A 50019-nucleotide genomic window follows, 5' to 3' on the forward strand; every position below is an offset into this window, starting at 1 on the left:
CATCTGAATCAGCTTCAACATCAGCAAGCCAATCAGCATCATTGAGTACATCAGCATCTGAATCAGCTTCAACATCAGCAAGCCAATCAGCATCATTGAGTACATCAGCATCTGAATCAGCTTCAACATCAGTAAGTCAATCAGTATCTGCGTCTGAATCAACTTCAACATCAGTAAGTCAATCAGTATCAGCATCTGAATCAGCTTCAACATCAGTAAGTCAATCAGTATCAGCATCTGAATCAACTTCAACATCAGTAAGTCAATCAGTATCAGCATCTGAATCAACTTCAACATCAGTAAGTCAATCAGTATCAGCATCTGAATCAACTTCAACATCAGTAAGTCAATCAGTGTCTGCATCTGAATCAACTTCAACATCAGTAAGTCAATCAGTGTCTGCATCTGAATCAACTTCAACATCAGTAAGTCAATCAGTATCTGCGTCTGAATCAACTTCAACATCAGTAAGTACTTCAGTTTCAGTTAGCCAATCACAATCACAATCAGGATCAACATCTGGTAGCGGTTCATACTCTAACTCAATGAGCCAATCAGGATCAACATCTGCTAGTGGTTCATACTCTAACTCAATGAGTCAATCAGGATCTACTTCTGCTAGTGGTTCATACTCTAACTCAATGAGTCAATCAGCTTCTGGTTCAGAGTCATTGTCTACATCAGAATCAGCAAATGGATCACAAAAACACAGCGAATCTGTAGCACTTCCAAATACTGGTGAAACAACATCTGTAACATCAGCTCTTCTTGGAGCGGTTGCAGGACTTGCTGGAGCGGCTGTTCTTGGTCGTCGCAAAAAAGAAGATGAAAAATAATCTTCTATCCTAATTTGATTCGATCATTTCAGGTATGTGGTCAATGAAAAAGGATCCAAAAAGAGAACCTCCGGGTTCTCTTTTTGTGTATTGTTTTCGTATCAGAAAATGGTCTTAATTAGTTACATTAGGGAAAAAATAATGTATAATAACTTGATATCTAAAATTTAAGGAGCGGACATGTTTTTTAAACGTTCGAAGGGTGATTTTCGCGAAACGGAGCGAATCACACGTTATAAATTAATCAAATCAGGAAAGAATTGGGTACGGGCATCTGTTTCTCGGTTAGGCCTATTTCGTGTCATGCGAGGTGGTGTAGATGAAAAGATCGTGGTTCAATACGAAGCCTCATCACACTCGATGCCTGCAGATCTGGTCAAAGGGCTGGTTGTGCTAGGAGCTCTGGCTGGGGCGACCACGGTTGCCAATCCAGTATTTGCTGAGGAAAATGAGATGAATGCGACTGTTGGGTCTGAAATCAGCCCATCGACTGGTGTAGCGGGTTCGGATAGTCTTGTTTTGGGGACGACGTCTACCACAGACTCTGTGTCAGCGAGTCAGTCTGCTAGCGAATCTGAATCACTCTCGAAGTCAGGCAGTCAGTTGCTTTCAGAAAGCAGTTCACTTTCTCAGTCGGTTTCTTTGAGTGAATCTCATGTTGTTAGTCATTCAGCGAGTCAGTCCACATCAGAAACTGCTAGTAGCACTTTCTCAGAGAATAACGCTATTCATGTAGCTACTTCTGAAACGAGTGAGAAAGTAGCAGAGGCACAAAACACTCGCTCAGAAGATCAGGTGAAGCGTCTGCAGGTCTTGGCTTTGGATTTATACACCTATCGTGCGCAGGCTTTGGAAATTCCTGGGACAGAATCTGCTATTGAAAGTGGAGATCTGGCTTTAGAAGCAATTCGTACTGGTTTGTCCAATCCAGCAATTCAAATCGATGCTGTAGAAAGTCAAGCCAAGAGTGCTCGGAATCGCTTGGTCAATGCGGTGCTTCGTGCGACATCTGGTCAACGGGATCCGCGTAACGGGAATCGTATAGATGCTGATACCAGTCTCCGTGCGCCTCAGTATAATTTAGGTCTGGCTAACAATGCCTTGATTTCTGTGTATAACTCTGATTACATTAATCAGGCTTATAATGTTGTGGAAACCAATCCTACACGAAATAGTATTAAAAGCATTGGCTACGCTTCTGGTAGTGACCGTGTGAATGGCATTAATGTTCCGCAAACATCGGCCTTGAAAAATAGTGCAGTGGCCTTTAATATCATGGGAACTGTTGGGCAGACAGAGGTCGTAACGCCTGGGAAAATTTATAATGTTTCTTTTGTAGTGACCAATACGGCTAGGCAGTCAGTGACACGAACGCTACGCATTCAGGTTTTGCCGCAAAATGATGGCATCCGTAATCCGATTACGGCTGTGACGACAGCGACTTTTGTCAATGATACTACTAACTTGGCTCAGGCTGAAAAAGAGAAGGTTTGGGAGGCCTTTAAGACTGCTAACCCAAATATTGCCACTTCAAAGGATTTTAAATCTTATTCCGTTTCATCATCTGGTGTGGTAACCATTACTTATAAAGATAACACCACTAATGATGTGACGGCTCCAGTGAAGCGACTAGCAGCACCAACTGTTGAAACGAGATTATTGGATAAGGCTTACACACAGACGCCTGTAACGGTGACGGGAGCTGAGCCAGGTTCTACAGTCGTTCTATACAATAATGACGACGAAGTGGGAACAGCTGTGGCAGATGCTTCGGGTCAAGCGATTGTGACGCCGACTGTTAAGTTACAAACGGGTGGTGTAACAGCCAAAGCTCGCATCATGTATGGTGATTATGCGGTGTATTCAGATGCCAGTAATATGGTTGCTGTAACAGATGCCACACGTCCTGAAGTGACGGCTAAGTTGACCGTCAATGGTGTGGAACCGAAATCAACCCCTCTTGAAGGTGGTGGGAAGAATTATACTATTTACGCTGGTGATGATGCGGTTGTGACCTTTACAGCTACTGATGACAGTGGCAAGTTGAAAGAAATGAAAGTCGTTGCACGAGCGGATCTGAACGACAATGCTTTGAACGGGAATTTCTTTGGTGGCAGCCAGTATGGAACAGGTGATATTGCTCCTATCACGGGAGATATTACGGCTACCAGTGCGAACCCTGCAACCATCACAACGACCATTCATCTGAAGGATGACCTTTACCATACCTACCGGAATACATGGCAACGCAACGTCGCGGCTATTGACAATGCCTCCAATATGAACCGTCCAAATGGTTTGGGTGAGATTCGGATTACTCAGGGGCGTCTCGCTGATCGTACACCAGGTGTGGCGCCGACAAGCACTATTCAGGTGACGAGTCTAACAGCATTGACAGATGCAGATAAGAGCAAGGTGATTGCAGCTGTGTCGGCGGTCAACCCAGAGGTGGCTAACCGGATTAAGTCCTATACGGTTAATAGTGATGGTACAGTCACCATTACTTATAAAGATAGTACGACCAATGTCGTAGCGGTGAAACTGTCAGATAGCGATCACAGCCAGTCTGTATCAAACAGTCAGAGTGCATCTGCGAAGACTTCGCAATCGATCAGTCAGTCTTTAAGTGCGAAGCAATCTCAGAGCGTTTCATTAAGCCAGTCACTGAGCTCGGTTCGCTCACAAAGTTTGTCAGCTTCACTAAGCCAATCAGCTTCTGCAAGTGTCTCAGCTCAAACTAGTTTATCTCGCAGTCAATCGTTGAGCAAGGAGGTTTCTCAATCTCAATCCGCTTCAACGAGTCAATCTGTATCGACAAGAAAATCTGAATCTGTGAAAGTTTCGGAATCAGTATCTGCTTCTGAATCAGTGTCAGCGTCTGAGTCAGTTTCAACGTCCGAGTCGGTTTCTGTATCTGAATCAGTGTCTACTTCTGAATCGGTGTCAACAGCAGAGTCAGTGTCAACATCAGAATCAGTTTCAACGTCCGAATCAGTGTCAGCGTCTGAGTCGGTATCAGCGTCTGAGTCAGTGTCTACGTCAGAATCATTCTCGACATCCGAGTCAGCATCTACATCAGAATCTGTATCAACGTCTGAATCGGTGTCGACTTCCGAGTCTGTTTCTGTATCGGAATCAGTATCAGCATCCGAGTCCGTTTCGACTTCTGAATCAGTGTCTACTTCTGAATCTGTTTCGACTTCCGAATCATTGTCAACATCCGAATCAGTTTCGACATCAGAGTCTGAATCAACATCCGAATCAGTGTCAACGTCTGAGTCAGTCTCAACCTCTGAATCGGCATCTACCTCAGAATCGGTATCGACTTCCGAGTCAGTTTCAGCGTCTGAATCATTGTCAACATCCGAATCAGTTTCAACGTCTGATTCGGTGTCAACGTCCGAATCAGTCTCAACATCCGAGTCAGTTTCAGCGTCTGAATCATTGTCAACATCCGAATCAGTTTCAACGTCTGATTCGGTGTCAACGTCCGAATCAGTCTCAACATCCGAGTCAGTTTCAGCCTCTGAATCGGTATCGACGTCTGAGTCAGTCTCAACATCAGAATCAGTTTCAGAATCCGAGTCAGTATCAGAAAGTCAGTCAATTTCAACGTCTGAATCAGTGTCAGCGTCTGAGTCGGTTTCAACGTCCGAATCAGTCTCGACTTCTGAATCGGCATCTACATCAGAATCAGCTTCTGCATCAGAATCAGCTTCTGCCTCTGAGTCAGCCTCAACGTCTGAGTCAGTTTCAACCTCTGAATCGGTATCGACTTCCGAATCAGTTTCAACGTCCGAATCAGTATCAGCGTCTGAGTCAGTTTCAACCTCTGAATCAGTATCGACATCTGAGTCAGTCTCAGTCTCTGAGTCAGTATCTACGTCCGAATCAGCGTCAGCCTCAGAATCTGAGTCGGTATCAGCATCAGAATCAGCCTCAGAATCTGAGTCGGTATCAGCCTCAGAATCAGCCTCTGCTTCTGAATCAGTTTCAACATCAGAATCAGTCTCAGAGTCCGAATCAGTTTCAACGTCTGAATCGGTTTCTGTATCAGAATCAATCTCGACATCAGAATCATTGTCAGCATCGTTGAGCACTTTAGTATCAGAAAGTCAGTCAGTCTCTACTTCAGTGTCAGTCTCTACTTCAGTGTCAGTCTCAACATCTGAGTCAGCCTCTGCTTCTGAATCAGTGTCTACTTCAGAATCAGCCTCTGCATCCGAATCAGTCTCAACGTCTGAGTCAGTTTCAGCATCTGCATCCGAGTCCGTTTCGACTTCTGAATCGGTGTCGACTTCCAAGTCTGTTTCTGTATCGGAATCAGTATCGGCATCCGAGTCAGCATCTACATCAGAATCTGTATCAACGTCTGATTCAGTATCAACGTCCGAATCAGTTTCAGCGTCTGAATCGGTTTCTGTATCAGAATCAGTGTCTACTTCTGAATCTGTTTCGACTTCCGAATCATTGTCAACATCAGAATCAGTTTTGACATCAGAGTCTGAATCAACATCCGAATCAGCATCTGCTTCTGAATCAGCCTCAGTGTCCGAATCAGTCTCGACATCCGAGTCAGTTTCTGTATCTGAATCAGTTTTAACGTCTGAATCAGTCTCGGCATCTGAGTCAGTTTCAACATCAGAATCAGTATCGACTTCTGAGTCAGTTTCAACATCAGAATCAGTCTCGACATCCGAGTCAGTTTCTGTATCTGAATCAGTCTCAACGTCTGAGTCAGTATCAGCGTCTGAATCAGTTTCTACCTCTGAGTCAGTATCTACGTCTGAATCAATCTCGACCTCTGAATCATTGTCAGCATCAACATCTGAGTCGGTCTCAACCTCTGAATCAGTATCGACATCCGAGTCATTGTCCGCGTCCGAGTCAGTTTCAACTTCTGAATCGGTGTCAACATCAGAATCATTCTCAGTCTCTGAATCAGCCTCTGCGTCCGAGTCAGCGTCAACATCCGAATCAGTGTCTACGTCTGAATCGGTGTCAACATCAGAATCAGTTTCTGCATCAGAATCAGTATCAACATCCGAATCAATTTCAGCCTCTGAATCAGTTTCAACGTCAGAATCAGTGTCAACCTCAGAATCGGCATCTGTATCCGAATCGGTTTCTACGTCAGAATCGGTATCTGTATCCGAATCGGTTTCTACGTCAGAATCAGCGTCAACATCAGAATCAGCGTCAATATCAGAATCGGTTTCGGCGTCTGAGTCAGCGTCAACATCTGAATCAGTGTCAACGTCAGAATCAGTATCAGTGTCCGAATCAGCTTCAACCTCAGTAAGCCAATCAGTGTCAGCATCTGAATCAGCTTCAACCTCAGTAAGCCAATCAGTGTCAGCATCTGAATCAGCTTCAACCTCAGTAAGTAAATCGGTTTCTACGTCTGAATCGGTGTCTACATCCGAATCAGTATCAGCGTCTGATTCAGAATCAGCGTCCGAATCAGTATCGACATCTGAGTCAGTGTCAACGTCCGAATCAGTATCGACATCTGAGTCAGTGTCAACGTCCGAATCGGTTTCTGTATCTGAATCAGCGTCCACCTCAGAATCAGTTTCTGCATCCGAGTCAGCGTCTGAGTCAGAATCTGCGTCCGAATCAGTATCGACATCTGAGTCAGTGTCAACGTCCGAATCGGTTTCTGTATCTGAATCAGTGTCAACGTCCGAATCGGTTTCTGTATCTGAATCAGTGTCCACCTCAGAATCAGTTTCTGCATCCGAGTCAGCGTCAGAATCATTGTCTGCATCTGAGTCAGCATCAACCTCTGAATCAGTCTCGGCGTCTGAGTCGGTATCCGAGTCAGTATCAACGTCTGAATCAATCTCGACATCTGAATCATTGTCAGCCTCTGAGTCAGTGTCTACATCCGAATCGGTTTCTACCTCTGAATCAGTATCAGTGTCCGAATCAGCTTCAACTTCAGTAAGCCAATCAGTCTCAGCATCTGAATCAGTGTCGACATCAGAATCAGTTTCAGCCTCTGCGTCGGTATCAACATCGGAGTCAGTTTCTGCGTCTGAATCAATCTCGACATCGGAGTCAGTTTCTGCGTCTGAATCAGTTTCAGCATCCGAGTCGGTTTCTACCTCTGAATCAGTATCGACCTCAGAGTCCGTTTCTGTATCAGAATCGGTTTCTACGTCAGAATCAGCATCAGCCTCTGAGTCAGTTTCTGCGTCTGAATCAGTGTCAACATCAGAATCAGTATCAACGTCTGAATCTGTGTCAACATCCGAATCGGCATCTGTGTCTGAGTCAGTTTCAGCGTCTGAGTCAGTTTCAACATCAGAATCTGTGTCAACGTCTGAATCGGTGTCTACATCAGAATCAGTATTAACGTCTGAATCAGTTTCTGTATCTGAGTCAGCATCAGCCTCTGAGTCGGCCTCTACCTCAGAATCAGTCTCAACCTCTGAATCAGTCTCAATGTCCGAATCGATTTCTGTATCTGAATCAGTTTCAGCGTCCTTGTCAGCGTCTACGTCTGAATCAATCTCGACATCCGAATCAATGTCAGCATCGTTGAGCAGTTCAGTATCAGAAAGCCAGTCAGTCTCTACTTCGCTTTCGGTTTCGACATCAGTATCTGCATCAGAGTCAGCATCATTGAGTACCTCTGCACCTGAATTAACTTCAACATCAGTAAGTACTTCAGTTTCAGTGAGTCAATTACAATCAGGATCAACATCTGGTAGCGGTTCATACTCTAACTCAATGAGCCAATCAATTTCTCGTTCAGAGTCATTGTCTGTATCAGAAACAGCAAGTGGTTCACAAAAACACAGCCAATCTGTGGCGCTTCCGAATACTGGCGAAACAGAATCTGTAACATCAGTTCTTCTCGGGGTAGTTACAGGGTTAGCTGGAATTGCTGGACTTACCCGACGTAAAAAGAAGGGGAACTGATCTAGTAGGAAATATCATTTTTTTCGAGTGAATCTCATAGGAGATTCACTTTTTTATTAGTAGAATGAAGTATTTTTAATGTGTTACAAAAAATTTGAAAATTAAACAATAATATAGAAGTTTTTTGTAGCGAATTACTTGAATCTACGTAGTATTCCTGTATAATAATAATGACTACAATGTAAGGGGAATATCATGCAATTTAAGCGTTCAAAAGGAAACTTTCGTGAGACAGATCGTGTCGTACGCTTCAAATTAATTAAATCAGGAAAAAATTGGCTTCGAGCATCAACAGCTGCTCTAGGCCTCTTTCGCGTGGTGCGTGGGCAAGTGGAGGAGACTATCATTGCCAACGTGCAGCAAGATCAAATAGAAAGTCAAAAGCATAACCAAGCCTTCTTAAAGGGTTTGATTACGGTAGGGACTGTTTTTGGTGGTGCTGTGCTTGCTACGACTGCTAAGGCGGAGGATGCAACATCACTTGCACCAACGGTTTCTGAGACAAAAGAGGAAACCTTGGTAGAAGTGGATAGTGTGGTCTTAGCAAAAACTTCAAGCCAGCCTTCAGAATCCATCTCTGTTTCAGGATCAACTAGTTTTTCTACATCTGAGAGTGCGTCTGCTTCGATCAGTGAATCCACCTCTTTGTCCTTGAGCGAAGTTGGATCAACTGCATTATCAACGGCACTTAGTGAGTCTGCTCAAGCTCTAGAGTCAGAGGTAGTTGTTGAAGAGCCGACTAGTTTAGAAGAAGCTACTGTTTTAGAACAAAATACCTCTGAAGCTGAATTGCTACAGGAAATTGCAGGGAATTACGCATCTAAAATGACGGACACCGATCGCCGAGCAGTGGTCGAAGCGGTCATTAACAAAGTGCAGGCCGAAGTGGCTGCAAGTAATAACTTGATCCATACCAATGCCAGTGCTCAAGCTTATGCTGACCAGCGCGATCGTTTGGAGAAAGCTGTCGATGAGATGATGACGACCTTGACAGCTGCAGGTTTTGTGGGAAATACAAATGTAGATGGGAAACCTGCGATCTCTGCTCAGTTGGCTCCTCTAGCTGAGGAAACATACTTGGCTGATGATGTATTGGATATGAGCCCGAACCCAGAAGATCCCAATGGTGCGAGTGTAGAAGATCCTACACTTGACACACCAGGATATGCTAAGGATCCTCATCTAGATAAAGATCTCTTAAGATTTTCGCCTGAAGAGTTGAAAAATTTTTTAGGTGAACCCTACACCAATCGTTATACATTTGGTATTTGGGACTTTGTGAATAAACAAGGAGAGTCACTTGGTTACTATGCGACCATGTCGATTGATATCAGTGAGATAGATCCGGAAAAGCATAAGGCAATGGATGTTTATTTCCGCATTGTCCGAAAATCAGATGGGGCTGAAATTTTTTCACAAACTGTATCTCCAGAAGGATATGGCCAAGATATTCAATTACCAAAAGAAGTACTAATTGGTCAGGCTCCCCTTGGGAACAAGGTTTTTAATTCGGAACCTTCTACAGGTAATGGGACCTTTGGAATGCTAACGAATTTTATTCCGGAACAGGCTTTCTTATTCCGGAGTATTTATGATGTCATGACGCCTGAGAATCAGGGGCAATTGATTAGGACGTATCCTAGTATCAAAATTCCATCTATGATGGGACAACAATCGACCTTCTATAGAGAAGTGGACCCGAATGGTAGATGGTTTAATGGGCAATATGAACCAACGGGGAAAGAAAGATCCTTACTAGAGTATAGAATCTACGGATTGGAAGGCCAGCATTATACAGCTTCCAATCCACGCGAATTTCCTGGTTATGTACAGGTCCCAGCGCATACCGTGTTCCCGAATCGTAAAAGTGGGGTGTTCGATAATAGTAAGAATGGGAAATCAAGAATTGAACTATTAGGGGATGCGCGTGAGCATTTCATTAAAAGTGAAGTTGTCACCCTTAATCAAAATGGTGATTATTCTCTTCGCTACTATGTTTTAGATCCTTCTAAAATCCATGATGTTAGTAGTGGTGATGTAGGAAACGCTAAGGTAACCGATGTATATACACTTGTTTATGAAAAAGAATTTAAACAAGATAGTACGGATAACCTTTCAGATTTAGGTGGAACTCGTAAAGTTGAAAGTAAAAACAAGGATTATTTCCTGAATGTTACACCAAAACGAATAGATTACCAACATTTTGAGTTGGATATTACAGGTTGGTTCTCTAGTAAGGAGACAGTTACATACACTGATGAGAAAACAGGAATAGAATATACTGTTCCAAAACCATTCACGGAACTTCCAAAATCAGCCTACCTCGATAAAAATACGACCATGGTCGTTGGAGAAGATGCAACACCTCAAGGAGCAGATGGTTTTTCCAACTTCAAACAAACGATCAAAAAAATAGTAGATTCATATCCCTTAACGAGTGTGAATTATTACTATCGGAAGATGACACCGTCAGAATCTGCTTCACAATCTCAAAACTTCTCGATTTCAACTTCAGAGTCACTAGTTTCAGAATCCATTTCATCTTCTCAATCTGTTTCGGTCAGTGAGTCCGTTTCCTTGTCACAAGCATCTAGCTTCGCCAGTCAATCAGATTCACAGGTTTCAACCTCGATTTCCTTGTCACAATCTGTATCGACAAGCGAATCCAACTCGTTGGTTCAGGAATCGATCTCCACTAGTCAGTCGGAGTCTCTAGTCCAAGAGTCGGTTTCAGCCAGTCAATCAGATTCCTTGATTAAAGAATCCGTATCTGCCAGCCAGTCTGATTCGTTGGTTCAGGCCTCTGTTTCAGCAAGTCAATCGGATTCGTTAGTTCAGGCCTCAGTCTCTGCTAGCCAGTCCGAGTCGCTGCTCAAAGAGTCGGTTTCTTCAAGCCAGTCAGATTCATTGGTTCAAGAGTCCGTTTCGGCAAGCCAATCAGAGTCGTTGGTCCAAGCCTCAGTTTCTGAGAGTGAATCGGAATTATTGGTTCAGGAGTCTGTATCGGCCAGTCAATCCGATTCGCTGGTTAAAGAATCTGTCTCAGCAAGTCAGTCAGATTCGCTGGTCCAAGAGTCGGTATCATCCAGTCAATCAGACTCACAATCAAAAGCAGCATCAGCATCTAAGAGTGAGTCTGAAAAAGCCTCTAAATCTGTTTCGTTGAGTCAGTCGGTATCCTTATCTAATTTAGCATCTAGATCAATTTCTGTGTCTCAATCGCAGTCGACATCAGCTGTTGGATCGGAGGAAGTGGTTTCTCAACTGATTTCCTTGTCACAATCTATTTCGATGAGCAAAAAGCTGTCAGAATCCGTTTCGTTGAGTCAGTCAGATTCCTTGCTTCAGGAATCCGTATCTGCTAGCCAATCAGAGTCGTTGGTTCAGGAATCTGTATCGGCCAGTCAGTCAGAGTCGTTGGTTCAAGAATCCGTTTCTGCGAGCCAGTCTGATTCGCAGGTACAAGAGTCAGTCTCAGCGAGTCAGTCCGATTCCTTGATACAAGAATCAGTTTCCGCGAGTCAGTCTGATTCCTTGGTTCAGGAATCTGTATCGTCTAGCCAATCAGAGTCTTTGGTAAAAGCCACAGTTTCAGCAAGTCAGTCTGAGTCATTGGTACAAGAATCAGTTTCAGCAAGTCAGTCTGAGTCATTGGTACAAGAATCAGTTTCAGCAAGTCAGTCTGAGTCATTGGTACAAGAATCAGTTTCAGCAAGTCAGTCTGAGTCGTTGGTACAAGCGTCAGTTTCAGCGAGCCAATCAGACTCGCAGGTACAAGCCTTGGTTTCAGTGAGTCAATCAGAGTCGTTAGTACAAGAATCAGTTTCCGCCAGTCGATCAGACTCCTTGGCTCAGACATCTGTATCGTCTAGCCAATCAGAGTCTTTGGTTCAAGCATCAGTTTCAGCGAGCCAATCAGAATCGTTAGTACAAGAATCGGTTTCAGTGAGTCAATCACAATCTACTTCTGATGTCGAATCTAAGTCTCAAAATACAGAATCTATGTCCTTTTCTCGTTCTGATTCAATGAGTCAGTCGGAATCGCAAGTATCGACTGATTTGCAATCAACATCATGGAGTCAGTCAGAATCACAAGTTCAAGCTTCGATCTTTGCAAGTCAATCAGAGTCGTTGGTTCAGGAATCTGTATCTGCCAGTCAATCAAAGTCGTTGGTTCAAGCATCGACTTCAGCGAGCCAATCTGAGTCACAAGTTCAAGCATCAGTCTCCGCAAGCCAGTCTGAATCGTTGATACAAGCTTCGATCTCTAATAGCTACTCAGAGTCGTTGGTCCAAGCTTCGGTTTCCGCGAGTCAATCAGATTCATTAGTTCAAGCTTCTGCTTCGACAAGCGAATCGGCTTCAACTTCTCATGTCGTAGCTGCATCGCAGGTTTCAGAGTCTGGATCGTTCTCTCGATCCGTTTCTGAGAGTCTATCTGCTTCACAATGGACATCCCATTCAGAATCTCTAGCGTCGGCCTCGCTATCGAAGTCTGACTCCTATAGCCAATCAGCTTCACTCCTTTCAACAAGCGAATCGGCTTCAACGTCCATGCGAGTATCTGAATTTCCTTTGACGAGTGTTTCAGATTCTATAAGCGCATCATCAACAGAGAGTCAATCCCTATCGCAGGAAATTTCTGAATGGATCAGTGTGTCTTATGCGTCAAGCTTCTCTGCTGTGACAAGTTCTTCGGAGTCTGTCGTGTCTTCGTTTGGCACCTCTTACTCAGAATCTCCATCAGACACAAGCTCACTAAGTGCGACGCGTTCTTCAGAACCTGCTCTTCCAGAGACAGGTACCCATCCTTCATCTAATATTCTTGCTACAGGAGCTTCCATTCTTCTGTCTGGATTAGCCCTTTTAGGAATTCGGAAAAAGGATGGCAAATAAAACCTTAAAAGACCGGAATGAACTGGTCTTTTATTGATCTAGAATGTCTAAGAAGTTGGGAAATATGTTATAATGGACAAGGAAGTTTTGAGTAAAGTGATATAGAGAAGGATACCTGTGAGAAATGTATCTGTCTATATGCAATTACAATATAGGATCAATAATAAGAGTTTGAGGGAAAAAATGAAAATCCATTTCACAAATTTATTTGGGCAATCTTCGCAAAGTGTTGCCTTAATGGCGCAAAATGATATTATGAATGTGGTTCGTGAACTCGGGGTTAATGAACTTGGGATCTACTTTTATGATCAAACTAATGAACCGGCTGGTGAGTTGAATTCACGGATGGACGGTATTTTAGCTGGTGTAGCTTTTGGAGATATCGTCTTCGTTCAATCACCCTCTTGGAACGGAATTGAGTGGGATAATCGTTTAGTGGATAAGTTAAAACTCCTTCAAACCAAACTGGTCATGTTCATCCATGATGTCCCGCCACTCATGTTTGAAAGTAATTATTATCTCATGCCTGCTTATATTGAGATGTATAATAAGAGCGACCTTGTTGTAGTCCCCTCAGAACAGATGTACCATCGTCTAGTATCAGAAGGGCTTACAGTAAAAAAATATGTGGTCCAAAAGTTGTGGGATTTGACCCACAGTTTGGATCTCTATACTCCGCAATTTGAGAAAAAACTGATCTTCTCAGGAAATCCGTCACGTTTCCCACATATCATCGATTGGAAATATGATACCCCCCTTCATGTCTATACCGAACCAGTTGAAGGAGTCGATTATTCTAAGGTCCATATTGAAGGCTGGCGGACCAAGCAAGAGTTGCTTCTCGAACTTTCCAAGGGAGGTTTTGGACTTGTCTGGGGAAATTCAGAGAATCCTGAGGATGAGCGGGATTACTACAAAGAAAATATTTCCTACAAACTATCAACCTATCTTTCTGCTGGTCTTCCAGTAGTGGTACCAGATTATTTGTCAAATGCAGACTATATTCGAGAAAAAGGGCTCGGATTTGTAGCCTCCAGTCTCGAAGAAGCCAATCGTTTGGTTCAAGACTGCACAGAAGAAGAGTATGCCCAAATGGTTCAAAAGGCTCAACATACTTCTTATTTGATTCGCAATGGCTATTTTACAAAGAAATTATTTGTTGATAGTGTCATGGCTTTAGGAAAATAAATAGAATAAAATAGGATTCTTCAGACATAAATCTGAAGAATTTTTTATTGAATACGGTACCAAGGCTATAATTTTTTACAATATTAAGGATTAGTGACAAATAAGTGTAGAAAATAAGCAAATTATGGTAAAATAAGTTGAGATAAAATGCTCTAAAGGCACATATTTAAAGGCTGTTTTCCAAGTGGAAGAGTCAAAATGAGTAAGAGAAAGTTTAAAAGAAATGTTAAAACGATCTGAAGTAGGAAAGAGATTTTGTTGGACGATATTTTTCGTCTTTATTTATGTTTTGGGAAGTAAAATTTCCCTGCCTTTTGTTGACTTATCAAAGGCCTTGAGACTCAATGAGGGAACGACAACGGGCTTGCAGCTCTCAAGCGCTGTGATGGGGGGAAACCTCCGCGGGATGTCGATCTTTTCGATCGGTCTATCCCCATGGATGTCTTCCATGATTTTGTGGCGGATGTTTACCGTTTCAAAACGCTTTAACCTCGAAAAAACCAGCACGGAGATTGTGGAACGGCGAAAGATGTACGTAACCTTGGTGCTCGCCATCGTCCAGTCTTTGGCAGTGGCCATGTATCTCCCTTTGAAGACAGGGTTGAACTCTGGACTTGTCATTGCGGTCAATACCATGATTATGGTAGCTGGAGCCTTCTTTTTAGTTTGGCTCTCCGATCTAAATGCCGCTTTGGGGCTTGGAAGCTCTGTGGTCATCATGATGGCTGGGATGGTTATGTACCTGCCAGAAGACGTGATGCAGACCCTTTCAAATGTCAATAATATACCAGAAATCGCTTATGTTCTGGGCGTGATTTTCATCTTGATTTTTGTCTATGTGGCAGTCTTAGTGGAATATTCCAAGTACCAGATTCCTGTCAATAAATTAGGGATCCACAACAACTTGAAAAGTTATACTTTTTTGGATATCAAGATCAACCCAGCAGGAGGGATGCCCTTTATGTACGCCATGACCTTGGTGTCCATTCCTCAGTATGCCATGCTCTTGATCTTGTCTATGGATTCCAATGCCAAGTGGGCTGCTCATTTAGCCAAACACTTGGTGATGGGAGATCCGATTTGGATCCTTCTTTACATTCTGATGATCGCCCTTCTCTCTTTTGCTTTCGCCTTTGTCAATGTGAACGGAGAAGAAATTGCAGATAAGATGATGAAGGCTTCTGAGTATATCGATCATGTCTATCCGGGAGCAGATACACGTCGCTATATCAATAAAATTGTGCTACGCTTGACTGTTTTTGGGACCTTGTATCTGATCCTCTTCACAGCGCTTCCTTTTTCTCTCTTGTTATGGGATAAGGATCTCTTGCGCTTGACCATGATTCCAGGAACCTTTCTCATGTTTGTCGGGATGATTTACAATATCCGAGAAGAAATTCGTGCCCTTCGAGTGAATCAACGTTATACAAGAATATTCTAGGAGTAACCATGTATTATTTTGTACCAGCTTGGTATGGAACGGACCGCATCTGGCAGCAAACAGCTACCCCTTGGTACTGGATGCGAGAGTCCATTGAATTTGACGATACCATTAATCAAGTTCGTATTTTTCAAGAAGCAGAAATGGATCGGATCTTATTGTTGCCTCAATATAGTCCACAACTGCGCTATTTTTTACACCGCCAAGATTTGTTAGAGACAGATGTTCTTTCGATTTTTGATAAAATCCAACAGGTTCCGTCTGATTTGACTATGCGCCCAGTCCAGCTTCAGGACATCGAATGGCCAAGTGAGACCACTTTTTCCTACACTCCCTTTTTGGTAATGGCATTTCGAAAGGGCCACCACCTAGCGAAAATTGATATGGGAGTGGATGGAAATATCCTTACCCTAACCCGTTATAAAGAGGATGAAATCCTATATGTCGAATATTTAGATGACCGTGGGTTTATTTCTAGTAGGGTATACTATAAAGATGGCAAACCTTATTTCCAAGAGTATCTGAGTTTTGATGGACAATGGGTTTTGAGAGAGATGTTGATCGAAGAGAACCGCTCCGTCATGGTCAATGAAGCTTTCTTTCATGCCTTCAAAAAAGAAAGCTACTCTGATATAGGAGAAGTTGTAGCTGAAAAAATGAAGGAACATTTACTGACTCTGGTTCCAGGACGAGATCAGTTGGTTCTGGCAGCTCATCCAGCAAATTTGGCTTTTTTACAAGATACAGCAAGTAGCGTCAAGAAAGTCTTGTCTTTCTATGGGGATCGTCAGCCCTTGTCTGCTGAAAATTTTGCCCTCTATTTTGATATGATTGATGCCCAGCTCTTGATTACAGATAGTGAAAAAACCAAAGAAGCGATTGGAGTCTTTTCTCCTAGTTTGGCTCAAAAGACACACCGGATCACCTCTTTTGACTCCCGACTCCGTTTGGGTTCTAGTCAGGAGCGCAAGGAATCGAAGATTTACTTTTATGTCAATGAAGCCGAGCTCCCAAGTAAGAGCCAGCTCAAGAAGGTCTTAGAAGTGTTGTCTCACCATCCTTTATTTGAAGTTGTTTTTGCATTTTACAATGGCTCGCCGGAGCGTGTTAAGGAATTAGAAGGGCAACTCGAGGAATTGATCGCTAGCGAGCAGGACTTGCATCTGGTTCAATCACCAGCCCAAATGGAAGGGCTTGGGGAAAACCAGATTATCGATGAAGAGTCCGTACAAGACGCACCGGACTATCGCTTTGTAGTTAAGAATTTTTCAAATGAAAATGACATTATTCAAGAGTTGGAAAAAACCCGCTTGATCGTAGATTTAAGCGAGGAACCCAACCTCTATACTCAGATTGCAGGGATCTCTGCTGGGATTCCTCAGGTCAACCGCGTCCAGACAGAATATGTTGATCATTTGAAAAATGGCTATGTCTTATCAAAGGGAGACAAGGAATTAGAGAAGGCGATTACTCACTTTTTATTCGAATTGAAGCCTTGGAACGAAGCCTTGGTCTACTCGATCGAAAAAATTCAAGAATACACCGGTCAACGCTTGATCGAGAAATGGGAAGGATGGATGAAAGAACGTCATGGATAAAAAACAACAAATACCCCATATTCTCCAAATCGGCTCAAGCAGTTGGCAGGATCAGGTGGAGCTTCCTGATGGACTAGGCTGGCACTTTTTTCAAGCTGCCGCTCTTCCATCGCTCAAAGAGTATATGGAAGAAGAGGAAATCTCCAAATTCAAAGCCTTGATTCTAGAAAAGCCAGAAGATTTATTAGCTTTAGGCGAAGACCTGGCTTATTTTCAACCTTATACCGTTTTTTATGATCAAAGCCATGAACTAGAGGCGCCTTCTGACGAATTGGCCCACCTCTTAAGACTCAAGCAAGCAAGACCCTGGGATTTCTCAAACAAGCATCAATTTCTCTATGTCTTAGAGCGCTTTTTATACGACAATCAATATGGAGATGCCTTTACGGTTCGTGACCTGCGAGTGAGACCTGATTTTGCTGGCCAGCAAACGGTGCTGGGGCAACATTTTCTGAAGCTAGATGGATCATACGGTGAAGAGTTTACACCGATTGCTCAGTGGGTCTACAACTACGTGTATGATGCTAGCCATCCTATCAATTTTTGGTTGGAATATGAAAAAGATCCAAGCTGTCAGCTGCAATTGCGGATTCAATTTTATCGCTTTGGTGCACTGGGAGAGTGGGTCAAAGATGCAGTCTTTTCAGAAGAAGAGATGGAGCAACCGCTAGAATTGGATGGAGCAGAACCTTATTACCTAGCCTTTTCGCTGGAAGCAAAAGGAGAGGGGGCGCTTACGATCGGAGCCTTACATAAGCGCTTGTCACATGGTCCTTTAGGAGAGATGACCGTAGGAGCTAAGACGCTACGGGACCACAAACGCCAAGAAATTTTTGCTTATTTCCATCCTGGCGATATGAAGCCACCTTTAAACATTTACTTTTCTGGGTATCGTCCAGCCGAAGGATTTGAAGGGTTTGGGATGATGCGTGCGATGGGGAGTCCCTTTATTCTCTTTTCTGACCCAAGACTGGAGGGTGGATCCTTCTATATGGGCTCAGAAGAATTGGAAAATCAAATCACTGCCTTTATTGATCAGCACTTGGACTTGCTCGGTTTTGAGCCAAAAGATATGAATTTCTCAGGCTTGTCCATGGGGACCTATGGTGCTCTTTACTATGGTGCTCTTTATTCTCCTCATGCGATCTTGGTCGGAAAACCCATTGTCAACCTGGGGGATGTCGCTGCCAACCTGAAATTTAAACGCCCAGATGAGTTTGGAACATCCCTAGATATGATGCAGTTGATCATTGGTCAAGTGTCGCAAGAAGGGATCGGTCAGCTCAATCAACGCTTCTGGGACCGGTTTGATCAGGCAGATTTCAAGGATACGATTTTAGCCCTTGCCTATATGAGGGATGATGACTACGATCAGCAGGCTTATCCAGATATTTTAGAGGCCTTGTATGAATTGCCGGTTCGTATTATCAGCACCAGTCGCGCTGGTCGGCACAATGACGCGAGTGCTCCAATCATTGAATGGTTTATGACCCAGTACAATGAAATCATGGAAAGGGATTTTGGAAGAAACCAATGATAAAAATAAAAGAAAATGAAAGCAGACGAATCTACTGGGGCGATACTGTTCTAGCAGATTATCTTTGGGGGTCGACCATTCAGGTAACTGCTCAAGGAAGCGTTCAGTTTCAGAACCCCCTCATGCCATCTGGTCAAGTGCTGAAAACTTGGCATTCGCAGACAAATTTTGGTGCAACTCGTCAAATTCCTAGTCTGCCCCTGCTCAAAAGAGAACAAGATTATGAATTGGTTATCACGATGGAAGCGACTCCTGCTCATACCGTTATGGTAGAAATTGTCTTCAAAGATCGCTTTGGAGAGGTCGTTGGCCGTCGAGTAACCGCAGAAGGTCGCTTGCCGTTTACCTACCCAGATCAAGCATACGCATATGAAGTACGCTTGCTCAGTGCAGGTTTGCAAGAGTTTACCTTCCACTATTTCACGATTCAACCAATATCGTCTGAGGGAGCAGAAGTTCTCGAATAGACGAACATCACTGCAAAAAAAGAGGATTACATTGGATTACGTTAAATTAAGAAACATCAAAAAAATCTTAAAAGAAGTCAATAGCTGGAAGGATGACATGGCCCGCTTGACGGATCGACAACTACAGGAGAAGACTGTGGAATTTCGGGAACGACTAGCAGAGGGCGAGACCTTGGATGATCTCTTGCCGGAAGCATTTGCGGTTGCGCGGGAAGCTGATAAACGGGTCTTGGGCATGTTTCCTTATGACGTGCAAGTCATGGGAGGAATTGTCCTCCACCAAGGCAATGTCGCTGAAATGAATACCGGTGAAGGAAAGACCTTGACGGCAACTATGCCGGTTTATCTCAATGCCTTAGAGGGCAAAGGGGTCATGGTTATTACGACCAATATCTATCTGGCAACTCGGGATGCAGAAGAGATGGGACAGGTCTACCGCTTTTTAGGCTTGACTGTTGGAGTTCCCTTGAAACAATCAGAAGACGAAGAATTAGATCCAGAAGCCAAACGGGAGATTTACCGGTCAGATGTCATTTATACGACTAATACTAGTCTGGGCTTTGACTATTTAACAGAGAACTTGACGGCTTCTGCAGATGGCCAATTTTTGGCAGACTTCAATTACGCCATTGTTGATGAGATTGATTCGGTGCTCCTTGATAGTGCTCAGACTCCCTTGATTATTTCTGGTTCTCCTCGGGTTCAATCCAACCTATATGGGATTATTGATACCCTGATCCAAACCTTCAAAGAAGGGGAAGACTTCAAGTTTGATGAAGAAAAGAAACGAGTTTGGTTGACTCGAAAAGGAGCTCATGCAGCAGAAGCCTTTCTAGCCATTCCCAACCTCTATGATCCCCAATACCGTGACTTGGTACGCCATATCAGCTTAGCCCTGCAGGCCAATAAAAACTTTATTAAGGATAAGGATTATGTCATCCATCCCAATGTCGAAGGGCAACCGGAGATTGTCTTACTAGACCAGGCGACGGGGCGCTTGATGGAAATGACCCGTTTGCAAGGAGGACTCCACCAGGCGATTGAAGCCAAAGAGGGTCTCAAGCTCACCCAAGAAACACGGGCCATGGCTTCTATTACTTACCAAAACCTCTTTAAGATGTTTCGGAAGTTGGGAGGCATGACCGGGACTGGGAAGGTCGCTGAGGCAGAGTTTCTTGATACCTATGCCATGTCAGTGATCAAGATCCCAACCAATCGCAAGAAGATCCGCAAAGATTTGCCGGATGAAATCTATCAGACCTTGCCAGAGAAAATCGTGGCTTCCTTGGATTATGTGAAGAAGGTCCACGAAAAGGGCAATCCGATTCTGGTCTTTGCCGGATCGGTTGAAATGTCGATTCTTTATTCGAATCTTCTTTTGCGCGAAGGGATTCCACACAATCTTCTCAATGCCAACAATGCTCCTCGAGAGGCCCAGATCATTAAGGAATCAGGTCGAAAAGGTGCTGTGACCGTTGCGACCTCAATGGCCGGTCGGGGAACCGATATCAAGTTGGGACCAGGAGTTGCTGAGTTAGGTGGCTTGGTGGTTGTCGGGACTGAGCGGATGATGAACCAGCGGATTGACCTTCAAATTCGGGGGCGTTCAGGTCGCCAAGGAGATCCCGGTTTGACCAAGTTCTTCGTCTCTTTGGAAGACGATTTGATGAAAAACTGGGGGCCAGACTGGATCCAGGATACCTATCAAGACTATGATGTGGATGAGCGGATTGGTTCTGCTAAAGCTCTGACCAAGCGCAAGTATAGAAACTTGGTGGAACGGGCTCAAAATGCTAGTGAAAGTTCTGGTCAGGCCAGTCGTCGGATGACGTTAGAATTTGCGGAAAGCATGAACATTCAGCGTGCCATCGTCTACGAAGAGCGCGACCGCTTGATCAAACAAGAAGGTCGCTTGGACAACATCGTTGAAAAAGTGCTTCGTTCCGTCTTTTCAAGCATAGTCCATAAAAAAGAGTACAAGGAACCGGTAGCTTTTTATCGCTATATGTTAGACAATGTTAGCTACCAAGTGGATCCGGATAAGGCCCACCAAACTTTCCGTAGCAAGAAAACCAAAGAAAATTTCTTATGGGAGATTGCTAAAAGCGAGTTGGAAGCTAAGTATGAGATCTTAGGCACCGATGAGGTGATCGCCCAATTCCAGCGCATGGCCATTCTAAAAGCTATCGACGAGAACTGGGTCGAGCAGGTAGACTATCTGCAACAATTGCGCATGGCGCTCTCTGGTCAGTACACCAGTCAGAAAAACCCTTTGGTAGAATTTTTCCAAGAAGCCTACCAATCCTTTGAACGAATGAAAGAGGCGGCCAAAGAACAAATGGTCCGCAATCTCTTACTGAGTCGAGTAGAAATCAATAAAAAAGGGGAAATTGTCTTGCATTTCCCATAAAAGAGGACATTATGACAGTATACAATATCAACCTTGGAATCGGTTGGGCTAGCAGTGGTGTTGAGTATGCCCAGGCCTACCGTGCCCAGTTGTTACGCAATATCCATCAACCAGCCAAGTTTGTCTTTATGGATATGATCCTAGCCGATAACATCCAGCATTTAACAGAAAATATCGGTTTTAAAAATGATGAAATTATCTGGCTCTATAGCCATTTTACAGATATAAAAATTGCACCAACAACCTATACCATTGATCAGGTCTTAGCAGGATTTGCCGGAAAACCGACTCGAGAAGAAGTCGATGGTAAGATCAAGCGCTTCTTTTATGAGGACCAGGACAACTTTTTGACCTGCTACCTGCGCGAAGAAAACAGTCCCTATGTCGAACGCTGCGAGTACGTGTCTAGAGGGATTTTAGTGAGAAAGGATTACTTCTCCTATACCCGCTATTGTACCGAGTACTTCATTCCCAAAAACAATCAAGCCAACTTGATTGAGCGCCGCTTTTACAATGAAGACGGGACAGTTGCCTACAGCATGCAGATGGCGGATGGTCGCGAAATTTATCGTTTCCCAGATCGCTACCTGGTTGGTCGCCAAGAATTGATCCGCTACTTCATGCAGACCCTTCAATTGACCAAACAAGATCTGGTGATTTTGGATCGGGAAACCAATATTGGTCAGCCTATCTTTGAAGAAGCGCAAAAAGCCCGCCTGGGGGTGGTCGTTCATGCCGAGCACTTCAGCGCCAATAATGTCGATGATCAGTATATCCTGTGGAATAACTACTACGAGTACCAATTTACCAATGCAGACAAGGTGGACTTCTTTATTGTCGCGACTGACCGCCAAAAAGAAATCTTGGCCGAGCAGTTTGCTAAATACACCAACCATCAGCCGGCTATCTATACCATTCCAGTTGGGAGTCTTGCAAGCCTGCCACAAAATGAAAATCGCACTCCATTTTCTATGATTACTGCCTCTCGTTTGGCGACAGAAAAGCATATTGACTGGTTGGTGCGAGCAGTGGTTCGCGCCAAAAGAGAATTGCCAGAACTGTCTTTTGACATCTATGGAAAAGGTGGAGAAGAAGGCAAGTTGCGTTCTCTAATTGATGAATTGGGGGCGGCAGACTATATCCATCTCAAAGGGCATGCCAATCTAGAGGAAATTTATAAGAATTATGAGGTTTACCTGTCAGCATCGACCAGTGAAGGCTTTGGGTTGACCTTGATGGAGGCGATTGGTTCTGGACTTCCGATTATCGGTTTTGATGTTCCTTATGGCAATCAGACCTTTGTCACAGAAGGTAAAAATGGCTATCTCATTCCACCATCAGCAGATCAAGTGGTCGACCAGATCGCTGCTGCCTTTGCAGATAAAATCATCCAGCTTTACAAAAAAGATGATCTAGCCAGCATGCGTCAAGCATCTTATGCGCGTGCAGAAGACTTTTTGACCAGCCGAGTAGAAGAAGCTTGGGCACAATTGATAGAAGAGGTGACACATGCTGAACATATTTGATAGTTATTCTCGTGAGAGCCAGGATTTGCTCCACTCTATGAAAGAGTCTGGCTTTGACCATCCGACCGTTGTTTTGGAGCCAAACGGTTTCTTACCAGACGGTGTTGAGTCTCCCTTTATCTATTTCTTAGGACAAGCAAAAGGGGAGAAGCGCGGACGCTACTTTAATGAAGTTCCAGTGCCTGATTTCTGGGAAGTTTCTGGGGATAACAGTTCGGGGAGAGTGACCTACTATGGTCAAGAAAAGGCTCGAATTGTTTACCATGCTGCTTCCTATAAACGCATCGTTGAGCGCTTAGAGTGGTTGGACGATAAGGGACAAGTGTTCATGATTGAGCGCTTCGACCAATACGGTCGCAAAATTGCCGTAACGACTTGTGGCGATCAGGGCCAACATTTGGTGACCACTTATTTTGAAGGGGATATCGAGCGCTTGACAGAGAATCACCAAACAGGGGATTTGATTTTGACCTTGGACCATCAACCCATGCGGATTTTCAAGAATCGCTTAGATTACTTTGTCTTTTATCTAGAGTATCGTGGTTTTGATTTGGATGGTTTGGTCTACAATACGCTGGCTACCTCCTTTAGCATTAGTCTCCAGTTGGGTAATAAAGGCATCAAAGGACGCGATGTCTTGGTGTGGCAAGAGCCTCTTCACGACAGCCTTCCGGGCAATATGCAGTTGATTCTAAAGAGCCCAGAAATCCGGACCAAGAAGATCTTGATTCCGCAAAATGCGACCTATCATCGTGCTTTGCAGTTGACCTCGCAAGATCAGCATAGCTATTTCGGTCCCCTTGGCTACCTGTATGATTTCAAGGTGAAAGACGATATCCGTAAAGACGCCTTTGTCTTGACCAATTCGGATCAGATCGAAGCCTTGACCTACCTAGTAGAGAACTTGCCGAATGTGACCTTCCGTGTAGCAGCTTTGACGGAGATGTCTGCGAGCCTCTTGTCTATGGTCCGCTACCCAAATGTAGTCTTGTACCAAAATATCAGTCAAGAGCGGATCAAAGAGTTGCTTAAGGTCTCTAGTATTTATCTGGATATCAACCACTATGCAGAGGTGCAAGGTATTGTTCGCAAGGCCTTCGAACACCAGCAAGTCATCCTTGCCTTTAGCCATACCCTGCATGACCGCCACTTCCTCGCACAAGCCAATATCTTTGATCAAGAAAAAGAAGCAGATATGGTGGCTCGTATCCAGGAAATCTACCAATCTGTGGATAACTACAGAGAAGCCGTTGCGCAACAAATTGCCCAATCAAGTAGCGTTGAGCCAGCTGTTTTCAAAGCTCGCTTGCAAGAAGGGATAGGTGGACATAGTGAGTGATCGTAAGAAAGACTTATTTTACAAAGAAGTAGAAGGACGGATGGAGTCTCTCAAACGCCGTCCTGCCGAAAAAGAAAAGACGACACGTTCTGAAAAGATCAATGTCACTTTTAATGTGATCATTGGTTTGGTGATTCTGCTGGGAGTTATTTTTACCCTCTTCAGAGTGTTAGGAGGATCCTAAGATGGAAATGGTATTTGCAATCGGGATCTCGATCTTATCCCTCGCTCTTGTGGTTCTGATCACCCTGCAGCCTCGCCAACAACAATCGCTTTCAACAGATGCGACCAGTAACCTAGGAAAGCCAAGTTACTGGCGGTCTCACCGTGGACTCAAGTTAGCGACCCTTGTTGTTAGTATCGTCTTTCTCCTATCCTTATTTCTTTATATGATGGTCGTACAGGCCTAGTCTTTAATAGAATGGATAAAAAGAAGTTGGTGTTTTCCAACTTCTTTTAGAATGTAATCCATCTGTTTCTTACATAATGCAACCTAAATGATACATAAAAAATTAAAGAGATATCTACAATTTGAAGAGGCTGGGACAAAAGTCCTAGCCTCTCAATTATTTTTGGATTGTCGAGCAAGACGCAGTGGTTGAGTGGGCTCTACTACGCTGATTTTATCAGCTTTTACAGCCCTACTCAACTGTGCGGAGGTGGGACGACGAAATCGAATTCTAACGAATTACCGATTTCTCTCCCACTCTCTTTTTTATCCTGCTTCCTTCTCTTTTATGGTATACTGAAAGCGACAACATGATTGGAGCTCTCGATGAAAAAGATTCCCTTAGTATTTTCAGGATGTCTGTTAGGACTGGTTGGCGCTGGAAACCTTCTTGCAGACTCGCTACCCTTCCTTGCTCACGCCTTTAGTCTGACAGGTTTGTTCTTCTGGTTTTTCTTTGTCGTTTATCATGCGATTCGCTGGCAAGAAACCAAGATAGAATTCCAACAACCAGCCCTTTTATCTGGGATGGCGACTTTTCCCATGGCAGGGATGATTCTATCCACCTATCTTTTGCGCCTCTTTCCAGCCTTTGGGGGTCTATCACAGTTGGTCTGGTGGTCTGCCTTTCTCTTGGATCTGGGCTTAATTCTCTATTTTACCAAGACACATGTCCTAGCGCGACCAAGAGCCAATGCCACTCCCAGTTGGACCGTTCTCTATGTAGGCATTGCAGTAGCAGCTTTGACCTATCCCGTTGTGGGAATAAGAGAGATTGCTTATCTCGCTTTAGTGATTGGTTTTGGTTTGACCTTTCTTCTTTATCCCCTTATCTATCATGATTTGAAGCAGTCCCCCTTACCCAGTCATCTGTTGGGCCAAGAAGGCATCTATTGTGCTCCCTTTTCTCTTCTTTTAGCAGCCCTGGTTCGTGTGGGTGGAGCGAGCTTGCCCACCTGGTTCTTACTGATCATGGTGGTGGCCTCGCAAGGTTTTTATTTCTTTGTGTTGATGCGCCTACCGAAAATGATCAAAGAAGGTTTTCAACCTGCTTTTTCAGCCCTGACCTTTCCAACAGTCATCACAGCGACCTCTTTGAAAATGGCCCAAGGCTTGTTGCAACTACCTTTCTTGACAGTTCTTGTATGGCTGGAAACTCTTCTTTGTCTCTTGATTTTAGTCGCTGTCTTAGGTGGTTATGTGGCCTATCTCAGAGAGTAGGAAGGCATCCTTTTTCATTGAAACCTTGTCACGATTATGGTAAGATGCACTATACGATTTGTCATACTTTATAGGAAAGGTATCTATGAAATTCATCAAAGGAAAGCTCTCACTGCTGTATCCCCTCTTTCTGCTCTTGTTTTATTTTTATGTTCGGCCCCAATTTCGCCCCTTGGCCCAGTATGTCTCCAATAGTGTAGCAAGTGCCAATAGCTATTATTGGACCTTATTTGGCCTAGAAGGCCTCTATGCAGTCTTTACAGGATTTTTGGTCTATCGTTTTTCTAAAAAAGCGCAGTTTAAGCTGGGGAAGAACCCTCTTCAAGCTCTGATAGAAGCCGTTTTTGCGGCCTGTTTGGTTTACTGGTTGGACTACTTCATCAGTGGTTTTGTTCAAGGACGGGCAGCCGTTTTGAGTCTCTTTCCACGGGAAATTAGCCCAACAGGTGTGCTTATCCTAGTGATTGCAATGGTTATCATCCGGCCGGTGACAGAGGAGCTGATCTTTCGTGGAGCCTTGGTGAATGCCTACTTCAAAGGCTGGAAACTCTATGCTGAGATTTGGCTTCCAGCCCTCATCTACAGTGGCTTACATTTTCTCCACAATCCCTTTTCATTAGGAGCTTCTATCATCTATCTCCTGCCGAGTGTGATTTTTGGGACCCTGTATTATCGGAGCAAGACGCTCCTTTCTCCTATTTTGGCTCATATCTTGCTCAATCTCTACTACACCTTGCCTTTACTTTTATCTGTATTCAAGTAGCAACCGATTTCCTGAGTGAGATTGGTTTTTTTTGAAAATATGGTATAATAGAATAAATTTAATAGAGGGAGTTGAGGTTTGAAAAAAAGCTACCGCGTCAAACGTGACAAAGATTTTAATGCTATTTTTAAAAGTGGTCAAAATGTTGCCAATCGGAAATTCGTTGTTTACCGCTTGCGCAAAGACCAACCACATTTTCGAGTCGGCCTGTCTGTTAGTAAGAAGCTGGGAAATGCTGTGACTAGAAATCGCATCAAACGTTTGATTCGCCATGTTTTGATCAAACACCAAGCCTTCCTTACGACCGATGATTTTGTCGTCATTGCTCGTAAAGGAGTGGAGGAGCTCGACTTCCATCAAGTTGAGAAAAATCTTGTACATGTCTTAAAATTAGCGCATGTCTACCAAGAAAGGGAATAATGTGAAAAAGAAACTGAAGTTAACTGGATTATTAGGAGCAGCCTTATTGGTCTTGACAGCTTGTGGGACCTCTCAAGTGACAGCTCAGTCGACAGGTGGTTGGGAACGCTTCGTCTACTTCTTTGCCGAAGCCATTCGCTTCTTGTCATTTGGCGGAAGTATCGGTGTGGGGATTATCGTCTTTACCATTGTCATCCGGACGGTCCTCTTGCCGCTTTTCCAATATCAAATGAATTCAACCCGCAAGATGCAGGAAATTCAACCCCTACTCAAGGAATTGCAAGCCAAGTATCCTGGAAAGGATCTAGATAGTCGGACCAAGCTTTCTGAAGAGATGCGGGCCCTTTACAAGGAAAAAGGCGTCAAAACATCTTCAGCCTTTCTTCCTCTCTTGATTCAGATGCCGGTTTTGATGGCCTTATTCCAAGCGCTGAGCCGTGTCGAATTCCTTAAAGTTGGTCACTTCCTTTGGTTGGACCTTGGCGCGATCGACCCGACTTACATCTTGCCGGTTCTTGCAGCGCTCTTCACATTTTTCAGTAGTTGGTTGACCAATAAAGCCATGCCAGAGCGCAATGGGAGTGCAACAACCATGATGTATGTGATGCCTGTGATGATCTTCTTCTTTGCCTTGTTCTCAGCTAGCGGGGTCGCACTCTACTGGGTGACTTCCAATGCTTACCAAGTCGGACAGACCTATCTCTTGAACAACCCCTTCAAGATTATCGCAGAGCGTGAAGCAAAAGAGCAAGCTTCGCGAGACATGGAAAAACAAAAACGCCGTGCCCTAAACAAAGCACAGAAAAAGAAAAAATAAGAAAGAGGTGGACATATGGTCCTATATACTGGAGCAACTGTTGAAGAAGCCATTCAAAAAGGCCTGAACGATTTAGATATTCCCCGTATGAAGGCACACATTACAGTTGTAGCGCGTGAGAAGAAAGGTTTTCTTGGCTTGTTTGGGAAAAAACCAGCCCAGGTTGAGATTGAGCCGATTGCAGAAACAACGGTTGTGAAAGCCAATCAAAAAGCCGTCAAAGGTGTCCCAGATGAAATCAATGCGCAAAACGAGCCGGTTAAGACAGTGAGCGAAGCAACGATCGATCTCGGACGCGTCGTTGCAGCGATCAAAAAGGTCGAAGAAGAAGGAGAAGTTGTCTCTGAAGAAATCAAGACAGAAATCCTCAAACATGACAAAGAAGCAGATACCGTTCTTGAAGAAAAAGGGCATGAACATATCCTTGAGAAGGTTAAAGAACCAGTAGCAAAAGAATCAAATGAGTCTGATTTCTCAAACCTTGGTATCGAAGTAGAGGAAAACTACAATATCGAAGAAGTCGTCACAGATGTGACAGCCTATGTTCAAACAGTAATCGATGAAATGGATGTGGATGCGACCATCTCAAGCAGTCACAACCGCCGTACGGTCAATATGCAAATTGATACCAATGAACCGGGACGTGTCATTGGATACCACGGAAAAGTCTTGAAGGCTCTTCAACTTTTGGCGCAAAATTACCTCTATAACCGCTACTCAAAGAATTTTTACATTACCATTAATGTTAATGACTATGTAGAACACCGGGCGGAAGTTCTTCAAAGCTATGCTCAGAAGTTGGCAACGCGTGCCCTCGAAGATGGGCAAGCCCAACAGACAGATCCGATGTCAAACAGTGAACGCAAAATCATTCACCGGATTGTCTCTAAGATGGAAGGAGTCACTAGCTACTCTGAAGGGGAAGAACCAAACCGTTACGTAGTGGTAGACATCGAAGGATAATCAAGCTATTATTTCCCATAAGGGAGAGACGGGATTGAGCCGATCTCTCCTTTTTTAGGTTTAGAAAGGAAGCAGATGGCATTTGCAGCGATTCGAGAGTTTTTAAAGCTTCAAGGAATTCACTACCAGGCCCCAGCAAAGGCAGGCGTGCTAGCCTCAGAGATGGAGCAGTATCGTGCTCTAGCTCAAGCGGCTCGTAAGGAATTCACCGATTTGGTCTCAGCCTTTCAGAAGCGTCACCCCTATTTGGAGCAAGATCGGACCAGTCAATGGATGAACCAGGCCCAGGTCTTGCGACCTCATTTTTGGGCCTATCTAAAAGGAGAAGGGACGATGGCAGAACCTATGTTTGCCTTGAGGCTCTATGGAGATGCAGCTGATTTTGGAGTTTCCTTAGAGGTGAGTTTTATCGAGCGAAAAAAAAGATGAGCAGAGCCTTCAAAAACAACAAATGGTTCTCACCCTTCCCATCACTCAGCCAGTTTATTATTTCGCCCAGAAAAATGGAGAGAGTCAAAGGGTAGAAGGAACAGAAAAGAATCGTCATGATCTGTTACAAGCAGTAGCAGAAGGGGCGGTTCGTAAGGTCCTCGTCAAATACGATGTTTCTCTAGTCGTGGAAGATTCTCTTGAGGATATCCTGGATCAGTTGCAAGAGGCGCTGGTGGCTCTGGAACCCTATTACTTGGCAACCCGTCAGGTGTAGAAAGGTTTTCTCCGACCTGTATTTGCAACAATTTTGCCATAGCTATTGACAAATAGAGCTGAATCCGATAGAATAGTAAAGTATGTTTAGTAACTGATCACAACTAGCCGGCTAAACGAATACAAAATCTATGAGGAGGTATTCATCGTGAAACGTACTTATCAACCAAGTAAACTTCGTCGTGCGCGCAAACATGGTTTCCGTCACCGTATGGCAACTAAAAACGGTCGTCGCGTATTGGCAGCTCGTCGTCGTAAAGGACGCAAAGTTTTGGCTGCCTAATTCAGATAAAAAACTAAAAACCAGTAGAAACTCGAGACTACTGGTTTTTGTTTTGTCCGAAAGTGAATTTAGAGGCGCTTTCTGCTATAATAGAAAGAAGAAAAACTCGGAAGAAAAGGAAGATCATGCAGATTTTTGATACCCACACCCATCTCAATGTGGAAGAATTCGCAGGAAAAGAACAAGAAGAGCTGGACTTGGCCAAGGAAATGGGCGTTGTAGCTCATAATATTGTCGGTTTTGACAAACCAACGATTGAGCGAGCCATGGAGTTGGCAGACCAGCATCCAGAGCTCTATCTCACACTTGGTTGGCACCCCACTGAGGCGGGCGATTATAGTCCTGAAGTGGAGGCCTATTTACTTGAACAGTTGAAACATCCCAAAGTCATCGCCCTAGGAGAAATTGGTCTGGATTACCACTGGATGACAGCACCAAAAGATGTTCAAGAAAAGGTTTTTCGTCGTCAGATTCAATTGTCTAAGGACTTGGACTTGCCTTTCGTGGTGCATACGCGTGATGCTCTTGAAGATACCTATGCCATCATCAAGAGTGAAGGAGTCGGGCCTCGCGGTGGGATCATGCATTCCTTCTCAGGAAGTTTAGAAGAAGCCAAACGCTTCATGGATCTGGGAATGATGATCTCCTTTTCTGGAGTGGTGACGTTTAAGAAAGCCACAGATGTCCAAGAAGCAGCAGCTGGCCTGCCGCTCGATAAGATCTTGGTTGAAACAGATGCTCCTTACCTGGCACCAGTTCCCAAACGTGGCCGAGAAAATAAAACAGCCTACACTCGTTATGTAGTAGACTTCATTGCAGAACTACGTGGCTTAACAACAGAAGAAGTGGCTCAGACAACCTATGACAATGCAAGAAAGGTATTTGGCCTTGACTGAGAAAAGAAAAATACCGGAAGTGATTGTTGTTGAAGGCAAGGACGACACAGCCAATCTCCGTCGTTTTTATGAGGTGGATACCTATGAAACACGAGGCTCTGCGATCGATCAAGATGACTTGGAACGAATTGCTACCTTGCAAGAGTTGCGTGGGGTCATTGTTTTTACCGATCCAGACTATAATGGCGAGCGCATTCGCAAGATCATTATGCAAGAGGTGCCCCAGGCCAAACATGCCTTTTTAAATCGAGGCGAAGCAGTACCCAAGTCCAAGACCAAGGGGCGTTCCTTGGGAGTGGAGCATGCTAGCTTTGAAGACTTAGAAAAAGCCCTAGCTGGACTGGTCGGGTCTTACGAAGATGAAAATTTCTTTGATATCACAAAGACCGACTTGATGCGGCTTGGACTGTTGATGGGAAGCGATAGTCGCAAACGACGAGAATACTTAGGAGAAGCCTTGCGCATCGGCTACTGCAATGGCAAGCAATTGATCAAACGCTTGGAGTTGTTTGGAATTAGTTTAGCACAAGTCGAAGAGGCGATGGCTAGTTATTAAGACGGAAGTAGAGGGGATCCTTTACCCCTAAACTGATTAGAAAAGAGAAAAAATGAGAATTGCAGATTATAGCGTGACCAAGGCAGTGCTGGAGCGTCACGGATTTACCTTTAAAAAATCCTTCGGTCAAAACTTTTTGACCGATACCAACATCCTTCAAAAAATTGTGGATACGGCAGAGATCGATAAGCAGGTCAATGTCATCGAAATTGGTCCTGGGATTGGGGCACTTACTGAGTTCTTGGCAGAAAATGCCGCAGAAGTCATGGCCTTTGAGATCGATGACCGCTTGGTTCCTATTTTGGCGGATACCTTACGGGATTTTGATAATGTCACAGTTGTCAACCAAGACATCCTCAAGGTAGACCTCAACCAGTACATCGCAGAGTTTAAAAATCCAGACCTTCCGATCAAGGTGGTGGCTAACCTTCCGTATTACATCACAACTCCCATCCTCATGCACTTGATCGAATCCAAGATTCCTTTCCAAGAATTTGTGGTCATGATGCAAAAAGAGGTGGCAGACCGCATCTCGGCTGAGCCCAACACCAAGGCTTATGGTTCTTTATCCATTGCAGTCCAATACTATATGACTGCTAAGGTAGCCTTTATCGTGCCTCGCACCGTCTTTGTGCCAGCACCAAACGTCGACTCTGCCATTTTGAAGATGGTCCGTCGCGAAGAACCAGCAGTAGCTGTCAAGGATGAAGATTTCTTCTTCTCTGTCAGCAAGGCTAGCTTTGTCCACCGCCGCAAAACACTTTGGAACAACTTGACTAGTCGCTTTGGCAAGACCGAAGAAATCAAAGCCAAACTGGAAGCAGGAATCCAAGCTGCAGGCCTGCAACCTTCTGTACGAGGAGAAGCTCTGAGCTTAGAAGACTTCGCTCGCCTAGCAGATGGCCTTCTAGAAGTAGGAATAAAATAACAGAAAAGACATGAGCTTCGTAGCTCATGTCTTGTTTTTGTAGAAGGAAAGGACGGGATTTGAACCCGCGCGTGAATAAAAATCCACTTGCCGGATTTCGAGTCCGGTGCCGTACCGAGCTGGGCCACCTTTCCAAGATGCGGAGAAAGGGATTTGAACCCTCACGCCCGAAGGGGCACATGCGCCTGAAGCATGCGTGTCTGCCGTTCCACCACCTCCGCATAGTTCTATTATACACTTTTTAGGAAAAATGCCAAGGAAAAAAAGGAAGGTGCCCTTTCCCGAATTCTGCTAAAAGACAAGTCATAACGGATACTCCGTCTTCTGTTTCTATCCGTTTAAAAAACGAACCTATTCGTTTCTAAAAGCGTTCGGAGAGGTTCACTTTTCGTTTTTTATTATCAAGCAATCCAGCCTTATTTCTCATTTTTTGGTATAATAGATAGTATTAATCTCAAAGGAGTGCGATTTGCAAGGAACAATCGTCAAGGCCTTGGCTGGCTTCTACTACGTGGAGTCAGACGGTCACATTTACCAGACACGGGCTCGTGGAAATTTTAGAAAAAAAGGACAGACTCCTTATGTGGGGGATCAGGTGGAGTTCTCTGCTGAAGAGAATTCGGAAGGCTACATTTTGAGCATTGCGCCTCGAAAAAATAGCCTCGTGCGTCCTCCTATTGTCAATATTGATCAGGCAGTAGTGATCATGTCAGCGAAGGAGCCGGATTTCAATGCCAATCTTTTAGACCGTTTTCTGGTTCTTTTGGAGCACAAGGGGATTCATCCCATTGTCTATATTTCAAAACTGGACTTGTTAGAAGATATGGAAGACATCCAATACTACCAAGGAATCTATCAGGCTATTGGCTACGACTTTGTCTTGTCGATTGAGGAACTCTTGCCCCTTTTGACCAATCAAACCACGGTCTTTATGGGACAGACCGGTGTAGGAAAATCGACCTTGCTCAATAAAATCGCTCCGGATCTGGAGCTTGAAACGGGTGAGATTTCAGATAGTCTGGGGCGCGGTCGACACACGACCCGAGCTGTCAGCTTTTACCATTTAAATGGAGGAAAGATCGCAGATACGCCTGGCTTCTCCTCCCTCGATTATGAAGTGACGACCAGCGAAGACTTAAATCAAGCCTTCCCAGAGATCGCCGATGTGAGCCACTCTTGTAAATTTCGTACCTGTACCCACACGCATGAGCCAGCTTGTGCGGTGAAACCAGCCGTTGAAAGAGAGGAAATTGCACCTTTCCGTTATAAGGATTACTTGCAATTTCTAAGTGAGATTGAAAACCGTCGCGAAACCTATAAAAAAGTTTCGAAAAAAATGCCAAAATAGGAGACACTACAACGATGAAAACAATGAAAATTGCACCCTCAATTTTGAGTGCCGATTATGCCAATTTTGAAAGTGAATTGAAACGCTTAGAAGCAGCAGGAGCTGACTATGCCCATATCGATGTCATGGATGGCCATTTTGTGCCCAATATCAGCTTTGGAGCTGGTGTCGTAGAGAGCATGCGTCCACATAGCAAGTTGGTCTTTGATTGCCACTTGATGGTCACCAATCCTGAACACCATATCGAAGAATTTGCCCGTGCAGGTGCTGACATCATCAGCATCCATGTGGAAGCTACTCCCCATATTCACGGAGCTCTTCAAAAAATTCGTCAAGCAGGTGTGAAGGCTAGTGTCGTGATCAATCCAGGAACTCCTGTAGTCAGTATCAAACATGTCTTGAACTTGGTAGATCAAGTCTTGGTCATGACCGTTAATCCAGGATTCGGTGGCCAAGCCTTCTTGCCTGAAACCATGGACAAGGTGCGCGAATTAGCCGCGCTTCGTGAAGAAAAAGGCTTAGGCTTTGATATCGAAGTCGATGGAGGAATTGATGGCCAAACTATTTCCCAAGCAAAAGAAGCCGGGGCCAATGTCTTTGTAGCAGGCTCTTATGTCTTTAATGGAGATGTTAATGAGCGTGTTCAAACGCTCCGAGATGCTGTAAATGGGTAAGATCGCAATACTGGCAGGAGGGGACAGCACGCTTTTGCCAAGAAATCATGACGCTTATGTAGGCGTTGATGGTGGCTGTTTGAAGTTACTGGAACAAGGCCTGCCATTAGATATAGCTGTGGGGGATTTCGATTCCGTCTCTGAGACTGATTTGAATAAGATCCGTATCCAAGCCAAGCAGGTTATTCAATCCATCCCTGAAAAGAACGATACGGATTTGGAATTGGCCTTGAAAGCAGTCTTTGAAGCCTATCCAGAGGCTATTATCACCGTTTATGGTGCCTTTGGCGGTCGCTTGGATCACTTCTTGTCTAATATCTTTTTACCGACCGATCCAGACCTAGCTCCCTACATGGATCAGATCCAATTAGTCGATGGTCAAAACCGCTTAATCTACAGACCAGCTGGCTGCCATGAGATTCAGCCAGATCCAGCCATGTCCTATGTTGGTTTTATGCCTGTCGGACAAGGCCACTTAGAGATCACAGGGGCCAAGTATCCGCTCCATCAGGATAATTATTTTTTGAAGGCCATGTATGGCTCCAATGAATTTTTGGATCAACCGATTCAAGTGAGTCTTGACCGTGGCTATCTTGTCATTGTTTATAGTAAAGACAGAGGTTAATATGAATATCATTCTGCTTCTGATTGGCCTGCTCAATCTGGGCCTCCTCATCTATCTCTTGCAACGGTCAGATGATACTAGACCGGCTTTACGAGAGATGCTGGAAGACCATGAGGATCATTTGACAGACCAGTTGGACTATCGTTTTGAAAAAGAAAGACAAGCAAGCCAGATTGCCAATCAGCAGTTAGAGATCGCCCTGACAGATCGCTTAACCGAGATGCGAGTGGAGATCCACCAGCAGACGACGGCTCTGCGCGCTGAGATGAACGAGCACTTTACTAAAAATCGGGACAAAACAGATGAGCGTATGCGCCAGATTCAAGAGTCCAATGAAGTGCGGCTAGAACAGATGCGCCAAACGGTAGAAGAAAAATTGGAGAAAACCTTGCAGCACCGCTTGCAGACCTCCTTTGAGACGGTTTCAAAACAATTGGAGTCGGTCAACAAAGGGTTGGGAGAAATGCAGACGGTGGCGAGGGATGTCGGAACCCTTAATAAAGTTCTCTCCAATACCAAGACGCGTGGGATTATGGGCGAATTGCAGCTGGGCCAAATCATTGAAGATATCTTGACTCCAGCCCAGTATGAGCGGGAGTTTGTCACCGTTCCCCAATCCAGTGAGCGCGTGGAATATGCCATTAAGCTTCCGGGGCAAGGAGAGGAACCAGTCTATCTACCGATTGACTCTAAATTCCCACTGGAAGACTACTATCGTCTGGAAGAAGCTTATGAATCAGGAGAGAAAGAGGAGATCGAGCGTTACCGCAAGGCCCTTCTTGCTAGTATCAAGCGTTTTGCTAAAGATATTCAACAAAAATACCTCTTTCCACCAGCGACGACTAATTTCGGAATTCTCTTTTTGCCAACTGAAGGCCTCTATTCCGAAGTGGTTCGCAATCCAGCATTCTTCGATCGCTTGCGTCGGGACGAACAAATTTTAGTGGCTGGTCCAAGCACGCTATCAGCCCTCTTGAACTCCTTGTCTGTTGGCTTTAAAACGCTTAACATCCAAAAGAGTGCAGACGATATTAGTAAAGTGTTGGGATCGGTCAAATCAGAATTCCACAAGTTTGGAGGGATTCTGGCCAAGACCCAGCGCCATTTAAAAAATGCTTCCAATAATATTGATGATTTGCTAACCAGACGGACTAGTGCCATCGAGCGGACACTCCGCCAAATCGAAAGCGATGAGGACCTGCTGGGACTAGATGTATATATAGAAGATGGAGAAGATGATGGTCAAAATTAGCCAAATGAAAAAAGATGAATTGTTCGAAGGATTCTATTTAATCAAGTCAGCAGAAGTGCGTCAAACGCGGGCCGGGAAAAACTACCTCGCCTTTGTCTTCCAGGATGAGACCGGTACGATCGAAGGCAAATTATGGGATGCCCAACCCCACAATGTAGAGAGCTTTACAGCTGGGCGCGTGGTCCATATGTCTGGACGTCGAGAAGTTTACAATAATACTCCGCAAGTCAACCAATTAAACATGCGCTTGCCCCAAGCAGGAGAGCCCAACAATCCAGCAGACTTTAAGGAAAAACCACCAGTAGATCCCAAAGAATTGCATGAATACTTGTCAAACATGATTTTCAAAATTGAAAATCCAGTCTGGCAACGGATTGTTCGGGCCCTCTATGGGAAATATGAGAAAGAGTTTTATAGCTATCCAGCTGCTAAGACCAACCACCATGCCTTTGAAGCCGGTCTCGCTTATCATACGGCGACCATGGTCCGTTTGGCAGATAGTATCGGTGATATCTATCCTCAGTTGAATAAAAGTTTGCTCTTTGCAGGGATTATGTTACACGATTTGGCCAAAGTGATCGAGTTGACGGGACCTGAAAATACAGAATACACTGTTCGAGGCAACCTCATCGGCCACATTGCACTGATCGATGAAGAAATCACCAAGGTCTTGCAAGACTTGAAGATTGATGATCAAAAAGAAGAAGTGATCGTCCTTCGCCATGTGATCTTGAGTCACCATGGCTTGCTGGAATACGGTAGTCCTGTTCGTCCAAAAATCATGGAAGCAGAGATTATTCATATGATCGATAATTTGGATGCGGAAATGATGATGATGACAACAGCACTTGGCTTAATTGGTCCTGGCGAGATGACCAATAAAATCTTCGCTATGGAAAATCGTTCCTTCTATAAACCGAATCTCGACTAGTAAAAACAGAGATAAATACGGAATTCATTCTGCCAAAAATAAAATAATCAGGAAAAAACGGCCTTCTGTAAATCAGAATGTTCGTTTTTTTCGCTTCTTATGGTATAATGATAGAAAAAACTACATGGTGAGAAAATGAAATTAAGAAGAAGTGAACGGATGGTCGTGATTTCTAATTACTTGATCAACCATCCCTATGAATTGACTAGCCTCAATACGTTTGCGGAAAAGTATGAGTCTGCCAAGTCTTCCATCTCAGAAGATATCGTGATCATTAAGCGTGCGTTTGAAGAGATGGAAATCGGAAATATTGAGACCATTACAGGAGCTGGTGGAGGCGTGATCTTTACACCGTCTATCTCAGATCAAGAATCCAAAGAAATCGTCGAGGATCTTTGCAAGCAGCTGTCTGAAAGTGATCGTATCCTTCCTGGTGGCTACATTTACCTGTCTGATCTTTTGAGCAATCCGAAGATTTTGAATCGGATCGGCCGCATCATTGCCAAAGCCTTTCGAGATAAGAAGATTGATGCTGTCATGACCGTAGCGACCAAGGGAGTTCCTTTAGCGAATGCAGTGGCCAATGTCTTGAATGTTCCATTTGTCATTGTCCGTCGTGATTTGAAAATCACAGAAGGGTCAACCGTTAGTGTCAACTATGTTTCAGGCTCAAGTGGGGATCGTATTGAGAAAATGTTCCTTTCAAAACGGAGCCTAAAAGCAGGAAGCCGGGTCTTGATTGTCGATGACTTCCTTAAAGGTGGCGGAACGATTAATGGGATGGTCAGTCTCTTGGCTGAATTCGATTCTGAATTAGCAGGAGTAGCTGTCTTTGCGGATAATGCTGCAACTGACCGGGAATTCTTTGAACACAAATCCTTATTGCGCGTGACCAACATCGATGTAAAAGAAAATAAATTGAGCGTCGAAGTTGGAAATATCTTTGATTAAGAGCAGCAAAGGAGGATCAAAAAGTGAAAAGAATTTTAGATCGATTTGATAATAGTCCTTTGTGGATTCGCTTGGTGACAGTTCTGTCTCTATCCTTTATTTTGGTAGCTGGTTTGTATACCGTTAAAAAGAATACGGCTGCCCAGGTAACGACAGAAATTCAACCTGCTAAAAAAACAGGTTCCCTTCCAGTGAAAAAGGAAACAAAGGAAGAAAAAGAAAAGAAGGAAGAAAAGAAAAATACAGAAGCTGCTGAAAAAGCAGTCGTTCAAATGGAAACAACGCCAAGTCAAGATTCTGTGAACGCTGCCCAAGCTGCTGTGAAGAAAGTCAAAGATGCGACTCAAAAGCAATCGCTTGAGGCCCGTATCCAATACATCGCTAACTATTATGGACTGACCTATGAGAGCGACACAGCGGCAACACAGCAGACTCAAACAGACGCTAATGCCAACGCAAATGCTAATGCCAATGCCGGAGTAGCTGGAGCCAATGCGACAGTTCAACCACAACAGCAACAACAGTATGCTCCGGCTGCAAATGCAGGGGCAGAAGAACCTGCTGAAGCTGGTCAATAATGAACTTTTTCGACTTCTTTAAAAAATAAAAAAACATCTTGCAATCAAAGTGCCGTCATGTTATAATAATAGACGGTACTTTTTACTTTTGGTCTCTCAAGAGTGTACAGGGACGTGCTGACAAATGTTGCAAAAGTACACACAGATGGTAGCTGTCACCAAGTGTACCATCACCAAAAATAAAAAATTTCACAGGAGAATGTAGATGCCTACAATTAACCAATTGGTTCGCAAACCGCGTAAATCAAAAGTAGAAAAATCTAAATCACCAGCTTTGAACGTTGGTTACAACAGTCATAAAAAAGTTCAAACAAACGTTTCTTCACCACAAAAACGTGGTGTTGCAACTCGTGTTGGAACAATGACACCTAAAAAACCTAACTCAGCCCTTCGTAAATTCGCTCGTGTACGTTTGAGCAACTTGATCGAAGTAACTGCTTATATCCCAGGTATCGGACACAACTTGCAAGAACACAGCGTGGTTCTTCTTCGTGGTGGACGTGTAAAAGACCTTCCAGGGGTACGTTACCATATCGTCCGTGGAGCACTTGATACTGCAGGTGTAAACGATCGTAAACAAGGCCGTTCTAAATACGGTACTAAAAAACCAAAAGCATAAGGAAAGGGGATAAAGAAAAATGAGTCGTAAAAACCGTGCGCCTAAACGCGATGTATTGCCAGATCCGCTTTACAATTCACAATTAGTTACTCGTCTTATCAACCGCGTTATGCTTGATGGTAAACGTGGTACAGCTGCTTCAATCGTTTATGGAGCTTTCGAACAAATTAAAGAAGCTACTGGAAACGATGCTCTTGAAGTATTCGAAACAGCTATGGAAAACATCATGCCTGTACTTGAAGTACGTGCTCGCCGTGTCGGTGGTTCTAACTACCAAGTCCCAGTTGAAGTTCGTCCAGAACGTCGTACAACACTTGGACTTCGTTGGTTGGTAACAATCGCTCGTCAACGTGGTGAACACACAATGGTTGATCGTCTTGCAAAAGAAATCTTGGATGCAGCGAACAACACTGGTGCAGCTGTTAAGAAACGTGAAGATACTCACCGTATGGCTGAAGCTAACCGTGCATTCGCACACTTCCGCTGGTAAGATTAAGATACTAAGGGCATTAAAAAAGCGACTGAAAATTAGGAAGCTTGACGAAGAATCGAAGATTCTAGGAAAGCTTATCTATTTTCCGAGCTTTTAGCCCGAGTTCAATTATGATGCTAGGAACGGCAAGGATGCAAAGTGAAAATAGGAAACTGACGCAGTATTCGATGAATACAAGGAAGTTTATCTTTTTCACACAGCATCCCGTTCCGGCTCAACTCGGCTAATTAACTTTAGCCCAGGTTCAATTGAGCTCAACTCGGCTAACTAACTTTAGCCCGGGTTCAATTCAACTCTTCTTACAAGTTGGAACCAAAACTTAGCATGAAAACACTGAGAACGGGTAGGTCCTGCCTATCCGTTTTTATTAAATCATGTTATAATAGAATATAGAAATAAAAAATATAGGAGAAACAAACCTCATGGCACGCGAATTTTCACTTGAAAAAACTCGTAATATCGGTATCATGGCTCACGTCGATGCTGGTAAAACAACTACAACTGAGCGTATCCTTTACTACACTGGTAAGATTCACAAAATCGGTGAAACTCACGAAGGTGCGTCACAAATGGACTGGATGGAGCAAGAACAAGAACGTGGTATCACGATCACATCTGCCGCTACAACAGCTCAATGGAAAGACACTCGTGTAAACATCATCGACACACCAGGACACGTGGACTTCACTATCGAAGTTCAACGTTCACTCCGCGTTTTGGACGGTGCTGTAACCGTTCTTGACTCACAATCAGGTGTTGAGCCTCAAACTGAAACAGTTTGGCGTCAAGCAACTGAATACGGAGTTCCACGTATCGTATTCGCAAACAAGATGGATAAAATCGGTGCTGACTTCCTTTACTCAGTAAGCACACTTCATGACCGTCTTCAAGCAAACGCTCACCCAATTCAATTGCCAATCGGTGCTGAAGATGACTTCCGCGGAATCATTGACTTGATCAAGATGAAAGCTGAAATCTATACGAACGACCTTGGTACAGATATCCTTGAAGAAGATATTCCAGCTGAATACCTTGAACAAGCTCAAGAATACCGTGAAAAATTGGTTGAAGCAGTTGCTGAAACTGATGAAGACTTGATGATGAAATACCTTGAAGGGGAAGAAATCACTAACGAGGAATTGAAAGCTGGTATCCGTAAAGCTACAATCAACGTTGAGTTCTACCCAGTACTTTGTGGTTCTGCCTTCAAGAACAAAGGGGTTCAATTGATGTTGGATGCAGTCCTTGACTACCTTCCAAGCCCACTTGATATCCCTGCAATCAAGGGTGTAAACCCAGATACAGACGAAGAAGAAGAACGTCCAGCATCTGATGAAGAGCCATTTGCAGCTCTTGCCTTCAAGATCATGACTGACCCATTCGTAGGTCGTTTGACATTCTTCCGTGTTTACTCAGGTGTCTTGAACTCAGGTTCATACGTCTTGAACACTTCTAAAGGTAAACGTGAACGTATCGGACGTATCCTTCAAATGCACGCCAACACTCGTAAAGAAATCGAAACAGTTTACTCTGGAGATATCGCTGCTGCCGTTGGTTTGAAAGATACTACAACTGGTGACTCATTGACAGATGAAAAAGCAAAAATCATCCTTGAATCAATCGAAGTTCCAGAACCAGTTATCCAATTGATGGTTGAGCCTAAATCTAAAGCAGACCAAGACAAGATGGGTATCGCCCTTCAAAAATTGGCTGAAGAAGATCCAACATTCCGCGTTGAAACAAACCCTGAAACTGGTGAAACAGTTATCTCTGGTATGGGTGAGTTGCACTTGGATGTCCTTGTTGACCGTATGAAACGTGAATTCAAGGTTGAAGCTAACGTTGGTGCTCCTCAAGTATCTTACCGTGAAACATTCCGCGCTTCTACACAAGCACGTGGATTCTTCAAACGTCAATCTGGTGGTAAAGGTCAGTTTGGTGATGTTTGGATCGAATTTACTCCAAACGAAGAAGGTAAAGGATTCGAGTTCGAAAATGCGATCGTCGGTGGTGTGGTTCCACGTGAATTCATCCCTGCAGTAGAAAAAGGACTTCAAGAATCTATGGCGAACGGTGTTCTTGCTGGTTACCCAATGGTTGACGTGAAAGCTAAGCTTTACGATGGTTCATACCACGATGTCGACTCATCTGAAACTGCCTTCAAGATCGCTGCATCTCTTGCACTTAAAGAAGCTGCTAAGACTGCACAACCAGCTATCCTTGAACCAATGATGCTTGTAACCATCACAGTTCCTGAAGAAAACCTTGGGGATGTTATGGGTCACGTAACTGCTCGTCGTGGACGTGTAGATGGTATGGAAGCACACGGTGCAAGCCAAATCGTTCGTGCATATGTACCACTTGCTGAAATGTTCGGTTACGCTACTGTCCTTCGTTCTGCAACTCAAGGACGTGGTACCTTCATGATGGTATTTGACCACTACGAAGATGTACCAAAATCAGTACAAGAAGAAATCATTAAAAAAGCTAAAGGTGAAGCTTAATTTACCAATGCTTAAAAACTCTTCCCATTTCGGGAAGAGTTTTTGTTTGTTCCAAAAGTGAATACAAGTAAAAAAGTGCTCCTCCTAGCAATCAAGACTTTGTGAAAAACTTTAATAAAAGAGGCACTGATCTATGATAAATCTTGCTTTTCGTTGGGAAATAGTTGCTTTTTAATGCAATAAAGTATATAATAGAGACTGTTAAAAGATGTTTGGCGCTGTGTCAAGTTACTCTTTTCACAAAAAAATTTTTTGATTTTCATAAGGAGGAAATCACGAATGGTAGTTAAAGTTGGTATTAACGGTTTCGGTCGTATCGGACGTCTTGCTTTCCGTCGTATCCAAAACGTAGAAGGTGTTGAAGTTACACGCATCAACGACCTTACAGATCCAGTTATGCTTGCACACTTGTTGAAATACGATACAACTCAAGGTCGTTTCGACGGTACTGTGGAAGTTAAAGAAGGTGGATTCGAAGTTAACGGTAAATTCGTTAAAGTTTCTGCTGAACGCGATCCAGAACAAATCGACTGGGCTAACGACGGTGTAGAAATCGTTCTTGAAGCAACTGGTTTCTTTGCTACTAAAGCTGCAGCTGAAAAACACTTGCATGCTGGTGGTGCTAAGAAAGTTGTTATCACTGCTCCTGGTGGATCAGATGTTAAAACAGTCGTATTTAACACTAACCACGATATTCTTGATGGTACTGAAACAGTTATCTCAGGTGCTTCATGTACTACAAACTGCTTGGCTCCAATGGCTAAAGCTCTTCAAGATAACTTCGGTGTTGTTGAAGGATTGATGACTACTATCCACGCTTACACTGGTGACCAAATGATCCTTGACGGTCCACACCGTAAAGGTGACCTTCGTCGTGCACGCGCTGGTGCTGCTAACATCGTTCCTAACTCAACTGGTGCTGCTAAAGCAATCGGTTTGGTTATCCCTGAATTGAACGGTAAATTGGACGGAGCTGCACAACGTGTTCCTGTTCCAACTGGATCAGTTACTGAATTGGTAGTTGTTCTTGAAAAGAACGTTACTGTTGATGAAGTGAACGCAGCTATGAAAGCAGCTTCAAACGAATCATACGGTTACACTGAAGATCCAATCGTTTCTTCAGACGTTGTAGGTATGTCTTACGGATCATTGTTTGACGCAACTCAAACTAAAGTTATTGACGTTGACGGTAAACAATTGGTTAAAGTTGTTTCATGGTATGACAACGAAATGTCTTACACTGCACAACTTGTTCGTACTCTTGAATACTTCGCAAAAATTGCTAAATAATTCATGCGTATGATGAGAGGAGGGAAACCTCCTCTTTTTTTGTACTTTTTTTAGGGCTTTCTCATCATATTATAGGAATTGATAAAATAGATTGACAGTGCTAAATAGATTAGGGTATCCTATTCTTGATTGGAGATTTCTAATACAACGAAATGAAAGCGATTACAGGTCGTGGAGAAAGGAGACAATGGAAATCGCTCAAGAAAAAGAAAAAAACCATACAAGGAGGTCAAGATGAAAGGTCATCTATTTGAAAAGAAAGAACGATTTAGTATACGAAAATTCAGTGTGGGAGTTTGCTCCGCATTGATTGGGTTAGCATTTTTAGGAACAGGCGCTGTCTCTGCAGATGAGACGGTTTCTACTAGTGAACAACCCTTGGAAAGCTCTTCAGCAACGACCGATGATGTCAATCATTTGGTGAGAGAAGCTGGCGTCTATACTGCAGATGCAGCGCTTCCTACAGCTGATCCTGTAAAACCAGCTACAGCAGAAGTGGTCACTCCAGAGTCTAGTCCTACAAGTACAGAAGCTAGCTCGACGACTGCAGATCATCCAGCTGTTTCAGAGACTGAAAAACCGAAAGCTGCTGCAGAAAAAGTGGCTGATTTACCAACCAATGAAGAAAAACAATTAAGACCCAAAGAAGTTAAGTTCGATACTTGGGACGATCTCTTGAAGTGGGAACCAGGAAAACGAGTGGATGACGATATGAACAGAGCAAGCGTCCCACTTGCGAGTCGTTTTCAAGGGAAACAAATTAATGAACAAGCCAACCCTGAAGCGAAGATCCAAGCACTGTCAAACATGAACTCCAAAGCCAAGGATCATGCGTCTGTCGGTGGGGAAGAATCTAAGGCCTATGCTTTTGATTACTGGCAATATTTGGATTCCATGGTCTTTTGGGAAGGGCTGGTTCCATCAGCAGATGTGATCGATGCTGCCCACCGAAATGGGGTTCCTATTTATGGAACAATCTTTTATAACTGGTCTAGCAGCATCAAGGATCAAGAACATTTTGCAGAAACTTTGAAAGAAGATAGTGAGGGGTCTAAGACCTTCCCGATCGCGCGTAAATTAGTCGAACTTGCCAAGTACTATGGCTTTGATGGTTACTTTATCAACCAAGAAACAACCGGAAATCTTGTAGAACCATTGGGTCCAAAATTGAGAGATTTTCTTCTTTATACCAAGGAATATGCGAAGAGTCTGAACTATCCGATTAAGTATTCTTGGTATGATGCTATGACCTATGAATATGGGCGTTACCATGAGAATGCGCTGGGAGAATACAACTACAATTTCATGCAGCCAGAAAATGGGGAAAATCCAGTTGATACCTTCTTTGCCAACTTTAACTGGGGCAAATCAGAAGTGGATTATTCCATCAGCACAGCTAAATGGATTCATCGGAATCCTTATGATGTTCTAGCTGGACTCGAGCTCCAAAAAGGAGGCTCTTATAAAACTAATGTAGACTGGAATGCCATTTTAGATGAACATGGCAAGCTGCGTCTATCTCTTGGTCTTTATGCACCTGACACCATTACAGGGCTAGGAAAGACGGGAGAAGGTTACCATACCCATGAAGATCTATTCTGGACAGGTTTCCAAGGAGATCCGACTAAAGGAAAACCAGCAGACCAATCTTGGTACGGTATGTCCAATCTAGTAGTGGACAAAACTCCTATTACAAGTGAAGATTTCAATACTTCCTTCAATACTGGTCACGGAAAACACTGGTTTGTGGATGGCAAGATTTCTAAAGAAGGGGAGTGGAACTACCGTTCTGTTTCTGGCTACCTTCCAACATGGCGTTGGTGGGTAGAGCATAGTGAAGATAGTACACCATTGAAAGGTCGCTATGATTTTGATCAAGCCTACAATGGAGGAAATTCTCTAGCCTTTGAAGGAGATTTAAAAGCCAATAGCAGTCAAAATGTCATGCTCTATTCGACCAAGATTCCTGTGACAGAAACGACAAAATTGAGCGTCAGTCATAAAGGTGGGATCGGAGCAGCTGCCTGGGTAGCTGTTGCCACCAAAGAAGACTACTCTGAATACGAATGGAAAGAATTGACACCGAGTGCGGATTGGTCTACTCAAACCTTTGATTTGGGAAGTTTGGCTGGCAAGACCATTTATGCTGTGAAGATGTTCTTTGACCATGATACGGATGTTAAAGACTACAAATTTAATCTCGGCCAATTGTCGATTACGTCAAACCAAGAGAAACCAGCGACTCCAGCAGAAGTATCCGTTCGAGCAAAACGCCTACAAAATGCGCAAGAAGCAGAAGCAGTCCTCAATTTTAAAGGGGTAGCAGATGCGGATTATTATGAAGTCTATGAAAAAGATGGCGATAACTGGCGTCTCTTAACAGGGTCTTCTGCGACAACCGTCTATCTACCAAAAGTTAGCCGTTCAGCAAGTGCTGAAGGAACCACTCAGGAACTCAAGGTTGTGGCAGTTGGGAAGAACGGTCAACGTTCAGATGCGGGAACTGTAGCCTTTGATTGGGGCATGACCGTGTCAGATACCAGTCTACCAAAAGCTTTAGCGCCAAACGTAGTCATTGGAGCCAAAGTGATCGGTTCGAGCTTCCCAGATGCGGATGGTAGTGAAGGCATTGAAGGCATGTTAAATGGGACCATTACCAGTCTTTCAGATAAATGGTCTTCTGCTCAATTGAGTGGAACCGTCGATATCCGCTTGACACAACCTCGGACCATTGTTCGTTGGGTCATGGACCATGCCGGTGCTGGTGGGGAATCTGTCGACGATGGCAAGATGAACACCCGTGACTTCGACCTTTACTACAAGGACGAAGCCGGTGAGTGGAAATTAGCCAAGGAAGTTCGTGGCAATAAAGCCCATGTATCTGACATTACACTTGATCATCCGATCAAGGCTCAAGACTGGCGTCTCCATGTCATTACGGCAGATAACGGAACTCCATGGCAAGCCATCCGGATTTACAACTGGAAGATGTATGAAAGTCTGGATACGGAAACGGTCAACATCCCGATGAAACATGCTGCAGCGCAAAATCTGGGTAATCATTTTGTCCAAGTCGGCTTCAAAGATGTTCCAGCTAATACTACTCTGACTCTTTATGCCGATAAAGAAGCTACTAATCCAATTGCGACCATGACAGCCGATCAAGCTGGAAATCTGATCTTTAAACCACTGGCTTTTGAATCAACCCCATCTCTTCTCTACTATCGTGCGCAAGAACCTGGCAAAGATATCAGTAATGTTCTAGCAATTGAAGTTCCAAAAAATGATAAAGAAATTGCGGGACTTCAATTTGAAGATGGCTTGACCAAGAAGGTCTACCGGGAAGGCGATGCCCTTTCCTTGAAAGGGGCGACTCTCCGCGTTCATTATAAAGATGGCCAAGCAGATCAACTGGTCAACCTCACCAACTCAGGTGTAGAGATTCATGGATTTGACAGTAGCAAGCTGGGAGAACAACACCTAGAAGTCTCTTACCTTGGTCAGAAATTGGATAAGACCCTCACTGTTTTTGTGGTCAGTGCAGAAGAAGCAGGTGAAAAAGCAGTTGCTGGTCTAGAATTGACCGACAAACCAAAAGTGGAATATATTGTCGGAGAATCATTGGAAAAAGAAGGTGGACGCTTTACAGTCGTCTTTGAAGATGAAACGACCGAAACGCATGCCTTGACAGATGAAGGTGTGGAAGTGACTGGCTTTGATACGACCAAGGAAGGTCGTCAAACCATCACTGTCCATTACAAAGGAGCTAGCACAAGCTTTGATGTCCTCGTCAATCCAAAACCAGCTCTCAACGATGAATACCTCAAGCAAAAATTGGCTGAAGCTGAAGCTGCAAAAGCCAAAGTAGACTTTACTTTTGCGACTCCTGAAGTCAAAGAAGCCTTGCTGGCTGGAATGGCTGCTTCTGAAAAAGTCTTGAAAGAGCATGATACCAGCACACAAGATCAAGTCAATGAGCAGTTGAACCAATTGACCGCTCTCTTGAAAGCCTTGGATGGTCAAGCCAATCTAACAAAAGAAAAAGAAGCTCTCTCTGCTCTGACAACAGAAGCGACTGCTCTATTAGCAAGCAAGCCAAATCACCCTTCTGGTGAAGCTTTGCAGGCACTGGTTGAGAAAAATAAAGAGCTCCTAGCTTCTTCAGAGCTCACTCCTGAAGCGCTTGAAACAGCTAAGACAGGTCTAGAGACCTTGATTGCGCTCCTGAAAGAAGATAAGCCAGCGGTCTTTGTAGACCCTGCAACTGGAGTCGAAGTTCAATTCTCCAACTTAGAGCCAACCGTTGTCAAAGGACTGAAAGTCGCAAAAGTTGAAGCCAATCAGGCAGAAAAAGAAGAGCTGAAGGGTCGAGAAGGAATCGTCTTTGATATTGAAGGCGTGGATGCCAGCGGTCAAGATATTGATACCCACCATCCATCCTTTGTGAAAATCCCTGTGGATAAGGATAAAGAAGTGGAGCAAGTTCTCTTCTTCCCAGAAGGTCAAGCTCCTCAATCCTTGGCCTTTGAGAGAGTAGGAGATGTAGTCATCTTTACAGCTCCTCACTTTACTCACTATGCGATTGTCTATAAACCAGCACAAACGGAAGGACCAGATCAACCGATCCAACCAGAGGAACCGGCTAAACCTGATCAGCCTGTTCAACCAGCTCAACCAAATCAACCAGTCCAACCAGCTGCCCCAGTAACTCCGGATCCAGCTAATCCATTGAAGCCTACAGAGTCTTCTCAAGTGGATCAGTTGGCCCCAACGACTTCTACTCAAGCGGGTCATCAGGAGGAAGAACACAAGGATATGGTCGATCAAGAGATCCATCAGTTGTTAAGTGCCCACCAAGGAGCGAACTCACAGCCAACGGTTCAGCAAGAAACAAAAGATGCAAGCAAAGAAAGTCAATCGGAACACTTGCCAAATACGGCAAGCCTAGAAGCTTCCTTTGCAGCTGAAGCTGTTCTCTTAGCGGCCTTAGGCGGCTTCCTCTTGGCTGGTAAGAAGAAAGAAGAGTAAGTCTTTTACAGGATTCTTTCGTTCACTTAAAAAGTCACTCTCAAAAAACCTCTCTGGTGAAAACCAGAGAGGTTTGATCTTGTATTTAGAAGTGTCGTTCGGATCCTGTGAATTAGAGGGGAAAAGCATTGGATTTTTCTACCTCTTTTACAGCTTTTGTGATATAATTATCATGTATTAAAAAAAGAAGGAGTCATATCTAATGGCAAAATTGACTGTTAAAGACGTTGACTTGAAAGGGAAAAAAGTTCTCGTTCGTGTTGACTTCAACGTTCCTGTAAAAGACGGCGTGATCACTAACGATAACCGTATCACTGCAGCTCTTCCAACTATCAAGTACATCCTTGAACAAGGTGGACGTGCAATCCTCTTCTCTCACCTTGGACGTGTAAAAGAAGAAGCAGATAAAGAAGGTAAATCACTTGCTCCTGTAGCTGCTGACTTGGCTGCTAAATTGGGTCAAGAAGTGAAATTTATCCCAGGTGTTACACGTGGTGCTGAATTGGAAGCAGCTGTTAACGCTCTTGAAGATGGACAAGTTCTCTTGGTTGAAAACACTCGTTTCGAAGATGTTGACGGCAAGAAAGAATCTAAAAACGATCCTGAACTTGGTAAATACTGGGCATCACTTGGAGATGGTATCTTCGTAAACGATGCATTCGGTACTGCTCACCGTGCACACGCATCTAACGTTGGTATCTCTGCAAACGTTGATAAAGCTGTTGCTGGATTCCTTCTTGAAAACGAAATTGCTTATATCAAAGAAGCAGTTGAAGCTCCAGAACGTCCATTCGTAGCTATCCTTGGTGGATCTAAAGTATCTGACAAGATCGGTGTTATCGAAAACTTGCTTGAAAAAGCTGATAAAGTCCTTATCGGTGGTGGGATGACTTACACATTCTACAAAGCACAAGGTATCGAAATCGGTAACTCACTTGTAGAAGAAGACAAATTGGATGTTGCGAAAGCTCTTCTTGAAAAATCAAACGGCAAATTGATCTTGCCAGTTGACTCAAAAGAAGCAAACGCATTTGCTGACTACACTGAAGTGAAAGACACTGAAGGTGAAACAGTAGATCCAGGATTCCTTGGTCTTGATATCGGTCCTAAATCAATCGCTAAATTCGACCAAGAATTGACTGGTGCGAAAACAGTTGTATGGAACGGACCTATGGGTGTATTTGAAAACCCTGACTTCCAAGCTGGTACAATCGGTGTGATGGACGCTATCGTGAAACAACCAGGCGTTAAATCAATCATCGGTGGTGGTGACTCAGCTGCTGCTGCGATCAACCTTGGCCGTGCAGACAAATTCTCATGGATCTCTACTGGTGGTGGTGCTTCTATGGAACTCCTTGAAGGTAAAGAACTTCCAGGATTGGCTGCTCTTACAGACAAATAATCTAAATAGAATGAAAGAGGCTGGGACACAAGTCCTAGCCTCTCAATTATTTTTGGATTGTCGAGCAAGACGCAGTGGTTGAGTGGGCTCTACTACGCTGATTTCATCAGCTTTTACAGCCCTACTCAACTGTGCGGAGGTGGGACGACGAAATCG

The 50019-nt window shown here is 44.0% G+C and carries 35 protein-coding genes, 2 tRNA genes and 1 pseudogene; 36 read left to right on the forward strand and 2 right to left on the reverse strand.

The genetic code is table 11. The features are described 5' to 3' along the window. The 23 genes and pseudogenes from PCY11_RS09425 to rsmA all read left to right on the forward strand — a co-directional run. A partial coding sequence (locus tag PCY11_RS09425; RefSeq protein WP_301362723.1) for an LPXTG cell wall anchor domain-containing protein occupies positions 1–836 on the forward strand: 836 nt, incomplete at its 5' end. Positions 837–1016: 180 nt separating this feature from the next. Then, positions 1017–7766: an accessory Sec-dependent serine-rich glycoprotein adhesin gene (locus PCY11_RS09430; RefSeq protein ID WP_301362724.1), complete on the forward strand. Its 6750-nt coding sequence runs from the start codon at positions 1017–1019 to the stop codon at positions 7764–7766. A 195-nt stretch (positions 7767–7961) separates the two neighbouring features. Beyond that, complete coding sequence (locus PCY11_RS09435) at positions 7962–12662, forward strand: accessory Sec-dependent serine-rich glycoprotein adhesin (RefSeq protein WP_301362725.1); 4701 nt, start codon at positions 7962–7964, stop codon at positions 12660–12662. Between the two features lie 183 nt (positions 12663–12845). Further along, on the forward strand, positions 12846–13850 hold the full coding sequence (locus tag PCY11_RS09440; protein WP_070676006.1) for a sugar transferase: 1005 nt from the start codon (positions 12846–12848) through the stop codon (positions 13848–13850). Positions 13851–14073: 223 nt separating this feature from the next. Next, positions 14074–15291, forward strand: a complete 1218-nt coding sequence (gene secY2 / locus PCY11_RS09445; RefSeq protein WP_042760209.1) for an accessory Sec system protein translocase subunit SecY2 — start codon at positions 14074–14076, stop codon at positions 15289–15291. Positions 15292–15299: 8 nt separating this feature from the next. Beyond that, positions 15300–16889: an accessory Sec system protein Asp1 gene (gene asp1 / locus PCY11_RS09450; RefSeq protein ID WP_024056285.1), complete on the forward strand. Its 1590-nt coding sequence runs from the start codon at positions 15300–15302 to the stop codon at positions 16887–16889. Further along, positions 16882–18426 (forward strand): accessory Sec system protein Asp2, encoded by a 1545-nt coding sequence (gene asp2, locus PCY11_RS09455; protein WP_301362726.1) that lies wholly within the window; start codon positions 16882–16884, stop codon positions 18424–18426. The genes asp1 and asp2 overlap by 8 nt, the downstream gene beginning before the upstream one ends. Continuing rightward, a complete protein-coding gene (gene asp3 / locus PCY11_RS09460) occupies positions 18423–18893 on the forward strand; it encodes an accessory Sec system protein Asp3 (protein ID WP_024056283.1) in 471 nt (156 codons plus the stop codon). Before asp2 ends, asp3 begins: the two co-directional genes overlap by 4 nt. 25 nt (positions 18894–18918) lie before the next feature. After that, complete coding sequence (gene secA2 / locus PCY11_RS09465; protein ID WP_083312264.1) at positions 18919–21303, forward strand: accessory Sec system translocase SecA2; 2385 nt, start codon at positions 18919–18921, stop codon at positions 21301–21303. An 11-nt stretch (positions 21304–21314) separates the two neighbouring features. Beyond that, positions 21315–22829: an accessory Sec system glycosyltransferase GtfA gene (gene gtfA, locus PCY11_RS09470; protein WP_024056280.1), complete on the forward strand. Its 1515-nt coding sequence runs from the start codon at positions 21315–21317 to the stop codon at positions 22827–22829. Then, positions 22813–24168 (forward strand): accessory Sec system glycosylation chaperone GtfB, encoded by a 1356-nt coding sequence (gtfB, locus tag PCY11_RS09475; protein ID WP_301362727.1) that lies wholly within the window; start codon positions 22813–22815, stop codon positions 24166–24168. The genes gtfA and gtfB overlap by 17 nt, the downstream gene beginning before the upstream one ends. Then, entirely contained in the window at positions 24161–24352 is a 192-nt protein-coding gene (gene asp4, locus PCY11_RS09480) for an accessory secretory system protein Asp4 (RefSeq protein ID WP_003003066.1), read from the forward strand. Before gtfB ends, asp4 begins: the two co-directional genes overlap by 8 nt. A gap of 1 nt (position 24353) precedes the next feature. Continuing rightward, the gene (locus tag PCY11_RS09485; RefSeq protein WP_003012425.1) at positions 24354–24578 is read left to right on the forward strand and encodes a hypothetical protein; all 225 of its coding nucleotides are present in this window, start codon (positions 24354–24356) and stop codon (positions 24576–24578) included. 365 nt (positions 24579–24943) lie between these two features. Next, a complete protein-coding gene (locus PCY11_RS09490) occupies positions 24944–25837 on the forward strand; it encodes a TDT family transporter (RefSeq protein WP_070676009.1) in 894 nt (297 codons plus the stop codon). 85 nt (positions 25838–25922) lie between these two features. Next, on the forward strand, positions 25923–26600 hold the full coding sequence (locus PCY11_RS09495) for a CPBP family intramembrane glutamic endopeptidase (protein ID WP_070676011.1): 678 nt from the start codon (positions 25923–25925) through the stop codon (positions 26598–26600). A 78-nt stretch (positions 26601–26678) separates the two neighbouring features. Beyond that, on the forward strand, positions 26679–27020 hold the full coding sequence (gene rnpA / locus PCY11_RS09500) for a ribonuclease P protein component (RefSeq protein WP_003002960.1): 342 nt from the start codon (positions 26679–26681) through the stop codon (positions 27018–27020). 1 nt (position 27021) lies between these two features. Further along, positions 27022–27837 (forward strand): YidC/Oxa1 family membrane protein insertase, encoded by an 816-nt coding sequence (locus PCY11_RS09505; protein WP_003015944.1) that lies wholly within the window; start codon positions 27022–27024, stop codon positions 27835–27837. Positions 27838–27852: 15 nt separating this feature from the next. Beyond that, entirely contained in the window at positions 27853–28800 is a 948-nt protein-coding gene (gene jag, locus PCY11_RS09510) for an RNA-binding cell elongation regulator Jag/EloR (RefSeq protein ID WP_024054752.1), read from the forward strand. A gap of 75 nt (positions 28801–28875) precedes the next feature. Continuing rightward, positions 28876–29506, forward strand: a pseudogene (locus PCY11_RS09515) (HI_0552 family protein). 147 nt (positions 29507–29653) lie between these two features. Next, entirely contained in the window at positions 29654–29788 is a 135-nt protein-coding gene (rpmH, locus tag PCY11_RS09520; protein ID WP_003003086.1) for a 50S ribosomal protein L34, read from the forward strand. 125 nt (positions 29789–29913) lie between these two features. Continuing rightward, complete coding sequence (locus PCY11_RS09525; protein WP_049483646.1) at positions 29914–30684, forward strand: TatD family hydrolase; 771 nt, start codon at positions 29914–29916, stop codon at positions 30682–30684. Then, on the forward strand, positions 30656–31240 hold the full coding sequence (gene rnmV / locus PCY11_RS09530; protein ID WP_176745632.1) for a ribonuclease M5: 585 nt from the start codon (positions 30656–30658) through the stop codon (positions 31238–31240). The genes PCY11_RS09525 and rnmV overlap by 29 nt, the downstream gene beginning before the upstream one ends. A gap of 52 nt (positions 31241–31292) precedes the next feature. Continuing rightward, positions 31293–32168, forward strand: coding sequence for a 16S rRNA (adenine(1518)-N(6)/adenine(1519)-N(6))-dimethyltransferase RsmA (gene rsmA, locus PCY11_RS09535; RefSeq protein ID WP_023919235.1), 876 nt, complete (start codon positions 31293–31295; stop codon positions 32166–32168). Between the two features lie 44 nt (positions 32169–32212). Here the strand turns inward: rsmA and PCY11_RS09540 are convergent. Continuing rightward, positions 32213–32302: transfer RNA gene (locus PCY11_RS09540), tRNA-Ser, on the reverse strand. A 4-nt stretch (positions 32303–32306) separates the two neighbouring features. Beyond that, positions 32307–32389: transfer RNA gene (locus PCY11_RS09545), tRNA-Leu, on the reverse strand. A gap of 248 nt (positions 32390–32637) precedes the next feature. On the opposite strand from PCY11_RS09545, the gene rsgA reads away from it, so the two are divergent. The 13 genes from rsgA (at position 32638) to pgk (ending at position 49863) form a co-directional block, all read left to right on the forward strand. Then, positions 32638–33516, forward strand: coding sequence for a ribosome small subunit-dependent GTPase A (gene rsgA, locus PCY11_RS09550; RefSeq protein ID WP_070676015.1), 879 nt, complete (start codon positions 32638–32640; stop codon positions 33514–33516). Between the two features lie 14 nt (positions 33517–33530). Continuing rightward, positions 33531–34190 carry a ribulose-phosphate 3-epimerase gene (gene rpe / locus PCY11_RS09555; RefSeq protein WP_070466649.1) on the forward strand — a complete coding sequence of 220 codons (660 nt, stop codon included), beginning with the start codon at positions 33531–33533 and terminating at the stop codon, positions 34188–34190. Next, positions 34183–34815 (forward strand): thiamine diphosphokinase, encoded by a 633-nt coding sequence (locus tag PCY11_RS09560; protein ID WP_049506567.1) that lies wholly within the window; start codon positions 34183–34185, stop codon positions 34813–34815. The genes rpe and PCY11_RS09560 overlap by 8 nt, the downstream gene beginning before the upstream one ends. Before the next feature lies 1 nt (position 34816). Next, positions 34817–36067, forward strand: a complete 1251-nt coding sequence (locus PCY11_RS09565; protein ID WP_049506568.1) for a DNA recombination protein RmuC — start codon at positions 34817–34819, stop codon at positions 36065–36067. Next, positions 36054–36998 (forward strand): 3'-5' exoribonuclease YhaM family protein, encoded by a 945-nt coding sequence (locus tag PCY11_RS09570; RefSeq protein WP_021153975.1) that lies wholly within the window; start codon positions 36054–36056, stop codon positions 36996–36998. Before PCY11_RS09565 ends, PCY11_RS09570 begins: the two co-directional genes overlap by 14 nt. 135 nt (positions 36999–37133) lie before the next feature. Next, entirely contained in the window at positions 37134–37949 is an 816-nt protein-coding gene (purR, locus tag PCY11_RS09575) for a pur operon repressor (RefSeq protein ID WP_003012466.1), read from the forward strand. Positions 37950–37972: 23 nt separating this feature from the next. Next, entirely contained in the window at positions 37973–38527 is a 555-nt protein-coding gene (locus PCY11_RS09580; protein WP_049506569.1) for a hypothetical protein, read from the forward strand. Positions 38528–38732: 205 nt separating this feature from the next. After that, entirely contained in the window at positions 38733–39146 is a 414-nt protein-coding gene (rpsL, locus tag PCY11_RS09585; RefSeq protein WP_003003125.1) for a 30S ribosomal protein S12, read from the forward strand. 19 nt (positions 39147–39165) lie between these two features. Next, a complete protein-coding gene (gene rpsG, locus PCY11_RS09590) occupies positions 39166–39636 on the forward strand; it encodes a 30S ribosomal protein S7 (protein WP_003003105.1) in 471 nt (156 codons plus the stop codon). Positions 39637–40061: 425 nt separating this feature from the next. Beyond that, positions 40062–42143 (forward strand): elongation factor G, encoded by a 2082-nt coding sequence (gene fusA / locus PCY11_RS09595; protein WP_003003071.1) that lies wholly within the window; start codon positions 40062–40064, stop codon positions 42141–42143. A 279-nt stretch (positions 42144–42422) separates the two neighbouring features. Continuing rightward, positions 42423–43433, forward strand: a complete 1011-nt coding sequence (gene gap, locus PCY11_RS09600; RefSeq protein WP_070466643.1) for a type I glyceraldehyde-3-phosphate dehydrogenase — start codon at positions 42423–42425, stop codon at positions 43431–43433. A gap of 234 nt (positions 43434–43667) precedes the next feature. Then, positions 43668–48461, forward strand: a complete 4794-nt coding sequence (locus tag PCY11_RS09605; RefSeq protein WP_070466641.1) for a bacterial Ig-like domain-containing protein — start codon at positions 43668–43670, stop codon at positions 48459–48461. A 202-nt stretch (positions 48462–48663) separates the two neighbouring features. Further along, positions 48664–49863, forward strand: coding sequence for a phosphoglycerate kinase (pgk, locus tag PCY11_RS09610; protein ID WP_070845725.1), 1200 nt, complete (start codon positions 48664–48666; stop codon positions 49861–49863). The last annotated feature ends 156 nt before the right edge of the window (positions 49864–50019 follow it).

The sequence above is a fragment of the Streptococcus sp. SP8 genome (assembly GCF_030440045.1).
Classification (GTDB): domain Bacteria; phylum Bacillota; class Bacilli; order Lactobacillales; family Streptococcaceae; genus Streptococcus; species Streptococcus parasanguinis_I.

What these genes read in the sequence shown, in the direction of transcription:
- PCY11_RS09430 (WP_301362724.1), top strand. Translation starts at nt 1,017, where the DNA reads ATGTTTTTTAAACGTTCGAAGGGTGATTTTCGCGAAACGGAGCGAATC.
- PCY11_RS09435 (WP_301362725.1), top strand. Translation starts at nt 7,962, where the DNA reads ATGCAATTTAAGCGTTCAAAAGGAAACTTTCGTGAGACAGATCGTGTC.
- PCY11_RS09440 (WP_070676006.1), top strand. Translation starts at nt 12,846, where the DNA reads ATGAAAATCCATTTCACAAATTTATTTGGGCAATCTTCGCAAAGTGTT.
- secY2 (WP_042760209.1), top strand. Translation starts at nt 14,074, where the DNA reads ATGTTAAAACGATCTGAAGTAGGAAAGAGATTTTGTTGGACGATATTT.
- asp1 (WP_024056285.1), top strand. Translation starts at nt 15,300, where the DNA reads ATGTATTATTTTGTACCAGCTTGGTATGGAACGGACCGCATCTGGCAG.
- asp2 (WP_301362726.1), top strand. Translation starts at nt 16,882, where the DNA reads ATGGATAAAAAACAACAAATACCCCATATTCTCCAAATCGGCTCAAGC.
- asp3 (WP_024056283.1), top strand. Translation starts at nt 18,423, where the DNA reads ATGATAAAAATAAAAGAAAATGAAAGCAGACGAATCTACTGGGGCGAT.
- gtfA (WP_024056280.1), top strand. Translation starts at nt 21,315, where the DNA reads ATGACAGTATACAATATCAACCTTGGAATCGGTTGGGCTAGCAGTGGT.
- gtfB (WP_301362727.1), top strand. Translation starts at nt 22,813, where the DNA reads ATGCTGAACATATTTGATAGTTATTCTCGTGAGAGCCAGGATTTGCTC.
- PCY11_RS09485 (WP_003012425.1), top strand. Translation starts at nt 24,354, where the DNA reads ATGGAAATGGTATTTGCAATCGGGATCTCGATCTTATCCCTCGCTCTT.
- PCY11_RS09490 (WP_070676009.1), top strand. Translation starts at nt 24,944, where the DNA reads ATGAAAAAGATTCCCTTAGTATTTTCAGGATGTCTGTTAGGACTGGTT.
- PCY11_RS09495 (WP_070676011.1), top strand. Translation starts at nt 25,923, where the DNA reads ATGAAATTCATCAAAGGAAAGCTCTCACTGCTGTATCCCCTCTTTCTG.
- jag (WP_024054752.1), top strand. Translation starts at nt 27,853, where the DNA reads ATGGTCCTATATACTGGAGCAACTGTTGAAGAAGCCATTCAAAAAGGC.
- PCY11_RS09525 (WP_049483646.1), top strand. Translation starts at nt 29,914, where the DNA reads ATGCAGATTTTTGATACCCACACCCATCTCAATGTGGAAGAATTCGCA.
- rnmV (WP_176745632.1), top strand. Translation starts at nt 30,656, where the DNA reads ATGCAAGAAAGGTATTTGGCCTTGACTGAGAAAAGAAAAATACCGGAA.
- rsmA (WP_023919235.1), top strand. Translation starts at nt 31,293, where the DNA reads ATGAGAATTGCAGATTATAGCGTGACCAAGGCAGTGCTGGAGCGTCAC.
- rpe (WP_070466649.1), top strand. Translation starts at nt 33,531, where the DNA reads ATGAAAACAATGAAAATTGCACCCTCAATTTTGAGTGCCGATTATGCC.
- PCY11_RS09560 (WP_049506567.1), top strand. Translation starts at nt 34,183, where the DNA reads ATGGGTAAGATCGCAATACTGGCAGGAGGGGACAGCACGCTTTTGCCA.
- PCY11_RS09565 (WP_049506568.1), top strand. Translation starts at nt 34,817, where the DNA reads ATGAATATCATTCTGCTTCTGATTGGCCTGCTCAATCTGGGCCTCCTC.
- PCY11_RS09570 (WP_021153975.1), top strand. Translation starts at nt 36,054, where the DNA reads ATGGTCAAAATTAGCCAAATGAAAAAAGATGAATTGTTCGAAGGATTC.
- purR (WP_003012466.1), top strand. Translation starts at nt 37,134, where the DNA reads ATGAAATTAAGAAGAAGTGAACGGATGGTCGTGATTTCTAATTACTTG.
- rpsL (WP_003003125.1), top strand. Translation starts at nt 38,733, where the DNA reads ATGCCTACAATTAACCAATTGGTTCGCAAACCGCGTAAATCAAAAGTA.
- rpsG (WP_003003105.1), top strand. Translation starts at nt 39,166, where the DNA reads ATGAGTCGTAAAAACCGTGCGCCTAAACGCGATGTATTGCCAGATCCG.
- fusA (WP_003003071.1), top strand. Translation starts at nt 40,062, where the DNA reads ATGGCACGCGAATTTTCACTTGAAAAAACTCGTAATATCGGTATCATG.
- gap (WP_070466643.1), top strand. Translation starts at nt 42,423, where the DNA reads ATGGTAGTTAAAGTTGGTATTAACGGTTTCGGTCGTATCGGACGTCTT.
- PCY11_RS09605 (WP_070466641.1), top strand. Translation starts at nt 43,668, where the DNA reads ATGAAAGGTCATCTATTTGAAAAGAAAGAACGATTTAGTATACGAAAA.
- pgk (WP_070845725.1), top strand. Translation starts at nt 48,664, where the DNA reads ATGGCAAAATTGACTGTTAAAGACGTTGACTTGAAAGGGAAAAAAGTT.